Below are 44353 nucleotides of genomic sequence, written 5' to 3' on the forward strand. Positions count from 1 at the left end.
CTCAGACACCAGGACCGCGCGCCGAGCCCGTCGGCGACCTCCCACGGGTCGGGCGGGTCGGGCAGCCCGCGGGCCGCGATCTGGGCGGCGGCCCAGCCGGGCTCCGTGCGCAGACCGTACGCGAAGGCCCCCGGTACGTCGCCGAGCGCGGCCCCGGCCGCGTCCAGCAGCCGGCGTACGAGCAGGCCGGACCGGGGGTCGCACAGGTGGCGGGACAGCGCCCGCACGCCTCGGCGGTGGCGCCTGAAGGCGCGCAGCGGCTCGCCGAACGCCCGCCCGGTCAGGGCGAGCTCACGGGCGACACCCCGCCTGAACCGCCGCCAGCCGCCGGACCTGCGCACGACATGCCGCAGCAGCAGGAACAGCAGCAGGAGTACGGCGACGGCGACGAGCAGCACCGTCACCAGCGAGGAGTCGGGCCTGCCCAGCGAGATCGGGTGGCCCTGGGGCGGGACGGGCGTCATGCGGCCACCAGCGCGTCCTCGGGGTGGCGGCGGCGCAGCTCCCGTATCGCGTGATGAGCGCGCGACTTGACCGTGCCCGGCGGTATGGACAGGACGTGCGCGGCGTCCGGGCCGGTCCAGCCCAGCACGTAGACGTAGAAGAGCACTTCGCGGTGCGGCAGGGACAGGCCGGAGAGGGCGTGTACGAGGAAGCGGCGGTTCACCGCCTGGCCGATCGGGTCGACGACGGGCTCGGCGTGCGACTCCAGCAGCTCCTGGTGGCACTCGGGGCGGGCCTGCTCGCGTCGGGTCCAGTCCACCACCAGGTTGTGTGCCACCCGGATCAACCAGGCCCGGCACGGCAGCCAGTCCGGCGGCTCCTCCGCGCTGCTCAGCCAGGCGCGCAGCAGGGTCTCCTGGACGAAGTCCTCGGCACGCTGCCGGTCGCCGCGCAGCAGGCCGGAGACGTAGCGCAGCAACGGCCCGTGGTGCTGTTCGTAGAGCTCGCGGAAGGAGCTTTCGCAGGCGGGAGAGGCCCCGCCGGGTCTGTGGGAGCTACCGACGTCGTCGTGGCAGGTCGTGGACGTTGTCATGTGATGCCTCCCCCAGAACCGGGATCTGTTTCGTGGGCCGGTCCGGTCGGGACGCCGCGTGGACGCGGTGAGTAGCTGGGCGGGAGGAACGCGGGCGCCGGGCCGGCACCGCATCCATAAGCGGAATATGTGGTTCCTGTTTGGCGGTGAGTCTATGAGAGTCGGCTCGACCGTCAAGCGTCCGTCAGGTGCCTTTGGGTGAACTTGGGGTTCGGTACGAGAACCCGAACAGAACCGAACAGAACTCGACCGGGACGCGACCAGGGCGAACTGGGATTTCGTCCCATTCGCCCTGGTGCGTCTCGCTAGTTGGGCATCAGGAGGGGATGCCTCCGGCGATCTGCCCGTCCAGGTCCTTCACGGACTGGCCGATCTGCTGGAACTGCTTGGCGAACTCGGTGATGTTGTTCACCGCCTGGGTCACCGAGGTGTTGAAGTTGGTGTAGGACTCGCGCAGCTTGGGGCTGGTCTGCGCCAGCACCAGACCGTCGCCGAGCAGCGCCTCGACCTCCCGCTGAAGGTCCGACAGCTGTGGGACCAGTGTGGAGCTGACGGCGTTGTTGAGCTTGGCGGCCGTGGCGTTGATCGCCTCTTCGTCGACTGTGGTGCGGGGCATCGGGGCCTCTTTCCGTTGCGGTGTGGCCCGCGGACGCGGACCTTGGGACCCTGCGGGCGCCGGGAGGGGGAGAGGGGGGCGCCCGCAGGGAGTTCAGGGGAGGGCCGGTGGCTGTCCGGCCTTCGGCCGGGAGATCAGCGCCAGTTCTCGCCGATCATTCCCAGCGGGGGTTCGTCGCCGTAGCGCTGGTGCTGGGTGATGGAGTCGCTCAGGTACCAGTCGCCGTACCGGTTCTTCTGCCAGATCTCCTGGATCGCGCCCTTGTCGTCGGCGACATAGCGGTTCAGGTCCGTGGTGACGATGTGCAGCCCGGAGCCGCCCGGGGTCGTGTAGTCGGTACGCGTGTTGCCGTCGGCGAGGGTGGTCGTCTTACCTGGCGAGAATGTTGCGTCGGCCGGCTTCCCGCCCGCGTCGACCAGGGGCTTGTCGACGGTCAGGTAGGCGGGCGGCTTCTCCAGGGTCTTCTGGGGGTCCTCCTGGCCCGCCTCCGTGGCCTGGTACGAGTCCCTGTCCATGTTCAGGGTCCAGTCACCGTCGGGCGCTTTGGTCCAGACCTGCAGGGTCTCGCCGTGCTCGTCGGTGACGTACCGCCGCATGAACCCCTTACCGTAGAACTCGGGGTTCGCGTCCTCGTAGATCTTGGTGACGGTGCCGTCGGAGCGCCGGGTGGTCGTCACGGAGTCGCCGTCGCCGTTCAGCGCGCGATGCGTCTCGGTGTACGTGAGCCCGTTCTTGTTGGTGATCGTGGTCGTCGTCTCGACCGGGTTGCCGTCCTTGTCGACCTCGATCTGGCCATCGGCGTCCAGCTTGTACTCGACCTTCGTGTGGCCGTTCTCGTCGTCCCGCTCGTAGGTGGTGGGTACGGAGGGCGGCGGGGTCTCGGCCGGGCCGTCGGGACCGAGTTCGCGGTTCATGTGCAGGGGGTTGGGTTCGCCGCTCTCCGGTGTCCAGGCGGGCTTCTTCGCCAGCTCCTCCTGCTGCTCGGCGTAGCTCTCCTGCAGGGTCTCGGCCCGCTGCCGCAGCGGTTCCTCGTCCTTGTCGAGCTGCTTCTGCGCGTCCTCGGACGAGGCCTGGTCCTTCCACAGATCCTGCTGGTCCTTGTCCAGCTTGTCCCATTCGGGAGTGAAGGCGCCCTGTTCCCCGAGCAGGGCGTCCCGCTTCCGGTTCAGGTCGCCCTGTTCCTTCCCCTGCTTGCCCTCCAGGGCGTTCTGCTCGGTGTCCTGTTCCCGCCAGAGGTCCTGCTGCTTGCGCCGCAGCTCCTCCGCCTGCTTGCCGGAAGGGTCCTGCTCCCCGGTGAGCGCGGCCTCTTCCCTGTTCAGGGCATCCTGCTTCGCGGTGAAAGCCGCCGTCAGTTCCTCGCGCTCGGCCTTCTGCCGCTCCCACAGCTCCCGCTGCCGCCGGTCGATGTCCTGCGACCGCTGCCGCAAGGGCTCCTGCTGCCGCTGGAGATCCTCCTGCCGCTTGTCGAGGTCCGACTGGCGCTTCGCCTGGGAGTCCTGCTCCTTCTCCAGGGCCGCCCGCTTCTTCTGCGACTCCTGCTGCTGCCGCTCCAGGAGGAGTCGCCCGGGATGGTGGCCGCGCTCCAGGTTCGCGGCCTCGGCCTTTTTGTACATGGCGTCCTGCCGCTGCTTGTAGGCGTCGTTCTCCGCCTTGATGTTCTGCCGCTGGTAGGTCGCCGCCATCGTCGCGGCGTTGGCCGCGGTCGCCGCGTCGGAGTCGTAGAACGCCTTGCCGATCTCGTCGAGGAGGTTGCCGAGGTCGGTCATGACCTGCCAGGCCTCACGGAACGACTTCTGCCAGGCGTCGTAGAAGTTCGTCAGTTCCTCGGCCGTTTCCCGGCGGGGCCCGATGTCACCGGCGGCGAAATCGCGATCCGTCTGCGAGGAGACGTCCAATTCATCGCGGAGATGCCAGATCTGGCGGGCGAGGACGTACATCAGGTCGTAGTCGATCGAAATGCGGGCCACGTCTCGCGTCCTTTCGTCCAGTGCTAGGGCCGAGGAGACACACAAGCGGGGGCGTCGTGTCCGCCCTGTAGACGTAGGGACGGACCCGAAAGGTTCAAACGAATTTCCGCCCGGCACCCTACTGACCAGCAGGTATGTGGTTTCCGTCACTTCATTGAACTGCTGATCCCTTTCAACACGTCACCAAGGAGTCATCCGCGCGCGAAGCGGCCCGCCCCTCTCGTTCTGGACACCTTGGAGGACCCTGTGGCCAGCCCTGGCGACTGGAATCAAGTGGGATACGACGGAAATCCTGTCGCCGGGAACCCCGATGTCATCGACAGCGTCACCCGGGAGTGCCGCGGGCTACGGGACCTGGCCGGTGATGTCGACGCCGGGCTCGAAAACCTGCTGCGCACCGCGTCGGACGGCGGCTTCGAAGGGGAGACGGCGGACGCCCTGCGCAAGTACGTGAAGCAGGCACTCAAGACCTTCGCGGCGAACGTCAACCGCTCCTTCGACATGGTGGCCTCGGCCACGGCCAGATACGCGAACGCCCTGAGGGAGGCCCAGGGCAGGGCCGAGAGCGCCGCGCGACGAGGCGGCGCGGTGGCGATCCCCCCGGCAGGCCTCGTCGGGAAGAACGCTCCGCCTCCCGCGGAGCTCACCGCCGCGAGGAACGACGTCGAGGCCGAGGTCGACTTCATCAACGGCGAGGCCAAGATCCTGGAGGACGCCCTGCGGACGGCGTCCGATCTGGTGTACTCGCCCCTCACGCCGCCGAAGAAGAGCTTCAAGGAGAGGTTCGTCGAGGGGCTCTGGAAGGCGCTGGAGATCCTCACGCTCGTGGTCGGGATCGTGGCGGTCATCGTCGGCGGCCCGCTGGGGCTGCTGGCGTTCGGCATGGGCGCGGTCCTCTTCTTCAAATCGCTGGCGGACTACGCCCAGGGCAGGACGAGTGCCGTCGCCCTCGGCCTTGCCTTCCTCGGCATCCTCTTCCCCTCCACCAAGGGCCTCACCTCGGTCGCCGGACTGATGCGCCTGTTCAAGTCCGGCGCCAGTCTCGGCCTGCGGGGCGCCGGCCGGGCCCTGTCCGCGGGAGGCCGGATCATGCTGCGGGCCGGCCGGCTGCTGATGGCGCCCCGGACGCTGGCCGCGATGACCGGCCAGGGCCTGCTGAGGCTGTCCCAGGCCGGCGGTCGCATGCTCGCCACCGGCATGTCCCGGCTGCCCGGCCTGCTCGCCGGCACGCCCCGGGCCTTCTCGAGCGCGATGCGGATGGCCGGCGGCTTCGCCAGGGGCGCGGTGCGGTGGGGCCGGTTCGCGGTGCGCCGCGACTTCTTCATGGCCACCGCGTTCGTCGGCGGCGGCATGGGCCGACGGCTGGGCGTCTACGCGATCACCAACCTGGGCCGGGCCTTCGACCTCGCGCTGTCGGCGCTCCTGCCGCTTCGCTACTCGGAGCTCGCCCGGTTCGGCTTCAAAGGGGCCTTTCGCATGGGCGTCCTCGAACGCGGTCTGCTCAGGAGCCCCCCGGCCGGCGCTGCCCTCGTCAGGGGCGCGGGCTCCGCCGCCGGCGACCTGGCCGCGACGACCGGCCGAAGGCTGCTCACCCCCGAAGCCACGAGGCCGCTCCAGGAACCCGGCAAGCTGGTCAGGCCCGGAACCCCGGCCTGGGACGACGCGCTCGACGAGCTGACCGAGTTCATGCCCCCGCCGACCGCGCTGCCGCGCTCGACGAGCGCCAGTTCACCGCTCCGCGTTCCCGGGATGCCCTCGGGCCGGTTCTCCAGCGCCTTCGACGACCTCGTGGAGCCGGCCGCCTTCAGCGACCTGGACGCTCTCGGCTCCCGCTTCGGCCCCCTGCTGCGCGACGGAGGCATCGACGTGGCCGACCTGGGCGCCGGTGGGCTGCTGCCCCGGCAGTTCCGCGACGCCCTCGACACGCTGGACGACCTCGACGAGCTGGGTGCGACCGGCACCGGACCCCGGTCACTCCTGCTGGAGCGGCCGCAGAGCGCGGTCACCCAGCTGCGGGACCTGGACGCCTTCGGGGGCCTGGACCGCACCGGGGCCGGCCTGCTGAAGCCCATGGACGAGCTGGCGGAGCTGGCGCCCCTCAGTATCGACGGCAAGTTCGGCGGCCTGACCACCACTCAGCTCGGCAAGGTCCTCGACGGTGAGATCGACCTCGTGGACATCACCAAGGACGGGGTGACCCTGCGCATCGGCACGACCGACCCGGTGAACGTCCATGTGGGGCTCAAGGACGAGATGACGATCCGCGTCCTCGGCCCCGACGAGTCGGGCACGGGCCCGCTGGAGGGGAAGTTCACCGGACCGGACTCACCGACGCGCAGCGGATTCAAGCTCGACGAGCTGGCCCGGCTGCTCCCGGACAGCCCCGGCGACCTGGGCCACGCACGGGAGTTGCTGGGGATGGGGCCGCTGAAGACCGACGTCGTCACCAACCCGGTCACCGCGCGGACCGGGTTCCCCCCGCTCACTCTGCGCGAGATCATCACCGGCGGTGCCGTCGGCAAGACCGGCACCGACCGCTTCCAGGCCTGGGTCAGGGCGCAGAACGCCGCCGTCGACCTCGACACGGCCGGCCAGAAGCTCTCCCAGGTCGCCGACCTGCCAGACGTACCGCCGCTGCACCGTGCCGAGGCCGAACTGGACCTGAGCGCGGCCGAGGTGAAGTTCCATCAGGCGCGGTTCGAGTTCGACCGGCTCGGCAGGAACCTGAACACCGTCCGCCAGGACATCACGGTGATGATGGCCCGCCTGGACGGGCCGGCGGCGCACCTGCCCACCGGTGAACTGCGGCTGCTGGACGACCTGGCGCGGCCCACTGAGCGGTGGATCACCATGGAGCCCGGGGAGCAGCTCACCTACGTACTCAGGACGGATGCCGGGATCGTCCCGGACGTCAGGGTGGCGATGGCCGACGGCCACTTCACCGTCACCACCCCCGAAGGCATCGTCACCAGGTACGGCCCGGACGGCGCGCCTGTGGGCGTCGACGTCCCGGCGCACGCCGTGCCGCAGGTCCACTGGCTGGTACGGCAGGACATGGACTTCGCGGCGTCGAACCTCAAATCCGGTATGAAGACCCAATTGACCGTGGACGGTCTCGTCCCGGCCAGAGCAGACGGCACCATCACACCTCTCCAGGCCGTTTCCACGACCAATGCCAAGGCGTTCAAGGAGAACAGTCCTTTCACCGCGTTCTCCCCGCCGGGCAACATCGCCAGGAATTACGGGGGCCAGGAGATCGGGCTGGATCTGGTCTCCCTCAGTAAAGACATCAACAGTGGTGTCGAAGATGTGAAGAATCTGCGGATCATTTCTCACACCGACCTGCAGCAGGAGATTCTGACCGAGATCCGGATCAGGGTCGGGGACCCGCAGTTGGATGTCCCGGGGGCGTTCAGCCATACGACCACCAACAAGGAGATCCAGGATTTCCTCATCCGGAACGGCGTCACCAAGGGAATAGCCACCAAGGTGACTCCGGACATCAAGGCGCTGCTCCAGGTACGGCGTGACCGCACCTGGCTGGTGCAAGGGGTCATTCCGAAGCAGTATCTGACCGGCCCCTACCCGACCGTCGACTCCCTGAAGTTCGTACCGTCCGCGCCTCAGACGCCTTTCGCGGCGCCCGGGAGTGTGCTGGAGAGCGCGGGCCGGGCCTCCGGCTCCGGACTCCCGCCCGCCGAGAAACTCGAACTGGGGCCCAGGCCCGACGACTTCTACATGTCCCAGGTCGACCTCGAGGAGCTGCGGGGCGTCAAGCTCGTCCGGCAGGACGACTTCCACCACCTCGACGTCGACATCAAGGGGCTGCGCAAGTCGCACTTCGACACCGACCTCGGCATGGTCCCGGCCAATCCGGAGGGCGCCACCACGGCCTTCCAGCATGTGGCGGGCGCCGAGAACCTGGTTCGGAAGAGCAACAGCCCGTTCACGTCCTTCGCCGTCGCGGGCGGGCACAAGGCGTACGGCGACATCGAGTTCAGCCTCGACGCGTACAAGCTGGGGACGGACATCAAGTCCGGACTGCTGCCGAACGTGGGGATCCTGCCGGCCCACGACCTGCGGAAAATCATCGGCGACCAGATCGACTGGACGATGGGGAGGCATCTCGACGTCCACTCCGCGCTCACCGCCGACAGCAGCCGGAAGGACGTCCTGAACTTCCTCAAGGCCAACGACGTCAACACCGGCGTCCAGGGCGGCAAGGACCTGACCGGCAAGCTCGCCTCGGATGTCCGTGTGCTGCTCAACACCACCCGTGATCAGGAATGGCTGATCAAGGGCATCGTTCCCAAGAGCTATCTGGAGGGTCCGTACACGAGGACGGCAGCGGCCTCCGGTACCGGTGACGCGCTGCCGGCGGGCCCGCTCCGGGATCTCGACGAGGCCGCCGGCAGCCTCCGCCTGGCGGACACGGTCAAGACGGACTTCACGGACAAGGCCCTGCTCGCCGACACCCTGCCGGGGCTGAACCGCTTCGACGCACCGCGGCCCATGAGCGAGCTGCGTCTGATGGACCCGGGGCAGACCGTCGTCCGCGTGGAGTGGCACAGCGCACCGCGTCCCGGAGGCGGCGCCACGCTCACCGACACGCTGGGGGACGTACGCCTGCAGTACACCGCCGGCCGTGCCCTGGAGTTCGTCGACATGCGGGTCCCGGGCCGGGACGTGTTCCTGCGCTTCGACGCGGTTCCCGAGATGGGCTCGCTGCCCCGGGCCGTCGGCCTGGACGGGGTGCCGCCGGCCGTTGCCGGTGTGGTGGTCGACCCGGTCCGGGGCGCGCTCGGCGTGGTCACCGGTGTGAAGGTGGGGACGCCGGACGGGGCCTGGACCGCCCGGTTCGACCTCGACGGCACCCGACTCTCCGAGGAACTGCGGCTCTCCGGCCACGTCGGCGATGCGCTGACCGACGCGCGGCTGATCACGACGGTCACCCGAGGGCGGGGCGGTGACATGGTGCCGACCCTCCGGGTGGCCGTGCCGGGGCTGGGCGACGGCGCCTTCTCCGTCGTACGGCTGCCGGGCGGTGACGCGGCCGGGCGGCTGCCCGCCGGGGGCTTCGCGGTGACCGACCTGGCGAACGGCGACCGGTTCGTCTTCGACCGCGCGGGCAGGTTCGTGGACCTCCCCGCGGACGCCCCACCAGTACGGCTTGACACCGCCGGGACGACCCTGCCGGACTCGAACGTCGGCCCGCTGACCGCCCTCGACGACTTCGGTGGCCCGCTGTCCGAGCGGTTCCCACTGCGCTCCGTCCCCGAGCACACTCTCCTGGACGGCGCCGCGACCCACCCGCCGCGCATCGAGCTGCCCCATGCCGACGCGCCGACCGTCGCCCGTCCGGCGGACATCGCGCCGCCCACCGACCTGCCCCTCACCCCCCTGACCCGGTTCCACGACGTGCCGCTGTCCGGCGTGGGCGACCTGGCCGGGCTGGAGTTCCGGATCGGCGGCGAGACCGCCGACGGCGTGCCCGGTACGTTCCGGCTGGACGTCACGCGGGCCGCCCCGACACCCCACGGGGCGGGGCCGCAGGCCCGGTTCACCGTGGAGCGCCTGGACAGCGGCGCGTTCCGCGTCACCGACCCGGCCGGTACCACCCGGTGGGAGTTCGACGCCGGCGGCACCTTCCTCGCCCGTGAGACGGCGATCGTCGACCACGATCTGGGGCTGCCGTACGACCTGTGGTTCAGGACCACGGCCACGACCACGACAGACGGCGTGACTTCCAGGATCGTCGGGCTGGCCGGTCCGCGCGGCGCCACCGATTCGTTCCCGCTCACCGCGATCGACCGATCGCTTCAGGACCGTCTGCCGGGCGGCTTCACCCTGACCGACAGCATCACGGGCAGCCGCTTCCACTACGACGCCGACCTGGGCCTGACCTTCCGCGACGTCCCGGACCGCGACGGCTCCGGATTCCTGCGCTTCACGAAGGGCGCACCCGACGTCCCGTCCGTCCGCCTCGACGACCTGGGCGGTTCATCGGGCCCGCACGACCTCGCCCAGATCTTCGAGCGCACCCTGGACGAGGCATCCGGCGGCACGCGCCCGCTGTCCGATCCACCTCTCGGCGCCGATCTCCGCCTGCCCGGCCTGGACGAATCCACCGCCCTGCGGCTGTCCGACGCCGTGGCGCGGCACGGTGACCAGTGGCTCACCCGGCTGAGCCCGGACGACGTACCCGACCTCGACCTGAGGGCGGTATGGCGAGCATTGGACGACCATTGGACGGGGCTCCTGGAACGGGCTCCCGGGATCCGGCTGTCCGGCGCGGACGACCTCGCGGACTTCGAGATACGGATGCTGCGCGTGCCGTCCACCGACACGGCGCCGGGTTCGTTCCGCCTCGAACTCCTCGACCGCGCCCCGGCGGCGGACGGAACGGTCCGGGGCGCGGACTTCACGGTCGAAGAGCTCCCCGGCGGCAGGTTCGCCGTCACCGACCCGACCGGGAACGCGGCGTGGACCTTTGCCGGGGACGGTTCCTTCCTGGGCCGCGAGACCCTGCTCACCGGGGAGGGGCTCCCCTCCGGCCTGCGGCTGTCCGCGACCTTCAACGAGGTGCACCGGGTCATGCAGGTCGATCTGCTCGGTCCCGCCAGTTCCGTCAGGTCGCTGCGGATCACCGCCGCGGAGGGCACGCTCGCCGAGCGGCTGCCGGGCGGCTTCACCCTCACCGACACGATCACCGGCAGCCGCTTCCACTTCGACCGCAGCGGGGCCCTCGTCCTCCGCGACCTTCCGGCCCGTGACGGCTCGGGCTTCCTGCGTTTCACGGAGGGCGCGCGCAACGCCCGGCCGACCCGGCTGGTCGACCCGCTGTCCGAGCGTTTCCCGCTCCACTCGATCCCGGAGGAAGACCTCCTGGACGACGGGCTCACCGACATCTCGGAACTCTTCGAGCGCACCCTCGACGAGGCATCGGGCGACATCCGGGCCCTGCCCGAGAACACGGCACCCGTGGACCTGTCGTCCATCTCCGGAGCCATGGAGTTCCTGCGTGTCGCACCCGACCCCCACGCCCTGCACAACCTGGACCTCCCGCAGGTGCGTCAGCTCGCGGGCGACGCCGCCGACTCGCTGAACAGGTTCCCCGGGCTGCGGCCCGAACTCCTCCACGACCAGTTGCGGGAGATGACCGCGCAGGCCCATCTGGGGATCCGGCAGGGCGCGGCCACCGCCCTGCGGGAGTACCAGAACCTTCCCCTGGCGACTCGCCTGGAGGACCTCCAGGGCGGCGGCAGCCGCGTCCTGGGCGACTTCGCTGTCACGCCGACCCCGCACGGTGGCCCGGGTGGCAGCCGCTTCACCGTCACGCACACACCGACGGACCTGACCGCAGGCTTCGGCCCGAATCGCGAGCTGCTCCACCAGGAAGTGTTCCTCAGGGGCGGCCCCGCCGAGCTCGACGGGACCAGGCTCGGGCTCACCGGCCGTGCGGCCGAGGGCGGTTGGGCCCCCGACTCCTTCCGGTTCGCGGGCCCACACACGGCCGACGAAGCGTTCACCCTCATGCGTCTCGACCCGAACCTCCCGTCCGAGGTGCGTGGCGGCTTCACCGTCACCGACGCCGCCGGTACGACGAAGTGGCACTACGGCCCCGAAGGCACGCTCGCCCTGAGAGACGTCCAACTCGTCGGCGACCGGGGTGTGTTCCGGTTCGAGGCGGGCGCTCCCGACGGGGTGCCCCGGGTCCTCGACACATCGGGCCATGCGTCTTCGACCCTGCGCGCGGAGCGGCTCGACGACGGCCGTATCGCGCTGATCCACACCGGGCCGGGCACGCAGCCGCTGGAGCGGACCGTCTTCGACGCGAGCGGCGGCAAGCTGCTGGAGGAGACCGTCGCCATCCGCGGCAAGGGCGGCAAGCCCTCAGGCTCGTACTGGACCATCGACCACCTGGCCGGCAAGGGTGTCCGCGTCAACGGCGACCACACCCCCCTCACCGGCCGCTTCGACACCTTCAAGCTGGAGACGTCCCCCACCGGACAGTTCAAGCTGACCGGCAAGGACCCCGGCAAGGTCACCCTGTTCGAGCACGAGGTCCTCAACAACGGCAACACCCTGCACATCGCCCGGGACCGCTTCGGCCACGCCCGCTGGACCGAGTTCGACAGCACGGGCACCCGGGTCCGGTCCGGCGAGCGCATCGGGGACCCGGACCAGCGGACGTACCACGACGTGCCGGACGGCTCCTGGCGCCTGCTCGACACCTCCCACGTGCGCACGTACCACAAGGCCGTCGACGGCGGCCTCGTGCGCGCCGAGAAGGGCGCCGACAGCCACTGGACCTGGCAGCGCTTCGACAAGAACGGCGTGGAGGCGCTTTCCGGCACCCGGCACTGGAGCGCGAACCACGTCGCCTTCAAGGACACTTTCCTCGACCCCGCCACGGGCCTGGAGACGGTGGCCCAACGGCGTGGCCAGACCTGGCCGTTCGACGGACTGCACGGCTCCCGGATGTACCAGGAGCATTCCCTGCTGCCCGGCCACGCCCCGGCCGGAGCCCGGGTCGACCCCGACACGTATGTCGGTCAGAGTGCGGTGAACGCGCAGATCGAGAGCCTGGAGACGGCGGCGGACGGCGGCAGCCTGCTCGTCAAGCGGTTCGCCGACATGCGTCCGCCCGCCTTCATGTGGAAGGGCGCGGCGGGCCGCGACCCGTTCGACGGCTTCTTCCGCGACCTGTTCGGCGGCGACTCCATGAACCGCGTGAGTCACTGGACCCAGACCGCCGCCGACGGCACCACGGTGACCGGCGTCCGGCTCAACCCGACGGGCAGCAACTGGGTCGACGTCGACCAGTTCGGCCGCGTCGTGCGGGAGAGCCGCAAGCTCGACGACGGCAGCGTCATCGAGATCGGGCGCAGCGCCGACGACCCCACACGCTGGGCGCGGCTTCCCGAGTACCGCAAGGACGCCCCGTACGAACTGCACTGGCGGAACACGAAAACCGGCGAGACCGGCGCGCGGCACGCCGACGGCCTCGGACAGTGGTGGGACGTCTTCACCGACAACGAGGGCGTCGAACGCGTCCGGCTGCGCAGTGAGGGCGCCGGAACACGCGAATACCTCTTCGAGGCACCGACCTTGCAAGACCTCACCCGCCACGACCGCGCGGGCATCTGGGTCGACAGGAACTCGATGCAGCACATCACCGGCCGACGCGACCGCGTGGGCGACGTGTTCGTCGAGTCGTCCGGCAGCCCTTACCGCACCACCTGGACCTGGAAGGCGTACGACTCCGCCGACCCGGCCACCGTGCTCGACGAGGGCATCCGCAGGCAGAACCGCGGCTCGCTGTACTCACGCACCTGGGACGACTCGTTCGTCGACCTCGACCGGCTCGGCAACGTGGTGCGGGAGCGCCACGCCACCGATGTCGGTGCCTCCTGGGTAGACGCCGTGAGGCAACCCGACGGCACCTACACGTGGACGAAGACCGCCGCCGACGGCACGGTCCACTCCGAAGGCATCCGGGTGTACGACGATGTCGCGAAGGGTCGCTGGCGGGACCTCATCGACGACCAGGTGGTGCGGAGCAGGAACGGCGGCCGGGTCCGCGAGTACGCGTACGAGATCGTCACCCCGCAGCCGCCCGCGGCACCCGCGGTCGAAGTCACCCCCGGGACGACCCTGCGCGATCTGCTCGACCGGTCCGCGCGCCACTTCGAGACACCCGGCACGGTCCGGGTGGACCGGGAGGCCTGGAAGGAGTACGACCTCGGCAAGGTCTTCCGCGAGCGCGTCAAGGTGGACGGTGAGACCGTCAGATACCGCGAGGTCGACAAGCAGTGGGGCCAGTGGCGGGAGTACCAGAACGGCCACCTGGTCGAGCAGCGCGTCTTCGACGGGCGGGTGTACAGGACCGACGCCTTCGGCGGGCTGAGCATGTCGGGCCCGGCCGCCGTCCCGCACTACCTCGCCGGGGTCCTGCCCAGGGTCGGCGGCGACGTCGGCCTGCCCGGCGACCGTGCCTGGCGGCTCATCGGCCGGGAGTACGACCATCGCGGCGCCGGCATCGAGGCCATGGGCTATCTGCGAGAGGTCCAGGACCCGTGGCACGGTCTGTTCCAGGGGGTCAGGAACGGCGAGTCCGTCGAGATGCCCATGTGGCAGCGCGAGCTCCGCAGCTTCCTGACCTCGTTCAGCACCGGCTTCGTCACCGACTTCACCGCGGGCCTGCTGATCACCGAGCTGACCAACAAGGGCGACATCAAGCCGGAGGACGTCTACAAGGCGCTGCTCTCCGGCACGGTCGGCGGCACCTTCAGCGGTGGGCTCAACAACCTGTACAACCACACCCGGCTCGGATATCTCAAGACCAGCGTGGGCAACCGTGACTGGGCCGCACACCCCAAGCAATCGTTGACCGGCATCTCGGACGACTGGGCCACCGACTGGGCCGTCTTCGGAAAGCCCGCCCGCTGGCGCGGCGCCGCCTACGCCAACACCGTGGGACTCGCGACCGGCGCGCTCAGTGGCTTCGTCAGCAACGCCATCAGCGCGGCGGTGTTCGGGGTCAACGGCAACCAGGTCCAGGGTGTGGACGCGCTGCGGGCCGGCGCGTGGGGTGCCGCGGGCTCGCTGTTCGGCGGGGTGAGCACAGGTCTGGCGCGCAACGCCTGGCACCTGGCCACCGGCGCCCGGGTCTTCTACCGGGGCGGCCTCGGTGAACTGGGCATGAACTGGGCCGAGTCCGCGCTGTCCCGGTACCTCGCCTACCAGATCGCGCAGGCGGACAGCCGGCACGGGAGCAACCTGCCGTCCGCCGGCCGGGCGTTCCCGAAGCAGGTCAAGCCCGCGCCGACACCACCCCCACCGGCCCTGCAGCCGCCCCCGGCCGATCAACCCGACGCACTCACCGAGGGTTTGGAGCTCCCGTGACCGCCACCGCCACCCCCACCGTGCACCGGGTCGCCCCCAAGGGCCGCGGCGCCCACCGCAGCGTCACCGCCGCTCTGCGCGCCGCCGCCGACGGCGACGAGATCCGCATCGCTCCCGGCGACTACGTCGAGGCGCTGGTCCTGGACCGTGCGGTGAGCCTGCTGCCGAAGGAAGGGCCGGACCTCGCCGTACGGCTCCTGGCGGCGGACCCCGGCCGTCCGGTCCTGGACGTCACCGCCCCCGGTGTCCGCGTCGACGGGCTCGCATTGACCGGCCAGGACCCGGCGCTGCCCGCCGTACTGGTGACGGCCGGCGCTCTGGAACTGGACGGCTGCGAGATCTCCGGCGGCCGGGTCGAGGCGGCCGGCGGCGCGTCGCTGACCCTGCGCGACTGCCGGGTCTCCGGTGCCGCCCTGGCCGGGGTGCACGCGAACACCACCGGCCGGACCGAGCTGACCGACACGCTGGTGGAGGACATCGACGGCACCGGAGTCGTCCTTGGCTCCGCCACGGCGGCGCACATCCTGGGGCTGACGGTCCGGGAGGTCACCGGCTCCGGGGTCCGCGTACGGGGCAGGGCCTCGGCCGTGCTCCGCGACTGCCTGATCACCCGACCCGGCCGCAGCGGGCTGCTGACCGAGGACGAGGCGTCCGTGGCCGTACTGGACTGCCGGCTGGAGGAGACCGGCGCCGAAGGCGTACGGGTCCTGGGAAGTTCCCGTCGGCCCGAGGGGAACCCGGAGCGTCCCGAGGCCGCCGAGGGCGGTGTGGTGTTCGCCGACTGCCAGGTGCTGCACACCGGTACGGACGCGGTCGCCGTCTCCGGCACCGGGGACGTCCTGCTCCTCACCACCCGGATACGGGGCGGCTCCGGGCCCGGCGTGAGCGCCGACGACGACAGCACGGCCGTACTGGTCGACTGCCAGGTGGACCGGCCGCGCGGCTCGTGCCTGGTGGCCCGGGGCAACGCACGGCTGTCCGCCGAGGGCACGTCGGTGCGCGGCAGCGAGGCCAACGGTCTGCTGGCGGGCGGCCGTTCGCAGGTGAGCCTGGCATCGAGCGACGTCACGGACTGCGGATTCAGCGCGGTGCACGCCTGCGACGACTCCCGGCTGTCGCTGACCGCCTGCCGTATCGGCGCCACCCCCGAGCACGGCGTCCGGGCCACCGACCGGGCCGAACTCACCGTCGAGGGGGTGCGGATCAGCGACTGCGGACAGTCGGGCCTGCAGATCGACTCGGCGGCGGCCGCCCGCGTGCGCGGACTGTCCGTACTGCGCGGCCGCACCGGCATCAACGTGGAGTCCACCGGCACGGTCGTCCTGGAGGAGTGCGACGTCACGGAGGCCGAACGCGCCGGCATCACCTGCGCAGCCGCCACCTCGGCCGTACTGCGGGACTGCCGGATCAGCGGCTCCGGCACCGCGGGCCTGGTGATCGGGGAGCGAGCGACCCCCAGCATCGAGGACTGCACGGTGCGCGACGCGACCGGCTCCGGACTGGTCCTCGGCTCCTTCGCCGAACCGCGCGTCAAGGCCCTCACCGTGGCCCGCACCGGCAAGAACAGCTTGTTCGTCGGCGAGAAGGCGCGCGGCACCTTCGAGGACTGCGTCTTCGCCGGCGCCGGAAACAACGGGGAGGCGTTCCCGGCCGTTCACATGGCGGCCGGCAGCGCGCCCGTGCTGCGCGGCTGTGTGGTGCGGGACGCGGAGGAGGACGTCGCCGCGGAGAAGGGAGCCCGCCCGGTGTTCGACGACTGCGTCTCACGCAACGTGACCCACCCCGCCCTGCCCACCGGCCGCGCCGAGGCGCTCGCGTCCGCCGAGGGCGGCGACACGGCCGGGGCGACCGGGGCCCGGGAGACCGACGCCCCCTCCGAGGACACCTTGGAGGACCTGCTCGCCGAACTCGACGGGCTGGCGGGCCTGGACCGCGTCAAGAACGACGTGTCGTCCCTGGTGAAGCTGATGCAGACGGTGCGCCGCCGCGAGGAGATGGGCCTCGCCGCACCCCCGCTCAGCCGCCACCTGGTCTTCACCGGCAACCCGGGCACCGGCAAGACCACCATCGCCCGCCTCTACGGCCGTATCCTCGCCGCCGTCGGCCTCCTCGACCGCGGCCATCTGGTCGAGGCGGACCGCTCCGCCCTGGTCGGTGAGTACGTCGGCCACACCGGACCGAAGACCACGCGCGTCTTCGAACAGGCCCGGGGCGGCGTCCTCTTCATCGACGAGGCGTACACCCTCAGCCAGTACGCCGGCACCAACGACTTCGGGCAGGAGGCCATCGCCACCCTGCTGAAGCTGATGGAGGACCACCGCGACGACGTGGTGGTGATCGTCGCCGGATACCCACGGGAGATGGAGGTCTTCGTGCGCTCCAACCCCGGCCTGGCCTCCCGCTTCAACCGCACACTGCTCTTCGAGGACTACGGCTCCGCCGAACTGGTCAGCATCGTGGACCACCAGGCGGCGCAGCACCAGTACGAGCTCACGCCGCCCGCCCGTGAGGCCCTGACCGCCCACTTCGACACGCTGCCCCGGGAACGCGGATTCGGCAACGGCCGCGCGGCCCGCCAACTGTTCCAGACGATGACAGAGCGTCAGGCCTACCGCGTCGCCGAACTGCCCGACGCCTCCGAATCCGACCTGATGACCCTGACTCCGGACGACCTGCCGTAGGCGCGGTGCTGCCTCCCCACACCGTTCACCTCACTCCACTCGACTGCACTCCTCTCCACCCCTCTCCACCCCTCTCTAAGGACCCGATCCATGCCGCAGACTCCCGCTCGCCCCGGCCGCTCGGACGGAGAGTTCGCCGATCTGTTCGCCCGGAAGGCCCGTACACCGCTCCGGGGTTTCCTGCCCGGCCGCCGGGTCTGGAACGCGGTCGGCGGCTCCGCGGCCGCGGTCCTGGTGATCGCCGGGTCCGCCTCGGCGGTCTCCGCCATCGACTGGAGCACGGGCGACTCCGACAAGGTGACCACCGCGGTCGGCGAGAAGGTCCCCAAGGAGAAGACTCCCGCCAACGGCGCCGAGAAGCCGACGGTGGACCCGAACCAGAAGGCGGTGGACAGCACGAACACAAAGAAGAACCCCGAGATCGTCTACGTGCCCGTGCAAGGCGGGTCCGGAGCGGGCGGCGCCGCGGACGCTCCGGGGTCCACTCAGAGGTCCGACCCGGCGGACACCTCGGGAGGCGGCAGCGGCAGCCAGGCGGCAGCGACCTCCAGTGCTCCGTCGGCCACGCCGACCGGGTACCTGTGGTCGGACGGCGGCGTGGACGCGGACACCAACGACTACTGGGACCAGAGCACCGTCACCGTCAAGTCCACCAAGCCCCTCACCTCGCTCAAGGTGGTCGTGAAGATCATCCAGACCGGCGGTGTGTCGAGCACCGGGACATGGAGCTCCCTCGGGGACAGGATCTCGGTGGCCACGGGAGGGGACAGCGGTGAGCTGGACTACGTGGTGACGCTGAAGTCCGGAAACACGCTGGGCCCCGGCACCTACGCGTTCAAGTTCCAGTACAACCACAAGCAGGGCAGGCGTGACGCGGGCGGCGACCGCTACAACGTCACCGCCACGTCGACCGGTTCGGTCACCGAGTACCACAAGGGCGCTTTCTGAGCCGAAGGCCGTAGCCGGCCCGCCCGGAACTTCACAGGTGAGGCCCGTTTCGGGTGTCGCGTGTTGAAGCGCGGCAAGGATCTTGCGCACGCCGCGCAGGGCAGGGCAGGGCATTCAGGTTCGCTTCCGCTACTACGCCAAGTTCCTGGCCGACACTCGGAGCCATGCCAACCGGTTGACCGAGGAGTCCATGCGGCGGTGGGCTGCGCCGATGGGCGACACGGATAGCTCCTGAGCTGGACTGGCCCGGAAATGCCCCGGAACTGTTGGTCGGAACTGGGATGCGGGTGGGAGATATCGGGAGAAAGAGCACGTTTCTGCTCGCCGCCTGGTTGTGATTCCCGAAGGGCGTACGACGGGTATTTTCCCAGGTCGGGCGCCCTTCCTTATGTCCTTGGTACTCCACCGGTAGATCGTGATCATGCTGGTGCTGCAGCCTGGCGGTGGTAGTGGCTTGCTTGGGATCGGGCCTGGTGGCGGCGCCGCCAGTGAGACCAGCGGAGCCGATGGGCCGTGCCGTGGATCTGCTGGGCGGTACGTGCGATGAACAGGCGTGTGGTCTCGTTGCAGGTGAGTGGGATCAGGTTGTCCGCGCGGAACTTGCCTGCCTGAGTGGTGATTTCGTGGTTGCAGGCCACCGCTAGGACGTAGCCGGTGCCGCGTTCCTCCAGCGGCACGCAGTTTCGGGTTGCCGCCGTAGACCTCGTGGCCGGCCACCCAGCGGGCGTGGTGGCCGGTGTCAAGGAACCGGGCGATCACGCGGGCGGTCAGTTCGGGCTTGGTCGCGAACGCGGTGTCCGGGCCGGGTCCGGCCGCCTGGCGGCGGTCGGGCTGGTCGGTCCACGAGCGCGGGATGTACAGCTCCCGGTCCAACGCAGCGTGGCCCGGCTGACCTGTGTAAACCAGGTAGACGGCGACTTGGGGGTTCTCGATTCTGCCCGCGGTGCCGGTGTACTGGCGTTGGACACCGACGGTGCCGGTGCCCTTCTTCAGGTCGCCGGTCTCGTCGACAACGAGCACCGCATGGTCGTCATGAAGGTGTTCGACCACGTAGTCGCGTAGGTCGTCGCGACGATGTCGGCGTCCTATTTGGCGCGGTTCAGCAGGTGCTGCATGCCATCTGGGGGCGCGTACCCAGCCCACTCGGCGATGGTGCAGCAGTTCTTGCGGGGCAGGTCCGAGAGCAGGCCGAGCACCAACCGTCGTATCCGGCGGCGGGGTTCGACCCGGGCGATCCGGTCCATCAGGCCCTCGAATGCGTCCTGCCAGCGGGCAGGGTCTACGCTGTGACCTGCGGCCATGGCGTGATCGTTTGTCTTCACACACCGATGATCAATGGTGGCCGCACCTGTGTCTGCACCGGCCCCGCCAGCGTGATCAGGATCCACCGCTGGAGTATCAGTCCAGAAAGATTCCGGCGAGGCGTGGCAGGCGGCGGCGGATCTCATCGCCGTCGGCGACGTCCCACCGAGTTCCGGCCGGCTTGGTCATGGCGCTGAGCGGGCCTGCTTCCGGGGAAGCCTCCAGCGCCTCGTTGAGCCCGTCCGGTTCACCGGTGAGACGTTGGTAGGCCCGGTGGGCCACCTGGTTGAAGTCCTCGTTCCCGATGAGCACGTCCCCGCCGTCCCGCACCGCCGGATGGTCAGCGAGAGAGTCCGGATCCGCGAGCGCGCGCTCGTACCAGTACCGGCCGAGCGAGATATGGCCGTCGCGGAAGTCCGTAAGCCCGTCGTCGGACCACCAGCCTTCGATGAGGAACGCCGCCGCCCACAGGTCGTACCGGTAGGCATGGTCACGCAACTGCCACTGCCGCAGGGAGAACTGGACGATCTCGGCAGGCGTAGGTGCCAATGAGATCGCGGTCAGCGACAGTCCCGTCCACACGAATCGCATCGCGGGGCGAGCGCTCCAACGGCACGCGATGAGGGCCTCTGACCGAGGTCACGCGGGGCCGTGCTGACCTGCTGAAATGCGCTGAGTCGAAGGCCCGCCGCCGCGCGCGTACGGTGGGACATGAGGCCGGAAGGGTACGCCGGTGCAGGCACTGCCGGCAGCCGCTGCGGCGACCGCACGCGGTCCGGTGGTCTGCTCCCACACAGGAGGGAGAGGCAATGCCCGAGTACAAGGTCGGCACACAGGAGAAGTTCGAGGCAGCTCGACAGGAACTGCTCGCGGAGGAGAAGGCACTCACCCGACGCGGCGACGAACTCGCGCGCAAGCGGCGGGAGCTTCCGTGGGTGCCGGTCGAGAAGGACTACGGCTTCGAGACCGAGGACGGGACGAAGTCGCTTGCGGGCCTCTTCGACGGGCGCTCCCAACTGCTCGTCTACCACTTCATGTTCGGGCCGCCGTACGAGGCCGGATGCCCGGTCTGCTCCTCGATTGCGGACACCCTCGACCCCCAGGTGATCCACCTCAAGGCCCGCGACGTGACGCTGATCTGCTCCTCGCGGGCGCCGCTCGACAAGCTCCTCGCCTACCGGGAACGGATGGGCTGGAGCTTCGACTGGGTCTCCACCGTCGGCAGCGACTTCCACCGCGACCTCGGCTTCCTGCACAGCGAGGAGGAGCTGAGGCCGTTCCTCGCAGGCGAGATCCCGCCGACCGTGAGCCAGATGGCCGAGGCGACGGGCACGGACGTGCTCGGGTACGTGACGGAGGGGCCTGGGCTGAGCGTCTACGCGCTCTCGGACGGCACCGTCTATCGGACGTATGTCACCACCGCGCGCGGCCTTGAGCCTGCTATGGCCTACTACGGTCTCCTCGACCGGACGCCGATGGGCCGCCACGAGGAGGGCGAGGAGACGCACTGGCTGCGCCGGCACGACGAGTACGGGAAGGCCTGAGCCGTCGGCGCATCGGCTGGGCCCGAAGGGTGCCGTATCCGTGACGTGGGCATCTGCCAGTTCCCTGCCCGTGGGTCGCGTGCCTGGCAGGTACATCGCCACCCACGGGCCGAGCCTCCAGGCTGTGCGCGGCGAGCCGCCGACCGGACCGACCGGCCGGTCCAGGCGCCGAGCCTCACGTCGCCCCAGGCGTCAGCACCGCTCCGGCAAGCTGTCGGACACGGCCCAGTCGTCCTCGTACGGCCCCGTCAGGCGGTGGGACTGGAAGACGTCGTCCGTCGACCCCTGGAAGTAGTAGTCGGACGCGATGGTGGCGGTCGCGCCATCGGGCAGCGAGGCGTGGCCGCGGTGGTCCAGCCCGAAGAGGGCATAGGTGTAAGACGCCGGGGCCTTGACGTCCAGGACGAGCCGGCAGTTCTTCCGCGCGTCGGCCGGTCCGGCACTGCCACCGGCCTGGGCGGTGTAGGCGTCGTACTCCACCGTGAGCGTGGAGTTGTCGGGGGACACCGTGACACCAGCCGTGCCCGCCGGGCACCCGGAGCCGTTGATCGTCTTGATCACGACCCCGGCCCCCTCGGCCGGCGCGTCGGCGGACGCCGACCCGGACTGGGCCGACAGAAGCCCGAGGCATAACGCCGCCAGTGCTCCGCTGGTGGCGAGAAGACGAGACATGACTATCCAATCGCAGTACGGCTGGTGACGGAGTCCCACAGGCGTGACGCGGGGCGGCCGCCGTCACCCGCTTCGGCCGCCGGAGCAGGTTCGGGCATCGGTGCATGCACGGGCAACCGGGCCCGCCGGGTCAGTCCGCACCGCGGTCGGCGACGGTGACCAGTGCGAGAACCCCGTCGACGTCGATGTCGTCGGCGTCCCCCTCGGCGAGCAGTGCGGCATCCAGGCGGTCGAGGCGGACGGACTCCCGGCCGAGGACGGCCGACCCGTGAAGGACCACTGCGAGCACGCAGGTTCCGGCTTCCGGCCGCACCTCGAAGCGGTCGCGCATGATCCGGACACCCGCCGTCGCATCGGCGCGCCGCACCATGACGTTGAAGTCGACGATCGGGCCGCCGAGCAGCTCGCACTTCGTGTCGGAGTCACCGCAGAAGGCGAACGGCTCGTACGGGGCGGCCATCTCGTGCAAGGTGCCGTCGACCGTCAGGGCCATGCCGGGACCGTCGACGACGGTGATGATCCTGTCCACGCCCTCGAAGACGGAGAATGGTCCGCTCTGCGCGACATCGGCGATGCTGACGCGCCAGACGAAATCGCCGGTCCCTGCCCGCTCAGGGTGGGCGGCCACCTCGGAGGTGACACCTCCGCCGTTCTTCCACGGCGCGGATGTTCTGTCCTGCGCCCGCAGAACTTGCAGTGCCATGCGCTTTCCTTCCGGATCGGACGGCTGCGGAGCCCGTTCCCCGGCTCGGCGGCCCGGACAAGAGGAGAGGACTCGTGGGTCGGGCCGCGAACCCCCGGCCTTGAGGCCCTCGACACAGCACCGTACGCGACGACCTCCGACGCCTCGCAGAAGCGGGACGCGGGGAGGCTAGCCAGCACAAGCGAGTTGTCCGCCTCGAAGGACCGGTGAACCGTCCGAACACCTTCCACACCTGGGCAAGGGGCTCCCGCTCTTCCTGCTCCCGCAGAATCCGCGCGATCATTTCGAGATTCCTCACCGACTCCTCTTGAACAGAGCCAACAGGCATGTGAAGCGGAGCGACACCGCGGGGGATCGGTGCCGCTCCTGCGACCGACCCCGCCCCAACAACGACGGGCAGCTACTGTTCACCGCTCGGACCGTGCTGCCCCCGCCAGCGCCTGTCGCCTCGCGGTCACCAGCACGGTCGGGAGCGCGTCCCGGCGGCTGCACGACGTCGCAGATCTGCGACGTTTCGCGCGAAATCCATACACAGCTGCCGCATGCGACTCCCGCGCCCGGGCTGTTCGCCACCCCACCGGCTGCTGGCGGAGGCGGGTCGGGTCGGGTCGAGGAGGCGATCACCTGGTACCGGCGTGCCGGAGTAGCAGGCAACGTCAACGCCCTGTGGCACGTCACCCAGCTGCTGGAGAAGGCAGGGCGGCCGGAGGAGGGGAAGAAGCTGCGGCGGTACGGGTGGGAGTCCCACGGGGCGATCGCTCAGCCGTGGGAGGCAGTGCCTCCTCCCGCGTGGGTCAGACCCTCCTCGGCCCGGGACGCAGTCTTGGGGACCAGTTGGGGGCCAGGGCCCTTGACCGCGCGCTGGGTGGGGGTCGGCGAGCTGTGGCCGGCGATCCGGCGCAGGACATGGACCTGCACTCCGGCGTCGGCGAACCAGGTCGGTCCGGTGTGCCGGAGGTCGTGGCGGCGCAGGTGCGCGTAGCCGAGTTTGGTGACCACGTCGGATGCTGGACGCGGTCGTGACGAGCTCGCTTCCGACGCAGTCGAGCTGCTGGTCGGCCGGGGCAGGCAAGAGGGCGCTCACAGTCGCCACGACGAGTTTCCGGCCGCTGCGCGGACGGCGTCGAAGGCCCCAGGTGCGGAGTGCTCGATGATGGTCGTCAGGGTCGGCCGCCACGGGGAACGGCGACCCGGGTGGCCAGCAGTTGGGCCTCGCGCACCGGACGGCGCTCGTGTTCCAGGAATGACGGTGCGGCGCAGAGGAAGAGGGTCCTGCCGTCGTCGCCGCCGAGCATGCAGGCGTACGCGCCCATGGGCCCGGTGGAGATCTCGTCCGTGATGTCGCCGCCTTCACGGACCCGGATGACACGGGAATGGATCGCGTCAGCGACCCAGATCGCGCCCTCGGCGTCCGAGCAGATGCCGTCCGCCGCGACATGGAGCAGGCCCATGGCGTCGGCGACATTGTCCGTCCGGGGCAGCGGCCCGAACTCGGCTCAGACGCGGCGCCTGGTCAGGCTGCCGTCTTCCATGATGTCGAACGCGGTGAGCCGGTTGCCGAGGGTCTCGGCGACCACGAGCGTTCCGTCTCCCAGGATGACCATGCCGTTGGGGAACGCGAGATCGTCGGCCACAACGGCCACTGTGCCGTCCGGGTCCGCCCGCAGGAGGCTGGTGTTGCGGATGGCGCCGCCGCCCATCAGGTCGAACCCGAAGTTGCCCACGTAGGCCCGGCCCCCGGCGTCGACAACCATGTCGTTGAGGTGCCATGGCGTGAGGCCGGACAGGTCGGCGTGTTCCTGGAGGTGCCCCGAGTCGTCCCGGACGAGCAGCCTGCGGTCGCGCATGGAGACGATGAGAGCGCGCCCGTCCGGCAGGAAACCCAGTCCGGAGGGCTGGCTGGGCACCTTGGCGACTGTCTCGGTGTGGCCGTGCCCGTCTGTGGCGATCACCTGTTCCGTGTAGAAGTCCGATGCCCACAGCCGGCAATGTGCGTCGGCTTCGGCCCGCTCAGTCAGCTCGACAACCTGGAGCACTCTTTTCACCTGGCCACCCGGGCTCTGGCCACCGCCGAGGCGTTCGGGATGACCGGAGCGCACGACATGACGAGTCTGGGTGTGCTGCCCGCGGTCGTAGCCGATCGAGAGGTGGGAGAGGAACTGGTCCGGCGCTTCGTGGTCCCACTGTCCACGCTTCCCGAAGACCTGGCCGACAGCCTTGCCGCCACCGTCGACCGCTACCTCGCCCACGGCCGACGCATCGATCCGGCAGCCCGGGAACTGCTGATCCACCCCAACACGCTGCGTTACCGCATCAAGCGATACCAGGAACTCGTCGGATGTGATCTCCACGAGCCGAGGTGTGCGATCGAGGTCTGGTGGGCCTTGCAACGCGTCCGCCTGGAGACGCTCCCCGGCACCCCGCGTCAGGCGCCGCACATGGCTCCGGTCCCTTCGGCTCAGGGGGACGGCCCACGACAGCACTGACCCTCACCGCACTTGAGCAGAACGGCTCCTCACCCTTCTTGATCGCGACGCCCGTGCGGGATGCCGGCCGGGGTCGACTCGATCGAGCACGGCATGTGCCTGGACCCGGCGCTCCTCGACCGGACGGCGGCGCAGGGCACGGCACTTGTCCCGACGCCGGCGATGGTGACGTCATCGACCGAGGGCAACCGCGCGCCCGCCCCCCCCAGAGCCCGGCGCGACTGGTACCTGCGCGGCTCCGAAGCCCACCCGAGGCTCGTGGCCCAGGCGGTCGAGGCCGGGGTCACGAGCCTGGTCGGCACGGACACCCGCCCGCCCGCACGGCACCGTCGCCGCCGAGGTCCGCGCCACGGCCGGGGCCGGCGCGAGCCCGCACGACGCCCTGGCCGCCGCCTCCTGGACGGCCCGCACCTGGCTCGGCCTTCCGGGGCTGACCCCCGGGGCCCCGGCCGACGCGGTGCTCTACGACCGTGACCCGCGGCTCGACCTGGGCGTTCCGGACCGTCCGACCGCCGTGATCCTGCGCGGAATCCGGGTCCGCCCGTGGAGCTGACCGCGCCGCCGGGGCTCGACATCTACAGTGTTGTAGATTGATCACTGAGCCGAATCGTCCGGCGACACGGAGCGAGAGGGACCACTCATGTCGGTCAACATGTCCAAGGGCCAGCAGGTCAGCCTGAGCAAGTCGGACGGGAGCGCGCTGAACGTCGTCCGGATGGGGCTGGGCTGGAAGGCCGCGCAGCGCAAGGGGTTCCTGGCGAAGCTGGCCGGGCCCAAGGAGATCGACCTGGACGCCTCGGCGGTCCTCTTCTCCGCCGGCCAGGTCGCCGACGTCGTCTACTTCCAGCATCTGACCAGCGACGACGGCTCGGTACGGCACCTGGGGGACAACCTGACCGGGGGCAGCGGCGCCGGGGACGACGACGAGGTGATCCTGGTCGACCTGAGCCGGGTGCCTGGGAAGGTCGACCAGATCTTCCTCACCGTCAACTCGTTCACCGGGCAGACCTTCGCCGAGGTGGAGAACGCCTTCTGCCGGGTCGTCGACGAGTCCACCGGTCAGGAGCTGGCCCGCTACACGCTCAGCGGCGGGGGCGCGTACACCGCACAGATCATGGCCAAGCTCCACCGGGTGGGCGGCGGCTGGCAGGTGAAGGCGATCGGCGAACCCGCCGCCGGCCGCACCTTCCAGGACCTGCTGCCCGCTGTCGCCGCCCATCTGTGACGGGACGCGTGCCCGGAACGCCGAAGGGCGCGCACACCGAGCGGGCGGTGAGGCCCGACTCCGTGTGCGCGCCCTCATGTTCGGCGCGGGCGGTGCGTCGTCCGGACTAGCGGCCGATCACGATGCCTTTCGTCGCGGCCGTCGTGCGGTTCTCGTAGACGACCTCGCCCGTGGACTTCTTCCAGATCCGGATGCCGAACGTGTCCGGCTTGTCCGTCGCCGTGATGCGGAAGGCGTAGCCGTTCTTGCCGTTCAGCGATCCGGAGCCCTGGTACACCGCGGTGGTGCCGGTGATCACCAGCCAGTCGGAGGACGTCGAGCGCAGCTTCAGGCTCGGCTTGGACTTTCCGGCCGGCGTGAGGTCGAAGGAGGCCTTGCCGGTCGGGACCGTGGCGTCCTTCCGGTAGGAGGCGTGGAGGGAGAAGGCCGCCTTGCCGGTCAGCGTCGGGTCGGCCGGGTAGGAGCCCGCCCGGGACGCGATCACGCCGTTGCCGGTCGCGCGGCCGGCCTTGGGGTCGAACACGATCAGCTCGGGGAGCTGCGTGGTCACCGAGGCCTTGTCGTCGTCCGTCACCGTGATCGTCGGGCGGAGGATGCCCGCCTTCAGGTAGGCGTGGCTCGCCTCACAGGTGCCGTTCGTGACCTTGCCGTTGGTAGGGGTGGTGCCGTCCTTCCAGTCGATCGTGCAGGTGTGGGTGTCGGCGCGGCCCGGGTCGGTGAACTTCGCCGAGACGCGGACCGGGTTGGTCCGGCCGGCCGGGACCGGGGTGTTCGGGCCCTGGACCGAGGTGATCGACGGGGGCGCGTTGGTGACCGTCACCGTCAGGGTGTCCTTGCTGCGGCCTCCGGTCAGCGTGACCTCGTAGGTGCCGTTGTCCTGGCAGGTGAGGGACGCCGGGATCGCCGTCCTGTTCGAGATCGTGCAGGGAGTTGTCGGGCTCACGCTCCAACTCGGGGTGCCCGCACCGGAGATGGTGCCCGTGAGCGGGATCGCGCTGCCTTCCGGGCCCGTGGTGTCCGCGCCGGCGTGGACGATCGTCACCGGGTCGATGCTCGACAGGGTCGGGACGACCTTCTTGATGAGACCGGCTCCGTCGAACTCCAGCTTGTCGATGGTGGTTTCGCGGTGCGTGCCGTCACCGCCGGGGATCGCGAAGCGGTGGTAGGCGATGTACCAGTCGTCGGTGTTCGGGACGTGGACCACCGAGTGGTGGCCGGGGCCCTTGATGCCCAGGGAGAGGTCCTTCTCCAGGATCACACCGCGCTTGGTCCAGGGGCCCGTGGGCGAGGAACCGGTCGCGTAGGCCACGCGGTAGTTCTCGTCCCGGGTGTCGTTCTCCGACCACATGAAGTAGTAGGTGCCCTGGCGCTTGATGACGAACGAGCCCTCGTTGTAGCCGCTCGGCGTGATGTCGGTGATCTTCGAGGAGTCGAAGGAGACCATGTCGTTGTTGAGCGGGACCACGTAGGCCCTGCCGTTGCCCCAGTACAGGTACGACTTGCCGTCGTCGTCGGTGAAGACCGCCGGGTCGATCATCTGGCCCGGGTAGGCGCCCGCCTTCAGCAGCGGCTTGCCCAGGGCGTCCTTGAAGGGGCCGGTCGGTGAGTCCGACACCGCCACACCGATGTTCGTGTCGGCGCAGAAGTAGAAGTAGTACTTGCCGTTCCGCGTCTCCATGGTCGGCGCCCAGGCGCGGCTGTCGGCCCAGGAGATGTCGGGACCGAGGTCCAGGATGACGCCGTGGTCCTTCCAGTGGACCAGGTCGGTGGAGGAGTACGCCTTGAACTTCGTACCGCTCCAGCCCTCGAAGCCGTCCGTGGTCGGGTAGATGTAGAAGGTGTCGCCGAACCGGACGATGTTCGGGTCGGCGTTCAGGCCCGGCAGTACCGGGCTCTTCATCTCCACGGCCGTCACCGTCCAGGTGCGCTTCTTGCCGTCCGAGCCGGTGACCTCGTACGTGACCGGCTTGGTGAAGTCACGGACCGTGCCCGACGCCGGGCTGATCGCCGCACCGTGGGCCAGCGTGAACTGCGGTGCCAGGGCGGTCAGTTCGGTGCCCGGGGTGAGCGGAAGGGTGATCCTGCTGCCCGCGTCGTCGATGATCGAGCCGGTCTTCAGCGCGGGGTGGGTCGCCGCGGCGATCCCGGTCGTGTTGCCGCCGATCTCCATGACCTCGGCCGGGGACAGTGCCCGGTTGTAGATACGGAAGTCGTCGACCTCGCCGCCGAAGTACGGGTCGGGCGAGTAGAGCGACTTGCCGATGTAGCCGGAGTTGCCCTTCGCCGCGTCATACAGGTCGGACGGCTTGATGGTGACGCCGGTGACCCGGGCCGCCTCGGCGCCGTCCACGTAGAGGATCGCGGTGCCGGACGCCCCGTCCAGGGTGACCGTGAGGTGCTTCCACTGACCGGCGGTGAGCGGAGCGCCCCCGATCATCTGCTTCTCGCCGGACCAGGTCGCCTTGGTGATCGCGGAGAACAGCTTCCCGCTGCCGTTGGACGGCGTGGCGAAGAGGTACTTGTTGCTGTCCGGGCCGAGGCCGAACAGCCACTGGAAGTTGTCGCCGCCCTTCCACTTCACATAGGTGGAGACGGTGACGCTGTCGGTGTTCTTGAGGACGCCGTTCGGGATGGTGACGTACGGCGAGGTCGTGGACGAGCTGCTGCCGCCGGACATCTTGAAGGAGCCGCCGTGAACTCCCGTACCGAAGGCGGGAGTTCGGACGTACGTGCCGTGGAAGCCGTGACCGCTGGAGTCGCGGGCGATGTTGCCGCCCGTCTCGTCGAAGTCGTAGCGCAGGACCAGGTCGGCCGGCACGTCCGGGCCCTCGGCCGAGACCGTGACCGCGGCGAGGACCGGGACGGCCTCGCCGTTGGGGAGGGCGCCGGTCACCGTGAAGGTGCCGGGCTGCGCGTACGCCGACGCGGGAACGGCGTCCCAGGTGACCGGGACGGGACGCTTGACGCCGTCCGTGTAGGTGGCGATGACCGTGGCCGGGAGGACCGGGGCCTCACCCGCGCGCGTCTTCACCGTGATGTCCTCGACGGAGGTGACGAGCTGGTCCGGCGAGTAGGCGCGCAGCAGACGGTCGTACTCGGCCTGCGTCACCGGAAGTACCGTGCCGTGGCGGGGCCTTGAGGGAAGGTCGTAGTTCGTGGAGGGAGTCCACTTGCCGGAGTCCAGGTCCGTCGACTCGAAGGGGATGTAGCCGCGCCCGCCGAACTCGTCGAGGAACGCGTACCACTTCTCCTCCGTGTTCGACTTGAACACCAGCGGACCCTCGGCCGCGCTCATCGCGCCCTTGCCGATGCCCTCGGCGACGGCGGTGTAGGACGGGTTGAGGATCGAGGCGCTCTTCTCCTCGAAGATGAACTTGCTGTTCGGCGTCGAGGAGGAGTTGTTCCGCTCGTCCTTGGAGAGGCGGTAGTAGGTGTCGTTGTGCTTGATCATCGTGGAGTCGATGACCGAGTAGCCGCGGTCGATCCACACCTTGGGCTCGCTGAAGGTGCGGAAGTCACGGGTGGTCGCGTACATCATGCGGTTGTACGTGTCGCCGGAGTGGTCGGCGTTGTCGTACAGCTTCGAGGCCCAGAAGACCACGTACGAGCCGAGCTCGGTGTCGTAGAACGCCTCCGGCGCCCAGGTGTTGCCGGCCGAGTCGGGCGAGACCTTCACCAGGCGCTGGTCGGTCCAGTGGACCAGGTCGGTGGACTCCCACACCATGATCGACTTGCTGCCGGTGCGCTGGGAGGCGTCCCAGTCGCCGTTGCCGTAGATCCGCAGGTCGGTGGCGATCTGGTAGAACTTGTCGCCCTCGGGGGAGCGGATGATGAACGGGTCGCGCAGGCCCTTCTCGCCCAGCGTGGACGTCAGGACAGGCTTGCCGTCGTTCAACTCCCGCCACTTCAGCGGGTCGTTGCCCTTGCTGAGGGCCGCGTAGAGCTGTTCGCCGTCCGAGGTGCCCTCACCGGTGAAGTAGCTGAACATGTAGCCCTTGAGGGCTTCCTTCGCGGGGAGTTCGGGGACCTTGGCCGTCAGGGTGCGGGTCGCGGTGGCGGTGCCCTTGGTGACGGTCGCGGTCAGTTCGGCTGTCGTGCCGCCGTCGCCGTGCGCCGGGCGGTGCACCACACCGTCGGCCGAGATGACGTCCGGGCTCGCCGAGGACCAGGCAACCGCCGTGCCGAAGACGCCCGTTGACGGGAGGGTGATGTTCCCGCGTACGTCGTCGATGTCCGGGACGGTGAGCGCCTCGGCGGCCTGCTGGACGGCCGTATTGTCGTCGAAGAGGGCCGGGACCGTGACGTCGAAGGTCCTCGTGTCGCTCGCCGGGCCCTTCTTCAGGGTCGCCGTGAGCTTGGCGTGGCCGTCCGGCTGACCGGAGGCCGGGCGGGTGACCACGCCCGAGGACGAGACCACGGACGGGTTGTCGGTCGCCCAGGTGATGGCGGAGCCGCCCGCCGAACCCGAGGCCGGCAGAGCCAGGTTGGCCGTCACCGCGCTCGTGTCGCCCAGCGTGAGAGCCGACTTGTCGGCGGCAACGCCCTGCGCGGCGATGGGGAGGGAGAGTTCCTCGACCTCCGTGGCGGCCAGCGCCCGGTCGTAGACCCGGAAGTCGCGGATGTTGCCCTTGAACAGGTTGTCGCCGGGGTAGACCGACTTGCCGATGTAGTTGGCGGTGGTCGTGCCCGAGCCGATGGAACCGGGGGTGAGGGTGACCGCCGTGTTGCGGCCGACCTCCGCGCCGTCCTCGTAGAGCACGCCCGTGTTGCCGGTCTGGGTGTAGGTGATCTGCTTCCAGACCCCGCGCTGAAGGTTGGTGCCCGCTGAGCGTGTGTTCTGTTCCGTCGACCAGTTGCCGCTGGCGATGGAGGCCCGGTACGAGTTGCCCGTGGTGAACAGATAGCCGTTGCCGGCCGTGCCACTGGTGTTGCCGAAGCCGTAGATGAAGTAAGGGCTCGCCTGGGTGGCGTCGATCTTCACGTCCATCGAGACGGTGATCGAGTTCATGCCGCTCATGATGTCGTCCGGCACCTTGATGTAGGTGTCGGAACCGTTGAAGGCAAGCCCCTCACCGGAGTTGGACCATCCGGCGGTCCCGTTCACCGTGCCCGTACGGCCGTTGCCCGAGGAGTCGGCGACGGTCGTGCCGGAGGCCGCGTCCAACTTGTACCAGAGGGCCAGCCCGTCGGTGATGCCGGCCGCTGCCGCGTGCGCGGGCACCGACATGGCCAACGGCCCTGCGAGCCCGAGCAGTAGCGATGCTGCGGTCAGTCCGGCGAGCCGTTGTGACCAGGGTCTGTCGAGGCCGCGTGATCTCGCGAGTTGCATCGTTTCGGCTTCCTCTGCTCGGACACGTGGGGAGGCGACGGAAAACATCAGATTGCTTCTGTGTGTCCGCGCGTTGCGAGAGTGTCAATCGGTGATAGAGGAGCCGTCAAGGGTTTTCGAACGACGTTCGGCAGGTCGGACAACTAGTTTTTAACGCACCGGAAATCAACAGGAACCAAACCTGACACGGGAGTTGACACGTGCCGCCCCGGTGGTGGCGACAACCGCCGCGCCCGCCTCGACGTTTCATCGGGCATCGGCAGCGGCATCGGCGTTGAAACGGCCCTCACTTGATGCGGCGTCACCTTCGGTTTGTCCGACGTGCGTTGAGACGAGTTCGACGAGGGTGGCGAAGCGGAGGGGAGGACCCGTCCGTCTAGGGTGGAGGCCATGGCAACCGCAATGTCCGGTCAACCGCCCTTAGTTGACCCCGCCGAGCTGATCGCCGACCCTTACGCCGTGTACGGGCGGCTCCGCGAGGCCGGGCCTGTCCACCGGATCACCGGGACGGACGGGCTTCCGGCCTGGCTGGTCACCCGCTACGACGACGTACGCCAGGCACTCGCCGATCCTCGGTTCTCCCTCGACAAACGCAATGCGAAGCCCGGCGGCTACCACGGGCTCGCGCTGCCGCCGGCGCTGGACGCGAACCTGCTGAACATGGACCCGCCGGATCACACCCGCATCCGGCGTCTGGTGTCCAAGGCGTTTACCCCGCGCCGTGTCGAGCTCTTGCGGGAGCCCATCAGGAGAACCGCCGACCGTTTGCTCGACGCCATCGCACCGCACGGCCACGCAGACCTGATCGCCTCCTACGCCGCGCCGCTGCCGATCACCGTGATCTGTGATCTGCTCGGCGTGGCCCCGCAAAACCGGCAGGACTTCCGGAGCTGGACCGACGCCCTGGTGGCCCCGGACCCGGCCCGGCCCGAGACGGCGAAGGAAGCCGTCCGGGCCATGCTCGGCTTCTTCACCGGGCTCCTCGCCGCCAAGCGGGCGGCCCCCGCCGACGACCTGCTCTCCGCGCTGATCGCCGTACGCGACGACGAGGACCGGCTGACGGAGGACGAACTCATGTCCCTGGCCTTCCTCATCCTTTTCGCCGGATACGAGAACACCGTCCACCTCATCGGCAACGCCACCCTGGCCCTGCTCAGCAATCCCGACCAACTGGCCGCGCTCCGCGAGGACCCGGGCAGACTGGGCGCCGCCGTCGAGGAGTTGGCCCGCTTCGACGGGCCCGCGCCGTTGGCCATCCGCCGCTTTCCCACCGAGGACGTCGCCATCGGAGGGGTCACCGTCCCGGCAGGTGAGACCGTCCTGCTCTCCCTGGCCGCCGCTCACCGTGACCCGCACCGTTTCACCGACCCCGACCGGCTCGACATCGGCCGCGACGGGACCGGTCACCTTGCCCTCGGCCACGGCATCCACTACTGCCTGGGCGCCCCTCTGGCCCGTATGGAGACCGAGATCGCCCTCGCCGCGCTCCTCGCCCGCTTTCCGGGGCTGGCCCTCGGCGTCCCGCACACTGGGCTGAAATGGCGGCCGTCCATGCGCGCCCGTGGTCTGCGATCGCTGCCGGTGACCTATTGATCGGGGCCCGGACGCGGACTTCTCCGCCCAGCCGTCCGAGCAGGGACGGGAGTCAGGACCGCATCAGCAACTGGAAATCGAACGCGTAGCGCGACGCCCGGTAGATGTGCGTGCCGAATTCCACGGCCCGTCCGGTGTCGTCGTACGCCGTGCGCTGCATAGTGAGCAGGGCGGCGCCCTCCGCCTCCTCCAGGAGTGCGGCCTCCGCCGCCGTGGCCGAGCGGGCGCCGACGGTCTGGCGGGCGCTGTGCAGGGTGATGCCCGCGCCGCGCATCATCCGGTACAGGCCCGTCGACTCCAGCCGGGCGGCGTCGAGTTCGAGGAGCCCCGAGGGAAGGTAGTTGCACAGGAACGCCACCGGCTCGCCGTGTGTGCGGCGCAGCCGCTCCAGTACGACGACCTCGCTGCCCTCCTTCACCCCGAGGGCGGCGGCGACCTCGGCGGAGGCCGGCTGCGGTTCGTTGCGCAGGACCTGGGTGGTGGGCCCCTGTCCGGCCGCCTCCAGGTCGTCGTAGAGGCTGCTCAGTTCGAGCGGGCGCTTGACCTGGCTGTGCACCACCTGCGTACCGACGCCTCGCCTGCGCACCAGCAGGCCCTTGTCCACCAGGGACTGGATCGCCTGGCGGACCGTGGGCCTGGACAGGCCCAGGCGGACCGACAGGTCGATCTCGTTGCCCAGGAGATTGCCCGGGGCCAGGACCCCGTGCTCGATCGCCGCCTCCAGTTGCTGGGCCAACTGGTAGTAGAGCGGGACCGGGCTGGAGCGGTCCAGCGTGAAGTCCATGGTGTCGACCGGGGAGCCGGACGCCGTACGGGCGCGATCACCTGGTGTCGCCATGGGCACCTCCCTTCATATGCCGATCGGTCTGGTCAGAGGTGCCGGCGGCGGGCGGCGGCCTGACGGTCGTACTCCTCCCGGGCCCTTACGGCGGACTCACGGGCGGCGGTCTCGGCGACCGGCACGTCCCACCAGGCCTCCGCCGGAGGAGCGGTCGGCGTCGGGTCGGTCTCCACGTACACGCACGTCGGCCGGTCCGAGGCGCGGGCCTTCGCCAGGGCCGCGCGCAGCTCGCCCACGGTCTCGGCGCGCAGCACGTCCATGCCGAGGCTGGCCGCGTTCGCCGCCAGGTCGACCGGCAGCGGGTCGCCGGTGAAGGTGCCGTCGGCGGCCCGGTAGCGGTAGGGGGTGCCGAAGCGCTCGCCGCCGACCGACTCGGAGAGGCCGCCGATGGAGGCGTACCCGTGGTTCTGGACGAGGACCAGGTTGACGGGCAGGCCCTCCTGGACGGCCGTGACGATCTCGGTCGGCATCATCAGATAGGTGCCGTCGCCGACCAGCGCCCAGACCGGGGTGTCCGGCGCGGCCTGCTGGACGCCGATCGCGGCCGGGATCTCGTAGCCCATGCAGGAGTAGCCGTACTCCAGGTGGTACTGGCGGGGGCTGCGGGCCCGCCACAGCTTGTGCAGGTCGCCCGGGAGCGAACCGGCCGCGTTGATGATCACGTCGTCGTCGCCCACGACCGAGTCCAGGGCGCCCAGCACCTGGGTCTGCGTGGGTACGGCGTTGTCGTCGGCGGCGGTGAACGCGGTGTCGACGACCTGCTCCCAGCGGTCCTTTCCGACGCGGTACTCGGACTCGTAGGCCGCGTCGACACGGTGGCCGGACAACGCCTCCGTCAGCGCCGTGAGACCCGCTCGCGCGTCGCAGACGAGCGCGCGCGCCGCCAGCTTGTGGGCGTCGAAGGACGCGATGTTGAGGTTGAGGAACCGCACGGCCGGGTTCTTGAACAGGGTGTTCGAGGCGGTCGTGAAGTCGGTGTAGCGGGTGCCGACGCCGATGACCAGGTCGGCGGTGCGGGCCAGGTCGTCGCTGACGGCCGTGCCGGTGTGGCCGATGCCGCCCAGGTCGGCCGGGTGGTCGTAACGCAGGGAGCCCTTGCCGGCCTGGGTGGAGGCCACGGGGATGCCGGTGGCGTCCACCAGGGCCTTCAGCGCGTCCTCGGCCTCGCTGTGGTGGATCCCGCCGCCCGCGACGATCAGCGGGCGCTCGGCGGCCCGGATCGCCTCCACCGCCTCGGCCAGCTCGTACGGGTCGGGCGCGGGACGCCTGACATGCCAGACGCGCTCGGCGAAGAACTCCTCCGGCCAGTCGTACGCCTCCGCCTGCACGTCCTGTGGCAGACAGAGGGTGACGGCACCCGTCTCCACCGGGTCCGTGAGGACACGTACGGCGTTCAGCGCGGACGGGATCAGCGCCTCGGGGCGCGTCACCCGGTCGAAATAGCGTGAGACCGGGCGCAGGGTGTCGTTGACCGACAGGTCGGCCTCGACCGGGTGCTCCAGTTGCTGGAGCAGCGGGTCCGCGGTGCGGGTCGCGAAGTAGTCGCCGGGGAGCAGGAGTACCGGGAGGCGGTTGATCGTGGCGAGGGCGGCGCCGGTGACGAGGTTGGTGGCGCCCGGGCCGATGGAGGTGGTGACGGCCTGCGTGGAGAGGCGGTTCAACTGGCGGGCGTGACCGACGGCCGCGTGGACCATCGCCTGCTCGTTGCGGCCCTGGTGGAACGGCATCGCGTCCTCACCGGCCTCCAGGAGCGCCTGACCGAGGCCCGCCACATTGCCGTGGCCGAAAATCCCCCATGTACCGGTGATCAGCCGCCGGCGCACACCGTCGCGCTCGGTGTACTGGACGGACAGGAACCGCACCAGCGCCTGGGCGACGGTCAGACGGCGGACAGGGGTGCTGGTCATCAGGACTTCTCCGGGGCCGTGTAGAGGGGCAGACGGGGGTCGACGGGCTGTTCGGGCCAGGTGCCGCGCACCCAGGCGTGATCGGGGTGGTCGCAGATCAGCCAGGCACGGTCGTCCTCGGGGCCCGCCATGACGTTCAGGAAGTACATGTGGTGACCGGGCACGGCCATCGAGGGGCCGTGCCAGCCGTCGGGGATGAGGACGACGTCGCCGTCACGGACCTCGGCCAGCACATCCGTGTCGCGGCCCGGACCGGACGGGGACACCCGCTGGTAGCCGAGGCCGGGCGTGCCCTCGTGGTCGGCGAACTCGAAGTAGTAGATCTCCTCCAGCACGGACTCCTCGCCGGGCCGGTGCTCGTCGTGCTTGTGCGGCGGGAACGACGACCAGTTCCCGCCGGGTGTGATCACCTCGACGGCGATCAGCTTGTCGCACTCGAACACACCGGCCGCGCCGAAGTTGTTGACCTGCCGGGAGGAGTTCCCGGAGCCGCGCAGCTCCACGGGGACGGAGGAGGCGGGCCCGTAGCGGGCGGGCAGCCGCCGGTCGCAGCGGGCGCCGGTGAGCGCGAAGCGCCCGCCCGTTGCGGAGGTGATGGTCGTACGGGCGTCACGGGGCAGATAGACGAAGTCGCTGACGCCGCTGAACACGCTGTCGCGGCCCCGCACCTCGAAGGTGGAGTGGCCGAAATCGTCCGCCGTCTCGACCGCGCAGGCGCCGCTCAGGGAGAGCACGATCCACTCACTGTCTCCGGTGGACAGGGAGTGCGAGCCGCCCGGGGGCAGTTCCAGCACCCGGAGGCTGGAGTAGCCCCAGCCGGCCTTCTCGGGGTTGACGTCGACGACGTAGGGGCCGCCGACAGCCTTGCCGGCCGGGAGGTGGTGGGCGGTGGCGGTGGTCATGGTCTGGCACTCCTGTTCACAAGTGGGCCCTGCGCCGACCCGGTTCATGGCCTTACCCTGAATATTCGAATTGTCCTAGTTAATGAATGTTCCGCAGACCCGTCGAATACGTTGCCGAACGTTTGCATTAGGGTCAGCCTGTCGTCTTTCCAGGTGTAGGGCTCAGTGAGCGGGGCTGTCAAGAGTTTGTACTTACATTCTGACTTACCAGTGAAATAATGTCTTAACAAAGTATTGACAGTGGGCGCTTCCTACGTCTTGGATTCGGTCCCAGCACGACCGCCGTGTTCGCGGCACACACGGCCCGGACCTCCGGGACCCGGGCCCGGGACCGCAGACATTCCCCCCATCTCCCCGGTCGCACAGTGAGGTGCAGAAAAGATGGACCGCTCTTCTCGCTCCCGCAGAATCGCCCCCGTTGTCGCCGCCGCCGCGGCGGCGGCCCTGGTCCTCGCGGGCTGCTCCAGCAGTTCCGGCGGCAAGAAGGCCGAGGACGGCGGCGCCGACGCCTCGGCGGGCAAGGCCACCACTCCTCGGATGACCGTCGCGCTGGTCACCCACCAGGCGCCCGGCGACACCTTCTGGGACATCGTCCGCAAGGGTGCCCAGGCCGCCGCGGACAAGGACAACGTCAAGCTCGTCTACTCGGCCGACCCGAACGCGGGCAACCAGGCCAACCTCGTCCAGAACGCGATCGACCAGAAGGTCGACGGCATCGCCATCACGCTGGCCAAGCCCGACGCGATGAAGGACGTCGTGGCCAAGGCGACGGCGGCGGGCATCCCCGTGGTCGGCCTCAACTCGGGCCTGAGCGACTGGAAGAGGCTGGGCCTCCAGCAGTTCTTCGGCCAGGACGAGACCGTCGCGGGCGAGGCGTTCGGCAAGCGGCTGAACGACCTCGGCTCGAAGAAAGCCGTCTGTGTGATCCAGGAACAGGGCAACGTCGGCCTCACCCAGCGCTGCGACGGCGTCAAGAAGACGTACACCGGCACGCTGGAGGTCCTCAACGTCAACGGCACCGACATGCCGTCGGTCAAGTCGACGATCACCGCGAAGCTCAACCAGGACAAGGCCATTGACTACGTGGTCGCGCTCGGCGCCCCCTACGCGCTGACCGCGGTGCAGTCGGTGGGCGACGCCGGCAGCAAGGCCAAGGTCGCCACCTTCGACCTGAACAAGGAACTCACCGACGCCATCTCGAAGGGCGACATCCAGTTCGCGGTCGACCAGCAGCCCTACCTCCAGGGCTACTTGGCCGTCGACGGGCTGTGGCTCTTCAAGAACAACGGCAACTACAGCGGTGGCGGTGAGCAGCCCGTGCTGACCGGCCCGGCGTTCGTCGACAAGTCCAACGTCGAGAAGATCGCCGCGTTCGCCGCGAAGGGCACTCGGTGATGTCGAGTCAGTCAACGGCATCGGCGGCGAGCTCCTCGCCGTCGGTGCCGCCGGCCGGCCGGCAGGACGGCCGCACCAGCCGGCGGTCCCTGGGGCGCAGGCTGCTGGCCCGTCCCGAGGTCGGCGCCCTCATCGCCGCCATCGGTGTGTACCTGTTCTTCTTCGCTGTGGCGCCCTCCTTCCGGGAGCCCAGCGCGCTCGCGACGGTGCTCTACCAGGCATCGGTAATGGGCATCATGGCGCTGCCGGTGGCGCTGCTGATGATCGGCGGGGAGTTCGACCTGTCCGCCGGTGTCGCGGTGACGTCCTCGGCGCTGACCGCCGCCATCCTCAGCTTCCAGCTGTCCGTCAACGTATGGACCGGCGTCTTCGTCGCCCTGATCGTGTCCCTCGCGGTAGGGGCGTTCAATGGCTGGCTGCTGATCAGGACCGGGCTGCCGAGCTTCCTGGTCACCCTGGGCTCGTTCCTGATCCTCCAGGGCGCCAACCTCGCGGTCACGAAGATCTTCACGGGGAACGTCGCGAGCGACTCGATCGCCGACATGGACGGCTTCGACCAGGCCAAGAAGGTCTTCGCGTCCGAGTTCACCATCGGAGACGTCAGCTTCAAGATCACGATCGTGTACTGGCTGGTGTTCGCCCTCGTCGCGACCTGGCTGCTGCTGCGCACCAAGTTCGGCAACTGGATCTTCGCCGTCGGCGGCAGCAAGGAGAGCGCCCGCGCGGTCGGCGTCCCGGTCAGCTTCACGAAGATCGCCCTGTTCATGGGCGTCGGCGCGTGTGCCTGGTTCGTGGGCATGCACCTGCTGTTCTCGTTCAACACCGTGCAGTCCGGCGAGGGCGTGGGCAACGAGTTCCTGTACATCATCGCCGCGGTCATCGGCGGCTGCCTGCTCACCGGCGGCTACGGCTCGGCCATCGGCTCGGTCATCGGTGCCTTCATCTTCGGCATGGTCTCCCAGGGCATCGTCTACGCCAACTGGAACCCCGACTGGTTCAAGGCGTTCCTCGGCGTGATGCTCCTGGTCGCCGCCCTCGTCAATCTGTGGGTACGCCGCCAGGCGACCCGGAGGTGAACTGATGACAACCAACGAAACCTCCCCCAACGGCACGCCCGCCCAGCAGAGTTCGCCGGTGGACGCCGCGCCGATCGTCGAACTGCGGGGCACGGGCAAGTCGTACGGCAACGTCCGCGCCCTGCACGGCGTCGACCTCACCGTCCGGTCCGGTCAGGTGACCTGCGTGCTGGGCGACAACGGCGCCGGCAAGTCCACCCTCATCAAAATCATCTCCGGGCTGCACCAGCACACCGAGGGCGAGGTGCTCGTGGACGGCAGCCCCGTCCGCTTCGGCACGCCCCGTGAGGCACTGGACGCGGGCATCGCGACCGTCTACCAGGACCTGGCGACCGTCCCGCTGATGCCGGTGTGGCGCAACTTCTTCCTCGGCTCCGAGATGACCAAGGGCCCCTGGCCCGTACGCCGACTCGACATCGAGCGGATGAAGCGGACCGCGGACACGGAACTGCGCAACATGGGCATCGTCCTCGACGACCTCGACCAGCCCATCGGCACCCTCTCCGGCGGTCAGCGCCAGTCCGTGGCCATCGCCCGCGCCGTCTACTTCGGCGCGCGGGTGCTGATCCTGGACGAGCCCACCGCCGCGCTGGGTGTCAAGCAGTCCGGTGTGGTGCTGAAGTACATCGCCGCCGCCCGTGACAAGGGCCTGGGCGTCATCTTCATCACCCACAACCCGCATCACGCCTATATGGTCGGCGACCACTTCAGCGTCCTGCGGCTGGGGACCCTGGAACTCTCCGCTGCGCGTAGTGAGGTCACGCTCGAAGAGCTGACCAACCATATGGCGGGCGGGGCGGAACTCGCGGCGCTCAAGCATGAGTTGGCGCAGGTGCGGGGGGTTGATGTGGAGGAGCTGCCCGAAGCGGAGGATCTCCAGGCGCCGGTCGCCTCCTCCCCGGAAGGGAAGACCGCGTGAGGGCGGCCGGTCCACGGTTGTTCGGCGGGTGCGGGCCGGTGGGGGCTTGTCGCGCCCCGCGGCGGAGCCGCAAATGTCACAGCCCCGCGCCCCTAGGTGGGGCGGGTTGCCGCGTGCCTGAATGGGCACCCCGACGGCCCGTGCCGTACCGCTGAGGGTGTGGCGCGGGCCGTCAGGGTGAACGTGAACGGTGCTCAGACCGTTCGTACCTCCTCGATGCGTACCGGGCGGTGCTCCTGGAGCGACAGCGTGCACGCGTCCGCGATCCAGCCGGCCTCCAGCGCCTCGGCGACCGTGCACGGGGAGGTGCGGGTGCCCGCGACGACCTCGGTGAACGCCGTCAGTTCGGCGCGGTAGGCGGGGACGAAGCGGTCCATGAAGAAGTCGTGCGGGACACCCGCCGGGAAGGTCACGCCCGGCTCCACGGAACGCAGCGGGAGCTTGTCCTCCAGGCCCACCGAGATGCTGTCCTTGAAACCGTGCAGGTCCATACGGACGTCGTAACCACGGGCGTTGTGGCGGGAGTTGGACACCACGGCGATCGTGCCGTCGTCCAGCGTGAGAATCGCGCCGGTGGTGTCGGCGTCGCCCGCCTCCTTGATGTAGTCGGCACCCCGGTTGCCGCCGACCGCGTACACCTCGGTCACCTCGCGGCCCGTCACCCAGCGGATGATGTCGAAGTCGTGCACCGAACAGTCCCGGAAGATGCCACCGGAGGCGGCGATGTACGCGGCCGGCGGCGGCGCCGGGTCCAGGGTGGTCGACCGGACGGAGTGCAGGAGCCCCAGCTCGCCGCTCAGCACCGCGTCGCGGGCCGCCGTGAAGCCCGCGTCGAAGCGGCGCTGGTAGCCGATCTGGATCTCGACGCCGCTGTCGTTCACCGCGTTCAGCACCGCGACGCCCTCGGCCATCGTGCGCGCCACCGGCTTCTCGCAGAACACCGGTACGCCCGCCTCGACCGCCGCGAGGATCAGCGCCGGGTGGGCGTCTGTCGCCGCGGCGACCACGATGCCGTCCACACCGGCGGCGAGGAGAGCCTCGGGGGAGTCCGCGACCTCGGCGCCGAAGCGCTCCGCGGCGGTCTTCGCGGCCTCCGCGAACGGGTCGCTGACGACGAGGGAGTCGACGATGTCGAGACCGGAGAGGGTCTCGGCGTGGAAAGCGCCGATGCGGCCGAGGCCGAGGATTCCGATACGCATGGCTGGTGCTGCTCCTGGAGAGAAGGGGACGAGGAAGAGGGAGGAAAGGGGGAAGGAGTGGTCAGTCGAGGCCGCCGAGCACGTTCTGGTCCCAGTCGATCACCGAACCGGTGACGACGCCCGAGCGGTCGGACAGCAGGAGGACCACGAAGTCGGCGATCTCGTCCGGCCGGCCGAGCCTGCCCATGGGGACACGTTCGGCGGCCCGGTCGAGCCAGTCGTCGCCCGCTCCGTGGAAGGCCCGCTGGGTGGCGTCCTCGCCCTCGGTCGCCGTCCAGCCGATGTTCAGGCCGTTGATCCGGACCCGGTCCCAGCGGTGCGCGTGCGCCGCGTTGCGGGTCAGGCCGACGAGCCCGGCCTTCGCGGCGACGTACGGGGCGAGGAAGGGCTGTCCGCCGTGTGCCGAGGACGTGATGATGTTGACGACCGTGCCGGGCGCCTCGCGCGCCACCATGTCCGCCACCGCCGCCTGCATGGCGAAGAACGGGCCCTTGAGGTTGACCGCGATGTGCGCGTCGAACAGTTCGGGCGTGGTGTCGAGGAGCGTGCCGCGCGAGGTCAGGCCCGCCGAGTTGACCAGGCAGTCGATCCGGCCGTGCGCGGCGATCACCTCGGCCACGGACGCCTTCGCCTGCCCGGCGTCGGCGAGGTCGGCGGGTACGAACATGGCCCTGCCGCCCGCCGCCGTCAGCTCCGCGACCAGCGCCGCGCCGGGCTCCGGTCGCCGCCCGGTCACCGCGACGACGGCGCCCTCGCGGACGGCGGCCCGGGCGACGGCCGCCCCGACACCCTGGGTGCCGCCGTTGACGAGGACGACCTTGCCCTGAAGAAGTCCCATGCGGTTCGATTCCTCAGCTCTCACGTCGGCGGCTCTCCCGTCGTTCACCGGCCGCCCGCAGCGCTGCGCGGAGCGCCTCGGGGGTCCACTCCTCGCTCAGCGCGCGCCGTACGAGGTCCGCCTGCGAAGGCGGGGCCAGACCGTCGACCGGCGGGTCCCGGTCGAGGTCGGTGGGAAAGGCGTAGCCCTCGGCAGAGGCCGCGACGACGGCTTCCAGCCATGCGTCGTCGCCCGCTCTCTCGGCCTTGCGGGCGAGCAGCACCGGATAGACCGCGTTGACGACCGCCTCCCGGTCCACGGTCTCCATGGCCCGCCCGAACGCGGAGGACACCTGGAGGAGGTTCGCCATCCGGCGGATGTCCGTGGACCGGTTGGTGCCGGCCGCGTGGAAGAGCGCCGGGTTGAAGAACACCGCGTCGCCCTTGGCCAGCGGCAACTGCACGTGACGGGCGTCGAAGTACGCCCTGAACTCCGGGCGCCGCCAGGCCAGATACCCGGGCTCGTACGACTGCGAGTACGGCAGGTACAGCGTCGGGCCGGACTCCACGGGCATGTCGCAGTGGGCGACGGCGCCCTGAAGCGTCAGCACGGGCGACAGCCGGTGGACGTGCGCGGGGTAGGCGGCGGCCGCCTCGTCGGACAGGAAGCCGAGGTGGTAGTCGCGGTGCGGGCGCTGCGCGGCGCCACCGGGGTTGACCACGTTGATCTGCGAGGTGACCTGATAGCCGGGGCCGAGCCAGGCGGTCGAGACGAGGGCGATCATGTCGTTGGCGTAGTAGTCGGCGAACACCTCCGGCGCGCCCAGGGCCGTCTTCTCCAGGGCGTTCCACACCCGGTCGTTGGCCCCCGGCGCGGCGAAGTGGTCGCCCCCGACGGCCCCGGTGGCACGCTGCCCGGCGATGAGCGACTCGAAGGCGCCGGTCGCCCGGTCCACCACCGCAGGATCGGCGAAGGCCCGCTGGAGGACCACGACACCGGGCCCGTGGGTGAGCGCGTGCACCAGCTCCGCCATGACCTCCCGGCGTCCCCCGGGAGTGGAGACGGCGCCGCGCAGCCGCTCACTGTCGTAGACGAGGACGTTGTCGCGGACGGCGGACGCGTACGGGAAGTCGGCGGTGTCGGTCGTCCGCTCGACCTCTGCGCGGAAGGCGCCGAGATCACAGTCCTGCTCGGACAGCCACGCCCGGCGCTGTGCGGCGGTGAGGGACATCGTCGTCCTTCTCTCGGTCATCGCGGAACGCTGTCACTGCTGTTCGTCACTGCTGCTGTCGCTGTCATTGTTGTCATGACAAACTCGTCAAACAACCGGCAGGCAGCCATCAAAAACCCCTCAGACGGAAGCCGAGGAACCTCCTCATGGGCCACCCCTACCCGATCCGGGAGATCGCACGTCAGGCGGGCCTCAGCGAGGCCACCGTCGACCGCGTCCTGAACGGCCGGGGCGGAGTGCGCGAGAGCACCCAGCGCGAGGTACGGCAGGCCATCGCGGACCTGGACCGGCAGCGCACCCAGGTCAGGCTGGTCGGCCGTACGTTCATGATCGACATCGTGATGCAGGCGCCCGAGCGGTTCACCACCGCCGTCCGGGCCGCCCTGGAGGCCGAACTGCCCGCCCTCCACCCGGCCGTCGTACGCTCCCGCTTCCACTTCCGCGAGACAGGTCCGGTGCCGGAACTGGTGGCGACCCTGGACCGCATCGCCCGGCGCGGCTCACAGGGCGTCATCGTCAAGGCGCCGGACGTACCCGAGGTCACGGCCGCCGTAGGACGCCTGATGGCGACCGGCATCCCGGTCGTCACCCTGGTGACCGACCTGCCCTCCAGCGCCCGCCTCGCCTACGTCGGCATCGACAACCGGGCCGCCGGCGCGACCGCCGCGTACCTCATGGGCCAGTGGCTGGGCGAACGCCCCGGCAATGTGCTCACCAGCCTGAGCAGCGGCTTCTTCCGCAACGAGGAGGAGCGCGAGATGGGCTTCCGGGGCGCGATGCGGGCCCGGCACCCCGAGCGCGCCCTCGTCGAGATCACCGAGGGCCAGGGCCTGGACGCCACCCAGTACGACCTGGTCCGCAGCGCCCTGGAACGCGACCCCGACATCCGGGCGGTCTACTCGATCGGCGGCGGCAACATCGCGACGCTACGGGCCTTCGAGGACCTGGGCCGCGAGTGCGCGGTGTTCGTGGCGCACGACCTCGACCACGACAACACCCGCCTCCTGCGCGAGCACCGCCTGTCCTGCGTACTCCACCACGACCTGCGCCAGGACA

24 protein-coding genes and 4 pseudogenes are annotated in these 44353 nt (G+C 69.9%); 11 read left to right on the forward strand and 17 right to left on the reverse strand.

Going from position 1 to position 44353, the window contains the following annotated elements:
* The 4 genes and pseudogenes from AOK08_RS06850 to AOK08_RS06865 form a co-directional block, all read right to left on the reverse strand.
* Positions 1-464, reverse strand: a pseudogene (locus tag AOK08_RS06850) (hypothetical protein); the annotation flags it as partial.
* On the reverse strand, positions 461-1036 hold the full coding sequence (locus tag AOK08_RS06855) for a sigma-70 family RNA polymerase sigma factor (protein WP_055524547.1): 576 nt from the start codon (positions 1034-1036) through the stop codon (positions 461-463). The gene AOK08_RS06855 and the pseudogene AOK08_RS06850, both read right to left, overlap by 4 nt.
* Positions 1037-1352: 316 nt before the next feature.
* On the reverse strand, positions 1353-1652 hold the full coding sequence (locus AOK08_RS06860; RefSeq protein WP_055524548.1) for a hypothetical protein: 300 nt from the start codon (positions 1650-1652) through the stop codon (positions 1353-1355).
* Between the two features lie 134 nt (positions 1653-1786).
* On the reverse strand, positions 1787-3619 hold the full coding sequence (locus AOK08_RS06865; RefSeq protein ID WP_055524549.1) for a coiled-coil domain-containing protein: 1833 nt from the start codon (positions 3617-3619) through the stop codon (positions 1787-1789).
* A 273-nt stretch (positions 3620-3892) separates the two neighbouring features.
* On the opposite strand from AOK08_RS06865, the gene AOK08_RS06870 reads away from it, so the two are divergent.
* From AOK08_RS06870 to AOK08_RS06880, 3 genes are all read left to right on the forward strand, one after another.
* Positions 3893-14527 carry an RHS repeat domain-containing protein gene (locus AOK08_RS06870; RefSeq protein ID WP_055524550.1) on the forward strand — a complete coding sequence of 3545 codons (10635 nt, stop codon included), beginning with the start codon at positions 3893-3895 and terminating at the stop codon, positions 14525-14527.
* The gene (locus tag AOK08_RS06875; protein WP_055524551.1) at positions 14524-17208 is read left to right on the forward strand and encodes a right-handed parallel beta-helix repeat-containing protein; all 2685 of its coding nucleotides are present in this window, start codon (positions 14524-14526) and stop codon (positions 17206-17208) included. Before AOK08_RS06870 ends, AOK08_RS06875 begins: the two co-directional genes overlap by 4 nt.
* Positions 17209-17298: 90 nt before the next feature.
* Complete coding sequence (locus tag AOK08_RS06880; protein WP_055524552.1) at positions 17299-18156, forward strand: hypothetical protein; 858 nt, start codon at positions 17299-17301, stop codon at positions 18154-18156.
* Positions 18157-18575: 419 nt separating this feature from the next.
* Here AOK08_RS06880 and AOK08_RS06885 read toward each other — a convergent pair.
* Both AOK08_RS06885 and AOK08_RS06890 read right to left on the reverse strand, forming a co-directional pair.
* Positions 18576-19457 (reverse strand): annotated as a pseudogene (locus tag AOK08_RS06885) (IS701 family transposase).
* Positions 19458-19554: 97 nt separating this feature from the next.
* A complete protein-coding gene (locus AOK08_RS06890; protein WP_055524553.1) occupies positions 19555-20049 on the reverse strand; it encodes a DUF4240 domain-containing protein in 495 nt (164 codons plus the stop codon).
* A gap of 218 nt (positions 20050-20267) precedes the next feature.
* On the opposite strand from AOK08_RS06890, the gene AOK08_RS06895 reads away from it, so the two are divergent.
* Positions 20268-21002 carry a DUF899 domain-containing protein gene (locus tag AOK08_RS06895; protein WP_055524554.1) on the forward strand — a complete coding sequence of 245 codons (735 nt, stop codon included), beginning with the start codon at positions 20268-20270 and terminating at the stop codon, positions 21000-21002.
* A 192-nt stretch (positions 21003-21194) separates the two neighbouring features.
* Here the strand turns inward: AOK08_RS06895 and AOK08_RS06900 are convergent, their stop codons facing one another.
* The 4 genes and pseudogenes from AOK08_RS06900 to AOK08_RS47075 form a co-directional block, all read right to left on the reverse strand.
* Positions 21195-21674, reverse strand: a complete 480-nt coding sequence (locus AOK08_RS06900; protein WP_079053879.1) for a DUF4360 domain-containing protein — start codon at positions 21672-21674, stop codon at positions 21195-21197.
* 130 nt (positions 21675-21804) lie between these two features.
* On the reverse strand, positions 21805-22377 hold the full coding sequence (locus AOK08_RS06905) for a HutD/Ves family protein (RefSeq protein WP_055524556.1): 573 nt from the start codon (positions 22375-22377) through the stop codon (positions 21805-21807).
* An 858-nt stretch (positions 22378-23235) separates the two neighbouring features.
* Positions 23236-23379: pseudogene (locus AOK08_RS48670) on the reverse strand (site-specific integrase); the annotation flags it as partial.
* Positions 23380-23537: 158 nt separating this feature from the next.
* A pseudogene (locus AOK08_RS47075) lies at positions 23538-24476 on the reverse strand (SMP-30/gluconolactonase/LRE family protein).
* Here AOK08_RS47075 and AOK08_RS06920 point away from each other — a divergent pair.
* Both AOK08_RS06920 and AOK08_RS06930 read left to right on the forward strand, forming a co-directional pair.
* Entirely contained in the window at positions 24462-24863 is a 402-nt protein-coding gene (locus tag AOK08_RS06920; protein ID WP_055524558.1) for a helix-turn-helix domain-containing protein, read from the forward strand. The pseudogene AOK08_RS47075 and the gene AOK08_RS06920 overlap by 15 nt on opposite strands.
* Before the next feature lie 640 nt (positions 24864-25503).
* Positions 25504-26088 (forward strand): TerD family protein, encoded by a 585-nt coding sequence (locus AOK08_RS06930; RefSeq protein WP_055524560.1) that lies wholly within the window; start codon positions 25504-25506, stop codon positions 26086-26088.
* 106 nt (positions 26089-26194) lie between these two features.
* On the opposite strand, the gene AOK08_RS06935 is transcribed toward AOK08_RS06930, so the two are convergent.
* The gene (locus AOK08_RS06935; protein ID WP_055524561.1) at positions 26195-31417 is read right to left on the reverse strand and encodes a family 43 glycosylhydrolase; all 5223 of its coding nucleotides are present in this window, start codon (positions 31415-31417) and stop codon (positions 26195-26197) included.
* A 390-nt stretch (positions 31418-31807) separates the two neighbouring features.
* Here AOK08_RS06935 and AOK08_RS06940 point away from each other — a divergent pair, with 390 nt between their 5' ends.
* A complete protein-coding gene (locus AOK08_RS06940; RefSeq protein ID WP_055524562.1) occupies positions 31808-33010 on the forward strand; it encodes a cytochrome P450 family protein in 1203 nt (400 codons plus the stop codon).
* Positions 33011-33062: 52 nt separating this feature from the next.
* Here the strand turns inward: AOK08_RS06940 and AOK08_RS06945 are convergent, their stop codons facing one another.
* From AOK08_RS06945 to iolB, 3 genes are read right to left on the reverse strand one after another with little or no spacing between them, the layout of a single operon-like run.
* Positions 33063-33848 (reverse strand): GntR family transcriptional regulator, encoded by a 786-nt coding sequence (locus AOK08_RS06945; RefSeq protein ID WP_055524563.1) that lies wholly within the window; start codon positions 33846-33848, stop codon positions 33063-33065.
* Positions 33849-33880: 32 nt separating this feature from the next.
* Positions 33881-35758: a 3D-(3,5/4)-trihydroxycyclohexane-1,2-dione acylhydrolase (decyclizing) gene (iolD, locus tag AOK08_RS06950; RefSeq protein ID WP_055524564.1), complete on the reverse strand. Its 1878-nt coding sequence runs from the start codon at positions 35756-35758 to the stop codon at positions 33881-33883.
* Positions 35758-36660 carry a 5-deoxy-glucuronate isomerase gene (gene iolB, locus AOK08_RS06955; protein ID WP_055524565.1) on the reverse strand — a complete coding sequence of 301 codons (903 nt, stop codon included), beginning with the start codon at positions 36658-36660 and terminating at the stop codon, positions 35758-35760. Before iolB ends, iolD begins: the two co-directional genes overlap by 1 nt.
* A gap of 381 nt (positions 36661-37041) precedes the next feature.
* On the opposite strand from iolB, the gene AOK08_RS06960 reads away from it, so the two are divergent.
* Genes AOK08_RS06960 through AOK08_RS06970 form a run of 3 tightly spaced genes read left to right on the forward strand, consistent with a single transcriptional unit; the run spans position 37042 to position 40050 of the window.
* Positions 37042-38055, forward strand: coding sequence for a substrate-binding domain-containing protein (locus AOK08_RS06960; protein ID WP_055524566.1), 1014 nt, complete (start codon positions 37042-37044; stop codon positions 38053-38055).
* Complete coding sequence (locus tag AOK08_RS06965; RefSeq protein ID WP_055524567.1) at positions 38055-39131, forward strand: ABC transporter permease; 1077 nt, start codon at positions 38055-38057, stop codon at positions 39129-39131. Before AOK08_RS06960 ends, AOK08_RS06965 begins: the two co-directional genes overlap by 1 nt.
* Positions 39132-39135: 4 nt before the next feature.
* On the forward strand, positions 39136-40050 hold the full coding sequence (locus tag AOK08_RS06970) for an ATP-binding cassette domain-containing protein (protein ID WP_055524568.1): 915 nt from the start codon (positions 39136-39138) through the stop codon (positions 40048-40050).
* Positions 40051-40244: 194 nt separating this feature from the next.
* Here AOK08_RS06970 and AOK08_RS06975 read toward each other — a convergent pair whose 3' ends face one another.
* The 3 genes from AOK08_RS06975 to AOK08_RS06985 form a co-directional block, all read right to left on the reverse strand.
* Positions 40245-41249 carry a Gfo/Idh/MocA family protein gene (locus AOK08_RS06975; RefSeq protein WP_055524569.1) on the reverse strand — a complete coding sequence of 335 codons (1005 nt, stop codon included), beginning with the start codon at positions 41247-41249 and terminating at the stop codon, positions 40245-40247.
* A gap of 61 nt (positions 41250-41310) precedes the next feature.
* A complete protein-coding gene (locus AOK08_RS06980) occupies positions 41311-42087 on the reverse strand; it encodes an SDR family oxidoreductase (RefSeq protein WP_055524570.1) in 777 nt (258 codons plus the stop codon).
* A 13-nt stretch (positions 42088-42100) separates the two neighbouring features.
* On the reverse strand, positions 42101-43297 hold the full coding sequence (locus AOK08_RS06985) for a phytanoyl-CoA dioxygenase family protein (RefSeq protein ID WP_055524571.1): 1197 nt from the start codon (positions 43295-43297) through the stop codon (positions 42101-42103).
* 146 nt (positions 43298-43443) lie between these two features.
* Between AOK08_RS06985 and AOK08_RS06990 the strand changes: the two genes are divergently transcribed.
* A partial coding sequence (locus tag AOK08_RS06990) for a LacI family DNA-binding transcriptional regulator (protein WP_055524572.1) occupies positions 43444-44353 on the forward strand: 910 nt, incomplete at its 3' end.

The sequence above is a fragment of the Streptomyces graminilatus genome (assembly GCF_001418565.1).
GTDB lineage: Bacteria > Actinomycetota > Actinomycetes > Streptomycetales > Streptomycetaceae > Streptomyces > Streptomyces graminilatus.

Excerpts from the sequence above, each read along its gene's own strand:
- AOK08_RS06855 (WP_055524547.1), bottom strand. The coding sequence starts at position 1,036 with ATGACAACGTCCACGACCTGCCACGACGACGTCGGTAGCTCCCACAGA.
- AOK08_RS06860 (WP_055524548.1), bottom strand. The coding sequence starts at position 1,652 with ATGCCCCGCACCACAGTCGACGAAGAGGCGATCAACGCCACGGCCGCC.
- AOK08_RS06880 (WP_055524552.1), top strand. The coding sequence starts at position 17,299 with ATGCCGCAGACTCCCGCTCGCCCCGGCCGCTCGGACGGAGAGTTCGCC.
- AOK08_RS06890 (WP_055524553.1), bottom strand. The coding sequence starts at position 20,049 with ATGCGATTCGTGTGGACGGGACTGTCGCTGACCGCGATCTCATTGGCA.
- AOK08_RS06895 (WP_055524554.1), top strand. The coding sequence starts at position 20,268 with ATGCCCGAGTACAAGGTCGGCACACAGGAGAAGTTCGAGGCAGCTCGA.
- AOK08_RS06900 (WP_079053879.1), bottom strand. The coding sequence starts at position 21,674 with ATGTCTCGTCTTCTCGCCACCAGCGGAGCACTGGCGGCGTTATGCCTC.
- AOK08_RS06905 (WP_055524556.1), bottom strand. The coding sequence starts at position 22,377 with ATGGCACTGCAAGTTCTGCGGGCGCAGGACAGAACATCCGCGCCGTGG.
- AOK08_RS06920 (WP_055524558.1), top strand. The coding sequence starts at position 24,462 with ATGACCGGAGCGCACGACATGACGAGTCTGGGTGTGCTGCCCGCGGTC.
- AOK08_RS06930 (WP_055524560.1), top strand. The coding sequence starts at position 25,504 with ATGTCGGTCAACATGTCCAAGGGCCAGCAGGTCAGCCTGAGCAAGTCG.
- AOK08_RS06935 (WP_055524561.1), bottom strand. The coding sequence starts at position 31,417 with ATGCAACTCGCGAGATCACGCGGCCTCGACAGACCCTGGTCACAACGG.
- AOK08_RS06940 (WP_055524562.1), top strand. The coding sequence starts at position 31,808 with ATGGCAACCGCAATGTCCGGTCAACCGCCCTTAGTTGACCCCGCCGAG.
- AOK08_RS06945 (WP_055524563.1), bottom strand. The coding sequence starts at position 33,848 with ATGGCGACACCAGGTGATCGCGCCCGTACGGCGTCCGGCTCCCCGGTC.
- iolD (WP_055524564.1), bottom strand. The coding sequence starts at position 35,758 with ATGACCAGCACCCCTGTCCGCCGTCTGACCGTCGCCCAGGCGCTGGTG.
- iolB (WP_055524565.1), bottom strand. The coding sequence starts at position 36,660 with ATGACCACCGCCACCGCCCACCACCTCCCGGCCGGCAAGGCTGTCGGC.
- AOK08_RS06960 (WP_055524566.1), top strand. The coding sequence starts at position 37,042 with ATGGACCGCTCTTCTCGCTCCCGCAGAATCGCCCCCGTTGTCGCCGCC.
- AOK08_RS06965 (WP_055524567.1), top strand. The coding sequence starts at position 38,055 with ATGTCGAGTCAGTCAACGGCATCGGCGGCGAGCTCCTCGCCGTCGGTG.
- AOK08_RS06970 (WP_055524568.1), top strand. The coding sequence starts at position 39,136 with ATGACAACCAACGAAACCTCCCCCAACGGCACGCCCGCCCAGCAGAGT.
- AOK08_RS06975 (WP_055524569.1), bottom strand. The coding sequence starts at position 41,249 with ATGCGTATCGGAATCCTCGGCCTCGGCCGCATCGGCGCTTTCCACGCC.
- AOK08_RS06980 (WP_055524570.1), bottom strand. The coding sequence starts at position 42,087 with ATGGGACTTCTTCAGGGCAAGGTCGTCCTCGTCAACGGCGGCACCCAG.
- AOK08_RS06985 (WP_055524571.1), bottom strand. The coding sequence starts at position 43,297 with ATGTCCCTCACCGCCGCACAGCGCCGGGCGTGGCTGTCCGAGCAGGAC.